The sequence below is a fragment of the Pseudoalteromonas sp. T1lg24 genome (assembly GCF_002964745.1).
GTDB lineage: Bacteria > Pseudomonadota > Gammaproteobacteria > Enterobacterales > Alteromonadaceae > Pseudoalteromonas > Pseudoalteromonas spongiae.
In genome coordinates, this window is sequence record NZ_PQCB01000033.1 from 762,863 (window position 1) to 814,622 (window position 51,760).

At 41.6% G+C, this 51,760-nt stretch carries 50 protein-coding genes (1 of these 50 only partly in view); 28 read left to right on the top strand and 22 right to left on the bottom strand.

Annotated features, from left to right (window positions below):
• The 6 genes from C2M30_RS15515 to C2M30_RS15540 all read left to right on the top strand — a co-directional run.
• Positions 1-1,347, top strand: the 3' portion of a protein-coding gene (locus tag C2M30_RS15515; protein WP_105172320.1) for a TonB-dependent receptor. The gene continues 1,341 nt to the left of window position 1, outside the view; only the last 1,347 of its 2,688 coding nucleotides appear in the window; its start codon lies beyond the left edge, outside the window; it ends in the stop codon at positions 1,345-1,347.
• A 103-nt stretch (positions 1,348-1,450) separates the two neighbouring features.
• Complete coding sequence (locus C2M30_RS15520; RefSeq protein WP_100915858.1) at positions 1,451-1,954, top strand: flavodoxin family protein; 504 nt, start codon at positions 1,451-1,453, stop codon at positions 1,952-1,954.
• A gap of 10 nt (positions 1,955-1,964) precedes the next feature.
• Positions 1,965-2,771, top strand: a complete 807-nt coding sequence (locus tag C2M30_RS15525) for an arylamine N-acetyltransferase family protein (protein ID WP_105172321.1) — start codon at positions 1,965-1,967, stop codon at positions 2,769-2,771.
• Between the two features lie 118 nt (positions 2,772-2,889).
• Positions 2,890-3,312, top strand: coding sequence for a VOC family protein (locus C2M30_RS15530; protein ID WP_105172322.1), 423 nt, complete (start codon positions 2,890-2,892; stop codon positions 3,310-3,312).
• 37 nt (positions 3,313-3,349) lie between these two features.
• Positions 3,350-3,751 carry a GFA family protein gene (locus tag C2M30_RS15535; RefSeq protein WP_105172323.1) on the top strand — a complete coding sequence of 134 codons (402 nt, stop codon included), beginning with the start codon at positions 3,350-3,352 and terminating at the stop codon, positions 3,749-3,751.
• A 203-nt stretch (positions 3,752-3,954) separates the two neighbouring features.
• On the top strand, positions 3,955-5,253 hold the full coding sequence (locus tag C2M30_RS15540; RefSeq protein ID WP_105172324.1) for an MFS transporter: 1,299 nt from the start codon (positions 3,955-3,957) through the stop codon (positions 5,251-5,253).
• Positions 5,254-5,390: 137 nt separating this feature from the next.
• Here the strand turns inward: C2M30_RS15540 and C2M30_RS15545 are convergent, their stop codons facing one another.
• From C2M30_RS15545 to C2M30_RS15560, 4 genes are all read right to left on the bottom strand, one after another.
• Complete coding sequence (locus C2M30_RS15545; RefSeq protein WP_105172325.1) at positions 5,391-6,668, bottom strand: M56 family metallopeptidase; 1,278 nt, start codon at positions 6,666-6,668, stop codon at positions 5,391-5,393.
• Positions 6,665-7,042 (bottom strand): BlaI/MecI/CopY family transcriptional regulator, encoded by a 378-nt coding sequence (locus tag C2M30_RS15550; RefSeq protein WP_105172326.1) that lies wholly within the window; start codon positions 7,040-7,042, stop codon positions 6,665-6,667. Before C2M30_RS15550 ends, C2M30_RS15545 begins: the two co-directional genes overlap by 4 nt.
• A 122-nt stretch (positions 7,043-7,164) precedes the next feature.
• Positions 7,165-7,572 carry a hypothetical protein gene (locus C2M30_RS15555; RefSeq protein WP_105172327.1) on the bottom strand — a complete coding sequence of 136 codons (408 nt, stop codon included), beginning with the start codon at positions 7,570-7,572 and terminating at the stop codon, positions 7,165-7,167.
• A gap of 202 nt (positions 7,573-7,774) precedes the next feature.
• Positions 7,775-9,004 carry an alpha/beta hydrolase-fold protein gene (locus tag C2M30_RS15560; protein WP_105172328.1) on the bottom strand — a complete coding sequence of 410 codons (1,230 nt, stop codon included), beginning with the start codon at positions 9,002-9,004 and terminating at the stop codon, positions 7,775-7,777.
• A 139-nt stretch (positions 9,005-9,143) separates the two neighbouring features.
• Here C2M30_RS15560 and C2M30_RS15565 point away from each other — a divergent pair, with 139 nt between their 5' ends.
• From C2M30_RS15565 to C2M30_RS15585, 5 genes are all read left to right on the top strand, one after another.
• Positions 9,144-9,560 (top strand): GFA family protein, encoded by a 417-nt coding sequence (locus tag C2M30_RS15565; RefSeq protein WP_105172329.1) that lies wholly within the window; start codon positions 9,144-9,146, stop codon positions 9,558-9,560.
• Positions 9,496-10,533, top strand: coding sequence for a nucleotidyltransferase family protein (locus C2M30_RS15570; RefSeq protein WP_105172330.1), 1,038 nt, complete (start codon positions 9,496-9,498; stop codon positions 10,531-10,533). The genes C2M30_RS15565 and C2M30_RS15570 overlap by 65 nt, the downstream gene beginning before the upstream one ends.
• A 62-nt stretch (positions 10,534-10,595) precedes the next feature.
• The gene (locus C2M30_RS15575; RefSeq protein WP_010558465.1) at positions 10,596-10,814 is read left to right on the top strand and encodes a DUF6500 family protein; all 219 of its coding nucleotides are present in this window, start codon (positions 10,596-10,598) and stop codon (positions 10,812-10,814) included.
• Positions 10,815-10,986: 172 nt separating this feature from the next.
• Positions 10,987-12,459 (top strand): sensor domain-containing diguanylate cyclase, encoded by a 1,473-nt coding sequence (locus C2M30_RS15580; RefSeq protein WP_105172331.1) that lies wholly within the window; start codon positions 10,987-10,989, stop codon positions 12,457-12,459.
• 403 nt (positions 12,460-12,862) lie between these two features.
• Positions 12,863-13,327 (top strand): Sbal_3080 family lipoprotein, encoded by a 465-nt coding sequence (locus C2M30_RS15585; RefSeq protein ID WP_105172332.1) that lies wholly within the window; start codon positions 12,863-12,865, stop codon positions 13,325-13,327.
• Between the two features lie 243 nt (positions 13,328-13,570).
• On the opposite strand, the gene C2M30_RS15590 is transcribed toward C2M30_RS15585, so the two are convergent.
• On the bottom strand, positions 13,571-14,470 hold the full coding sequence (locus C2M30_RS15590; RefSeq protein WP_199775896.1) for a LysR family transcriptional regulator: 900 nt from the start codon (positions 14,468-14,470) through the stop codon (positions 13,571-13,573).
• A gap of 101 nt (positions 14,471-14,571) precedes the next feature.
• Here C2M30_RS15590 and C2M30_RS15595 point away from each other — a divergent pair, with 101 nt between their 5' ends.
• Positions 14,572-15,678, top strand: a complete 1,107-nt coding sequence (locus C2M30_RS15595; RefSeq protein WP_105172333.1) for an FAD-dependent oxidoreductase — start codon at positions 14,572-14,574, stop codon at positions 15,676-15,678.
• Positions 15,679-15,744: 66 nt separating this feature from the next.
• Here C2M30_RS15595 and C2M30_RS15600 read toward each other — a convergent pair whose 3' ends face one another.
• Positions 15,745-16,068, bottom strand: a complete 324-nt coding sequence (locus C2M30_RS15600; RefSeq protein ID WP_105172334.1) for a hypothetical protein — start codon at positions 16,066-16,068, stop codon at positions 15,745-15,747.
• An 11-nt stretch (positions 16,069-16,079) separates the two neighbouring features.
• Positions 16,080-16,532 carry a hypothetical protein gene (locus C2M30_RS15605; protein WP_234004752.1) on the bottom strand — a complete coding sequence of 151 codons (453 nt, stop codon included), beginning with the start codon at positions 16,530-16,532 and terminating at the stop codon, positions 16,080-16,082.
• Between the two features lie 493 nt (positions 16,533-17,025).
• Between C2M30_RS15605 and C2M30_RS15615 the strand changes: the two genes are divergently transcribed.
• On the top strand, positions 17,026-18,246 hold the full coding sequence (locus C2M30_RS15615; protein WP_234004753.1) for an endonuclease/exonuclease/phosphatase family protein: 1,221 nt from the start codon (positions 17,026-17,028) through the stop codon (positions 18,244-18,246).
• Between the two features lie 113 nt (positions 18,247-18,359).
• Here C2M30_RS15615 and C2M30_RS15620 read toward each other — a convergent pair whose 3' ends face one another.
• Entirely contained in the window at positions 18,360-18,584 is a 225-nt protein-coding gene (locus tag C2M30_RS15620; protein WP_105172336.1) for a heavy-metal-associated domain-containing protein, read from the bottom strand.
• A 166-nt stretch (positions 18,585-18,750) separates the two neighbouring features.
• On the opposite strand from C2M30_RS15620, the gene C2M30_RS15625 reads away from it, so the two are divergent.
• Entirely contained in the window at positions 18,751-21,132 is a 2,382-nt protein-coding gene (locus tag C2M30_RS15625; protein ID WP_105172337.1) for a heavy metal translocating P-type ATPase, read from the top strand.
• 5 nt (positions 21,133-21,137) lie between these two features.
• Positions 21,138-21,548 carry a Cu(I)-responsive transcriptional regulator gene (gene cueR, locus C2M30_RS15630; protein ID WP_105172338.1) on the top strand — a complete coding sequence of 137 codons (411 nt, stop codon included), beginning with the start codon at positions 21,138-21,140 and terminating at the stop codon, positions 21,546-21,548.
• A 63-nt stretch (positions 21,549-21,611) separates the two neighbouring features.
• On the opposite strand, the gene C2M30_RS15635 is transcribed toward cueR, so the two are convergent.
• Complete coding sequence (locus tag C2M30_RS15635; RefSeq protein ID WP_105172339.1) at positions 21,612-22,151, bottom strand: helix-turn-helix domain-containing protein; 540 nt, start codon at positions 22,149-22,151, stop codon at positions 21,612-21,614.
• 101 nt (positions 22,152-22,252) lie between these two features.
• On the opposite strand from C2M30_RS15635, the gene C2M30_RS15640 reads away from it, so the two are divergent.
• Complete coding sequence (locus C2M30_RS15640) at positions 22,253-23,398, top strand: benzoate/H(+) symporter BenE family transporter (protein WP_234004754.1); 1,146 nt, start codon at positions 22,253-22,255, stop codon at positions 23,396-23,398.
• 62 nt (positions 23,399-23,460) lie between these two features.
• Here the strand turns inward: C2M30_RS15640 and C2M30_RS15645 are convergent, their stop codons facing one another.
• Together C2M30_RS15645 and C2M30_RS15650 are read right to left on the bottom strand one after the other, a co-directional pair.
• Positions 23,461-23,838 carry a hypothetical protein gene (locus tag C2M30_RS15645; protein ID WP_105172341.1) on the bottom strand — a complete coding sequence of 126 codons (378 nt, stop codon included), beginning with the start codon at positions 23,836-23,838 and terminating at the stop codon, positions 23,461-23,463.
• A gap of 144 nt (positions 23,839-23,982) precedes the next feature.
• Complete coding sequence (locus C2M30_RS15650) at positions 23,983-25,602, bottom strand: cyanophycinase (protein WP_105172342.1); 1,620 nt, start codon at positions 25,600-25,602, stop codon at positions 23,983-23,985.
• A 430-nt stretch (positions 25,603-26,032) separates the two neighbouring features.
• Here C2M30_RS15650 and C2M30_RS15660 point away from each other — a divergent pair, with 430 nt between their 5' ends.
• Genes C2M30_RS15660 through iadA form a run of 3 tightly spaced genes read left to right on the top strand, consistent with a single transcriptional unit; the run spans position 26,033 to position 31,574 of the window.
• A complete protein-coding gene (locus C2M30_RS15660; RefSeq protein ID WP_105172344.1) occupies positions 26,033-28,954 on the top strand; it encodes a TonB-dependent receptor in 2,922 nt (973 codons plus the stop codon).
• A 37-nt stretch (positions 28,955-28,991) separates the two neighbouring features.
• On the top strand, positions 28,992-30,392 hold the full coding sequence (yfcC, locus tag C2M30_RS15665; protein WP_105172345.1) for a putative basic amino acid antiporter YfcC: 1,401 nt from the start codon (positions 28,992-28,994) through the stop codon (positions 30,390-30,392).
• Positions 30,393-30,398: 6 nt separating this feature from the next.
• Complete coding sequence (gene iadA, locus C2M30_RS15670) at positions 30,399-31,574, top strand: beta-aspartyl-peptidase (protein ID WP_105172346.1); 1,176 nt, start codon at positions 30,399-30,401, stop codon at positions 31,572-31,574.
• A 74-nt stretch (positions 31,575-31,648) separates the two neighbouring features.
• Here the strand turns inward: iadA and def are convergent, their stop codons facing one another.
• The 4 genes from def to C2M30_RS15690 form a co-directional block, all read right to left on the bottom strand.
• A complete protein-coding gene (gene def, locus C2M30_RS15675) occupies positions 31,649-32,152 on the bottom strand; it encodes a peptide deformylase (protein WP_105172347.1) in 504 nt (167 codons plus the stop codon).
• Positions 32,153-32,254: 102 nt separating this feature from the next.
• Positions 32,255-32,743, bottom strand: a complete 489-nt coding sequence (locus C2M30_RS15680; RefSeq protein WP_105172348.1) for a GNAT family N-acetyltransferase — start codon at positions 32,741-32,743, stop codon at positions 32,255-32,257.
• A 22-nt stretch (positions 32,744-32,765) separates the two neighbouring features.
• A complete protein-coding gene (locus tag C2M30_RS15685) occupies positions 32,766-33,215 on the bottom strand; it encodes a GNAT family N-acetyltransferase (RefSeq protein ID WP_105172349.1) in 450 nt (149 codons plus the stop codon).
• 10 nt (positions 33,216-33,225) lie between these two features.
• Complete coding sequence (locus tag C2M30_RS15690; protein ID WP_105172350.1) at positions 33,226-33,570, bottom strand: lactoylglutathione lyase; 345 nt, start codon at positions 33,568-33,570, stop codon at positions 33,226-33,228.
• Positions 33,571-33,936: 366 nt separating this feature from the next.
• On the opposite strand from C2M30_RS15690, the gene C2M30_RS15695 reads away from it, so the two are divergent.
• Positions 33,937-34,905 carry a dihydrodipicolinate synthase family protein gene (locus C2M30_RS15695; protein ID WP_105172351.1) on the top strand — a complete coding sequence of 323 codons (969 nt, stop codon included), beginning with the start codon at positions 33,937-33,939 and terminating at the stop codon, positions 34,903-34,905.
• 82 nt (positions 34,906-34,987) lie between these two features.
• Here the strand turns inward: C2M30_RS15695 and C2M30_RS15700 are convergent, their stop codons facing one another.
• On the bottom strand, positions 34,988-35,170 hold the full coding sequence (locus C2M30_RS15700) for a hypothetical protein (protein ID WP_105172352.1): 183 nt from the start codon (positions 35,168-35,170) through the stop codon (positions 34,988-34,990).
• A gap of 29 nt (positions 35,171-35,199) precedes the next feature.
• Positions 35,200-35,760, bottom strand: coding sequence for a DUF4339 domain-containing protein (locus C2M30_RS15705; RefSeq protein ID WP_105172353.1), 561 nt, complete (start codon positions 35,758-35,760; stop codon positions 35,200-35,202).
• A 514-nt stretch (positions 35,761-36,274) separates the two neighbouring features.
• Here C2M30_RS15705 and C2M30_RS15710 point away from each other — a divergent pair.
• Genes C2M30_RS15710 through C2M30_RS15730 form a run of 5 tightly spaced genes read left to right on the top strand, consistent with a single transcriptional unit; the run spans position 36,275 to position 41,498 of the window.
• Positions 36,275-36,949, top strand: coding sequence for an ABC transporter ATP-binding protein (locus C2M30_RS15710; RefSeq protein WP_100915825.1), 675 nt, complete (start codon positions 36,275-36,277; stop codon positions 36,947-36,949).
• Positions 36,946-37,920 (top strand): HlyD family secretion protein, encoded by a 975-nt coding sequence (locus tag C2M30_RS15715; protein ID WP_105172354.1) that lies wholly within the window; start codon positions 36,946-36,948, stop codon positions 37,918-37,920. Before C2M30_RS15710 ends, C2M30_RS15715 begins: the two co-directional genes overlap by 4 nt.
• Positions 37,913-39,079, top strand: coding sequence for an efflux RND transporter periplasmic adaptor subunit (locus tag C2M30_RS15720; RefSeq protein WP_105172355.1), 1,167 nt, complete (start codon positions 37,913-37,915; stop codon positions 39,077-39,079). Before C2M30_RS15715 ends, C2M30_RS15720 begins: the two co-directional genes overlap by 8 nt.
• Positions 39,076-40,266: an efflux RND transporter periplasmic adaptor subunit gene (locus tag C2M30_RS15725; protein ID WP_105172356.1), complete on the top strand. Its 1,191-nt coding sequence runs from the start codon at positions 39,076-39,078 to the stop codon at positions 40,264-40,266. Before C2M30_RS15720 ends, C2M30_RS15725 begins: the two co-directional genes overlap by 4 nt.
• Positions 40,263-41,498: an ABC transporter permease gene (locus C2M30_RS15730; RefSeq protein WP_105172357.1), complete on the top strand. Its 1,236-nt coding sequence runs from the start codon at positions 40,263-40,265 to the stop codon at positions 41,496-41,498. The genes C2M30_RS15725 and C2M30_RS15730 overlap by 4 nt, the downstream gene beginning before the upstream one ends.
• Before the next feature lie 102 nt (positions 41,499-41,600).
• Here the strand turns inward: C2M30_RS15730 and proB are convergent, their stop codons facing one another.
• Positions 41,601-42,710 (bottom strand): glutamate 5-kinase, encoded by a 1,110-nt coding sequence (gene proB / locus C2M30_RS15735; protein WP_010558501.1) that lies wholly within the window; start codon positions 42,708-42,710, stop codon positions 41,601-41,603.
• Between the two features lie 3 nt (positions 42,711-42,713).
• Positions 42,714-44,192, bottom strand: coding sequence for a sodium/proline symporter PutP (gene putP, locus C2M30_RS15740; RefSeq protein ID WP_158683485.1), 1,479 nt, complete (start codon positions 44,190-44,192; stop codon positions 42,714-42,716).
• A 522-nt stretch (positions 44,193-44,714) separates the two neighbouring features.
• On the opposite strand from putP, the gene C2M30_RS15745 reads away from it, so the two are divergent.
• Complete coding sequence (locus C2M30_RS15745; protein ID WP_105172358.1) at positions 44,715-45,683, top strand: catalase family peroxidase; 969 nt, start codon at positions 44,715-44,717, stop codon at positions 45,681-45,683.
• Positions 45,680-46,198: a cytochrome b gene (locus C2M30_RS15750; RefSeq protein WP_105172359.1), complete on the top strand. Its 519-nt coding sequence runs from the start codon at positions 45,680-45,682 to the stop codon at positions 46,196-46,198. Before C2M30_RS15745 ends, C2M30_RS15750 begins: the two co-directional genes overlap by 4 nt.
• Positions 46,199-46,300: 102 nt before the next feature.
• Here the strand turns inward: C2M30_RS15750 and C2M30_RS15755 are convergent, their stop codons facing one another.
• Together C2M30_RS15755 and C2M30_RS15760 are read right to left on the bottom strand one after the other, a co-directional pair.
• Positions 46,301-49,351 carry an efflux RND transporter permease subunit gene (locus tag C2M30_RS15755; RefSeq protein WP_105172360.1) on the bottom strand — a complete coding sequence of 1,017 codons (3,051 nt, stop codon included), beginning with the start codon at positions 49,349-49,351 and terminating at the stop codon, positions 46,301-46,303.
• 2 nt (positions 49,352-49,353) lie between these two features.
• On the bottom strand, positions 49,354-50,436 hold the full coding sequence (locus C2M30_RS15760) for an efflux RND transporter periplasmic adaptor subunit (RefSeq protein ID WP_105172361.1): 1,083 nt from the start codon (positions 50,434-50,436) through the stop codon (positions 49,354-49,356).
• 221 nt (positions 50,437-50,657) lie between these two features.
• On the opposite strand from C2M30_RS15760, the gene C2M30_RS15765 reads away from it, so the two are divergent.
• Positions 50,658-51,269, top strand: a complete 612-nt coding sequence (locus C2M30_RS15765; RefSeq protein ID WP_105172362.1) for a TetR/AcrR family transcriptional regulator C-terminal domain-containing protein — start codon at positions 50,658-50,660, stop codon at positions 51,267-51,269.
• Between the two features lie 36 nt (positions 51,270-51,305).
• On the opposite strand, the gene C2M30_RS15770 is transcribed toward C2M30_RS15765, so the two are convergent.
• Positions 51,306-51,572 carry a GNAT family N-acetyltransferase gene (locus tag C2M30_RS15770; protein WP_267894222.1) on the bottom strand — a complete coding sequence of 89 codons (267 nt, stop codon included), beginning with the start codon at positions 51,570-51,572 and terminating at the stop codon, positions 51,306-51,308.
• Between the last annotated feature and the right edge of the window lie 188 nt (positions 51,573-51,760).

The following is a 51,760-nucleotide window of genomic DNA, read 5'->3' on the forward strand; positions in this document are numbered from 1 at the left end:
CCCGCGCTCACGTATGCAAATAGTGACGAGCCTGTTTCCCTAACGCAATCGCTAAATGGTAATGGATTAATGACCTTTGCCTACCCACTCGCGGCGAATTATTCGCAAACTCAATGGATTAACCACTTTTCTGCGCAGTGGTTAAGTGAACGTTGGCAATTGCAATTAGGTCAATTGATTGCATTTTCTGATTATCAAAGTTTGCCCTACGATCGCTGGCTTGGCGAAATTTTAATTGACGTAAAACATCGGCCGCAGCGCTATGACGTGGTTGCACTTGATAGTCATAATCGTGTTGTCGATAGACTTAGTCACAATGGCTTTTTGAATTTTTCAGGACCCGCATACATTCGTGGTGATGGCAGCCTTAAATCGTACTCTCATTATGTTAATTTCGATTATGATATTAGTGATACTTTGCAGCTTGATATTGCCACACGTTACGAGCACTTAACCCTAAATGGCAGCGTATTTAGCGATGTTGAAACCATAGAGCCGGTTACCAATCTTAAACACAAAACCGCCAGTGAGTTTGCTTTTTCACGCAGCCAAACAGAAAAAGAGTGGGCCTATAGCGCAGGTGTAAATTGGCAGTTTAAGCATAATAATGCGCTGTTTTTACGTTATGCCAGTGCGTTTGAAATGCCGCGCTTGCTTAACCTTGGTAATCGCATTGGCTACGGCGACTACTATGACGATGTCCCTAGTGACGTGGATTTTGCAGAGCCCGTTGATTTAACGTTTTGTGAAATCGGTTGGCGCGGTGCGACAGATGTAGCCAGTATATCTGCTAGTTTATTTGAAACGCGTTTTGATCCGCTTCCCTTTACCGTTTATCAAGGATTGAATGACCAGCACAAAGCAATTTTTATTGATACTAAAACTCAAGGGTTAGAACTCGAGTTTTTATATGAAGTGAATGACCATTTTTCTGTTGCTGGTGTAGGTGTTTGGCAACATGGTGAGTTTGCTGGTATTCCGCAAAGTTATAATGAATCCCAATACAATGGCAACCAAATAACGCGCACACCCAAAGCACAATTTCGAATTATGCCAACTTTCACATATAAAGCATTTGAAAGCACTGTTACCTTAGCTTATATAGGTAAGCGTTATTCAGATATAGCCAATCATTTTTCATTGCCAGCGTATACGCGACTCGATGTTAACCTTGCATTTGCGCTTAGTAACCAGGTTAAATTAAGTTTTAGCATTGAAAATGCCCTTAATTCGAAAGGCCTCACCGAGGGAAATCCTCGCGGTAGTTTCAGCCAAACGGATGAGTACTACTATGCGAGGCCTATTTTTGGTCGGCATTTGAATATGTCGCTGCATCTGACTTTTTAGCAGCTAAGTCAATTTTATAAAAAAGTTTAAAAAAACGCTTTACCTCAACCCAACTTGAGCTTTTAAAGTACCTGCACAATTTTGGCAAAAGGACTTTAAACTGATGAAAAAGTTAGTGTTATTTTCAAGTGCAAATAAACAAGGCAATACAGCAAAACTAATTGAGCAAGTCGCGAAACACCACCAATTGGATGTAATCGATATCGACTCGTTACAGATTTCGCCATACAACTATCAAAATGAATACCCTGAAGACGATTTTTATGCGTTGGTTGAGCGAATTTTAGCGGCCGATAAATTAATTTTTGCATCGCCTGTGTATTGGCATGCACCCACCGCCCCAATTAAACAATTGATCGATCGGATCACAGAGCTAACAGACGTACAATCACTCAAACCAAAAGCCCGTGCGTTTGCTAATAAAAAGGCCTTTGTTTTGGCCACATCGGCAAGTGATGAGCTATGCCCTATTTTTGATGGCTTTTTCGCAAAAGTGTTTAATTATTTTGATATTCAGTACACAGCGAAACTACATGCTAGTTGTCGTGACGGTTTTTCGCTAGATAACACCGTGTTAGCGCAATTTAACGTGGCACTAAATAAGTAGGAGTACACTGATGGAACAATACGTACAAGATTATTTAAATCAGCTCAATGCACCACAACTGCAAGGACTAGCGCTTATTTCGGCGCTTTATAAAGCGCATATAGCGACATTCCCTTTTAATAGCGCCAATGTCATTTTAAAAGAAAACTTATCACTTGAACCTGAAGCATTGTTTGACCGTGTAGTAACAAATCGACGAGGCGGATATTGTTTTGAACACAACAAGGTATTTTACCTTGCCTTAAAAGCGCTTGGTTTTACGGTTAGGCCACTTATAACACGGGTTTTACTTGATGGTAATGAGCAAAATGGCCGCTTGCACCGTGTTACTTTATTAGAGTATCAAGGGAAACAATACATTGTAGATGTGGGCTTTGGCGTGCTTAACCCGCGCTTTATCGTGCCATTAAAAACTACAACGATTGATGCGCCAAATGGACGGTATAGCCTTGAACAAACTGGCGATCAAGCGTATCGCTTGGCGTTAGCGCCTAATAATGACCAACCGATCACACTTTATCGTTTTGATTTAAGTGAATTCACCGAGATGGATTGCAATATTGGCCATTTTTATAGCTCGCAACACGAAAATGCGGCATTTGTGAATAATCTAGTGGTATCACGAATAATGGATAACGAGCGCATTTTAATTAGGAATAACCAAGTTACCTTTTTTGACGATGCACATAACCAGCAAGAGGTATTTACCATTACCTCGGCGAAACAATTACATTCGCTACTGACAGAGCAGTGTTTAGTGGAGCTAACATTTGCACAAACGCAAACCTTGTTTGAGTTTATTAATCGAGAAAGGTGATAAGACATTTAGCAAACAAAAGCGGCTTTTTAGCCGCTTTTGTTGTTTTAAGTTAACTGGCTGGCGCTTTGTCGTTAAACTAAATAATCTGAGCTAAAAACCGCAAAAGTGAAAAGTGATGAAACAGAATATTGTAAATATTGCGCTGGTCGTAAAAGACTATGATGAAGCAATTGATTTTTATGTAAATAAGCTTAAGTTTGAATTGATAGAAGACACTTATCAGGCAGAACAAGATAAACGCTGGGTTGTTGTGGCACCACCAAACTCTACCGGTACGGCACTGTTATTAGCAAAGGCATCAAAACCTGAGCAGCGCGCGTTTATTGGTAATCAAGCGGGTGGGCGCGTTTTTCTATTTTTGAATACCGATGATTTTTGGCGCGATTATGAGCATATGAAATCGGTTGGGGTGTCGTTTATTCGTGAGCCACAACAGCAGCCTTATGGCACCGTCGCCGTATTTGAGGACTTGTACGGAAATCGTTGGGATTTACTACAATTAAACGCTGATCACCCAATGGCAAATAGAGAACGCTGATTTTCAGTCTAAAAGAGAGCGGATAGGAGAAACGCGTATGCAGCATCAAGGTTCATGTTTATGTGGCGCAGTTAAGTATGCGGTAACCGGTAGTTTTAATGCATTTTATTTGTGTCACTGTGCGCGCTGTAAAAAGGGAACCGGTACCGCTCATGGTGCCAATTTATTTGCATTTAATGCGCAGATAGACTGGCTGCAAGGGCTGGAAAAGGTAAAACGTTATCAACATTTAAACACTTGTCATGTTAAAAGTTTTTGCACCGATTGCGGTTCGCCATTGCCAACACACGATCACGATTTAAATTATGTTGTGGTCCCTGCTGGCAGTTTAGATACAGATGTGCCCATGTCTCCAAGTGCGCAAATTTTTGTTAAAAGCCGCGCGCCTTGGTTTAATGATATTGCGCACACTCCTTGTTTTAACGGCTTGCCGAAATAATATTACGTAATTTGAACTTGCCATTATAAACGACTTTTAGCGACAAAATTAGTTAATGTGTTTGCAAAGGTTTTGCGATTGCCGTTTTAATTAATTGCATCAGTTGCTTTGCTTAATAACTAGTCTAATGGTTAAGTATCTGATCTAAATAGTATATATTTTCGTAGTAATAAGCTTAATTAAAACGGAATTTCTAAGGATTTATGACACATTTTTCAAAATGGGTAGAGCGTTTCCATAATCGCATCGGCAGTAATTCGTCCAAGTGTAACGAACTTGACGATAACGCCTGTCAGGCGCAAAACGGTAATTACCTGTTGTTTGTTGTGTCGCTGGTATTAAGCAAAATCGCCGATTCACTCGCCAGCGCTAAAGTGGTGTTGCCTTGGCTAATGGCAACCACAGGTGCGCCAATCTTTTTAACCTCTCTGCTTGTGCCAATACGTGAATCGGGTGCGATGTTGCCACAAATTGTATTGGGTGCGCATATTCGCCGCCAAGCAACGCGCAAGCAATATCTTTTTTATGGCGCGGTATTACAGGCTATTGCGGTACTTGCTTTGCTGTTTGCGGCAATAAGCTTGAGTGGCATAGTGGCTGGTATCGCTATTGTTGTTTTAACTATTTTATTTAGTTTGGCACGCGCTATTTCCTCTATCGCAAATAAAGATGTGATGGGTAAAACCATTGATAAAAGTAAACGTGGCAAATTAAGTGGTACCGCCGCCAGCATTGCGGGTGCAATTACAATTGTGTTTGGTGGTGCGTTATATCTACGCTCAAGCGAACAAGATGGATCGATTATTTTACTTGCGCTGGCCGCTGTATGTTTTTTGTTAAGTGCATTTAGTTGTGCGCTTATTAAAGAATATGATGGTGATAAGAGCGACGACAAAAGTGCGCTCGATGTTGCAAAAAATAACTTAAAACTACTTAAGCAAGATATTGGTTTTGCTCGTTTTGTGTGGGTACGAAGCCTGATGATAAGCTCTGGTTTAGCGGCTCCTTACTTGGTTTTAATGGCAGAGCAGCAAGCCAGTTCTTCTTATGTTTCGTTAGCCAGTTTAATTGTACTTGGTGGTATAGCAAGCCTTATTAGTGGTCGAATCTGGGGTAAATTGGCAGACAAAAACAGTAAAGGGCTGATGGCATTTACCGCAAGTTTAAATACGATTATTTGTTTGCTTAGTGCACTGTTTATTTGGTTTGAAGTTGACAGTATTTACCCTTACCTTGCTTTGTTTTTTGTACTACTTGTAGTGCATGAAGGTGTGCGCCAAGCACGAAAAACATATTTAGTCGATATGGCGGGTGGTAATAAACGAACTGACTATGTTTCGGTCAGTAATAGTTTAATAGGTGTGGTGCTGTTACTAATTGGCCTATTAAGCGGGGCATTAGCGCAGTTTTCAATTTTTGCGGTGATGTTAGCGTTTGCGCTTCTTAGTGGCATTGCATTTGCGCTGAGCTTTAGCTTGAAAAATGTATCTAAAAAAGACTAATCACCTGTGATTTAAAGTTACGTTATTCGCTGGATTTAAGTTTGTATTGGCGTAATAGCGAAGCTAGTTTTACTTTTCACAACGTTGCAACAGGCCTATTTATCTGCGCTCTAAGTTGATAAATAGACCTAGCTGTTTTATTCCGGTTTTTGCCCTCGGCTTGGTGTAAACGCAATAAAATACGCGTGGTTACTTTCTTGGTAATTATCAATTTCAATTTTTGCTTGTTGGTCAAATGCAACAATGAGCTTTGGTTGCGCTACAATTTCTTCGCCCGCGTCGCTTACTTCTAAAATGGCCATTTCTACTTCAGCAACGTCATTATTCTCAGATACCACAAAGTTAAAATGAAATTTGTCGCTAATATTAAACGCTGCTTTTTCGTTAAAATGTACCCACATTGTCATTTGTGACGTGTGTGTGTTTATCGCTTGATCACTTGTGCGTTCGGTCACGTTAATTTCAAAATTTACAAAAGCACCTTGCTCACTTTTAGTGTTAGCGCTGTTTGGTGCAGCTAGCGCAAGTGTGTGCCATGTTATTAACAATAGTGCCGCTGTAACCGACATGGTATAGGTAAGTTTGTTTTTTAAAGTCATTTCTCTTTGTTCCTTGAGACGTTTTAGTCGTTGAATGTTATTGTTTTTAGTTGAGGTTGCCGTGCAGTTTAAAGTGAGCTGCTGGCTTTGGTGTTGGTGTAAAATTAAATCGGCAAAATCAGCTTGATATGCTTTATGGCCATAATGTTGTGCGCATTGTTCATCACACAGGGCTTCAATATAAAAGCGTGTTTGTTTGCTCAGCTTTTTAACCAGAGGATTCCACCACAACAAACTCTCCACTAAGGTTAAGAACAGCAAACGTAAGTTATCGTTACGTACTTTGTGTGTTTTTTCGTGGTTAACAATAAGCGCGATTTGGTTGGCTTGCGTGATGGAGCTCGATAGCACTATTTTGCTGTTAAAAACTCCCATAAGCATACCACTAGGCACGTTTTCAGCGCGGTAAACGGGCACTGCATGTTGCTTAGATAAGGTGTCGCAATAGCTAAATGATGCGCTATTAACAATGCGTGCGTGTGTTTTTAACTGTCGTATCAAGCGTGTGCTAAATATCACGCCACCCAACAACACACTGCTAAGCAATAGCATTAAACTTAGTTGCTGATAATCAATAAAATGAGTATTGAGACGTGTTTGCTGCGCGGTTATTGTGCTGAATGTTTGCGACAGAATAATTGGATTAACCAATTCATCTGATGGTAGTAATTTAGCGAGCATAGGGTAGGGAATACACCAAGTAACAAGCGCAAATACCGATAAGCGATAGTTTGCTTTATTTGACCCGTTACCAAATGTTAATAAGCTCAGCACAAGTACCGAAATGCCTATGTTGATAAGCAAGTAAAACATCATTTTTGTAAGTCCTTTTTACGTTCTTTAAGCACCGACTCTAAGTATTCAAGATCGTCCATTGAAAGCGCTTCTTGCTCTAAAATATGAGCCGCTAATGGTCGGCTTTTACCGAGGAACACTTTGTTTATAAAGTCTTTAATTAGCGGCACGCTAACGCTTTGTTTTTCTGTGGTAGGTGCGTAAAAAATAGTACGTCCTTGGGTTTTGCTGCGCTTTACACTGCCCTTTTTTTCTAGTCGGTCGATGATTGTTTTAACGGTGCTGTACTTTACGTCGCGTGTATGTGCGATTTGCTTATGAATTTCAGGTGCACTGGCCTCTTTGTGGTGCCAAAAAAGTTGCATCACTTCTAGTTCAAAATTAGAAAGTGCCATCAGATCTCTCTATGTCTACAAATGTAGATGTATGTTATCTCTACATGTGTAGATATAACAAGCGTTTTTTTAACTGAATGTATGGATTGGCTAATTTAATTAGTTAGTTGATTGTTTAGTGCTCAATTTTTCGTTACAGCTTTTAGCTTTGCTATTTGCTGTAGTGCATTATCTAAATCGCTCGCAAAAAAATGCGTCATTTCAAGTTTTTCGAAGATTTGTGTTATTTGTTGCTTAGAGATGTTTTTGCTAAAACTATCGGTAAGTAAGGTGGTGTCTGACTGTACATTATTTTGTTTGCGCCACAAAAAATGTTGTTCAAGTCGTGCGATAACTTGTGGAATAAATACCGTTTCACAACGAAGAATTGCAATATGATGCCATGGGTTTCCGGCAAATTCATTTACTATTGCAGCTACGTCATTATGGTAATGATCAACGGCTTCAATATTCCAAGGCCCTTTTGCATCGGCCACGATGATATTGTTGGGTAATAATGTAAGTGAGAAAGTTCCGTGTTCAATTGCCATTTTATTGGAGTTGGCTAAGTTTCATTCTTTGAGTGTAATTCAAATTAACGTGAAATCTAGTTATTGACTGGGCACCAATAAAAAGCGCCAATTTGGCGCTTAATAAGGTTGTCACTTTTCCAATCTCAATATGCGGAATATGACGAAGCTATTCTATCTATCAAGTTTAAATCGTTAACGAACCTTTAAGCAAAAGGCCTAGCTAGTTAATTTTTGCAGCCAAAATATTAAGTTGCCATTGCTGTGCGTTTTGATTTTTCGCAACCGTGAGGGCCTTTTTGTAATATTGCTGCGCATTTTTACTATCGCCGAGTTGTTCGTAAACGCCGGCAATTGCTTTTAAATGACTTATTGATTCACCATGCTGACTTTCACTTTCTTTTAGAATATTTAACGCAGCCTTTGGCGAATCAAAATGACCGGCGTAACTTGCTTGCTTCGCCACTAAAACTTGGCTTGATTGTGGCAAAATATTAATTGCTGATGCGATAAACTCAGGCACCTTATCAACTAATTGATTGCGGTAGTGATAGCGCATTAAACTTTGCGCGACACTATTGGGCATTGCTTGTTTTAGCTGCCATTTCTCTTGTAAAGCAGCATAATGCTCGATGATTGACTGCGGCGTTTTTGTTGCAAGTTCACGCTCATTGATGTGCCAACCTTTGAAAATCGTTTTTAAACTATTTCGTAATGCAATTAAACCTACAGAGTTATGATTTTCATCTGGATAATGGGTAAATTGCCACGTTAGATTAGCGCTAGGGTTTAAGTCCAAATAATTAATAAAATCATATTGCCCCATGCGGGTTTCATCGCCAAGGGCTAAATGAAGCGAAATTGGCGTATCGTTTTGTTGCTTTAATTGGTTGTTGGCTTTTTTAACGATGGCGTTATCGCCAACCCAAACAGACGGGCTAATCGCAATATAATGATTAAAACTATTGGGCTTTTCAATTAACGTATTGAGTACAAACAGCCCGCCAATCGACTGACCCACCAAAATATGATTATTTGCCGTACGGTAGTGTTTACTGATATAAGGTTTTACTTCTTCGGCTAAATAGGTGGCAAATTTTGTCGCATTGTCGAGCGTTTTTTGCTCGTTAAAGCTAGGTGTCATATAGCTACGGTATGACTGAGTGCCTTTATCAGCAATTGCCACCAAAATCACATTTGGAATCAGTTCGCCTTTATTGGCGAGCATATCTAACATGCCAGATACCGCGTTAAAATTGTAGTCGCCATCAAGCAAGTAAATTACGGGGTAAGTAGCATTGGGGTTTGCTGCGTAGCTTTCAGGCAGTAATACTTGAATTGTTCTGTCTTCATTTAGCGTGCTAGACGCGGTAGTGATACGTTGAGCTTGTGCCTCAATGGTCGTTGCGAAAAATACGACACATATAAAAAATAGCTGAAAAAAGCGCTTCATCTGGGTTCCTGTTTTATGTTGTTTCTATCCGTATGCTTTGGGTCTGCTGAATTTGAAAAATCGATAGACCCTAGGATCATTACCTAAATTACTTTAAAGTGAAAATAATTAAGATAAAACACAGATTGAGGTCGTTGCGATGATTAAAGGGGCGTGTAATTGCAATGCGGTGCAGTTTGAAATAACCCGTGATGTAAAAGACATTTACATGTGTCACTGTTCGATTTGTCGCAAGGCGACAGGCACAAATGGTATTGGTGTGCTGGTGGTTGCTAACGCCGACTTTAAATGGCAAAGCGGAGCAGACCATGTCGCAACGTGGAAAAAACCAAACAGCGACTGGCAAACGTGGTTCTGCGCTGTGTGTGGCTCTAAATTACCGGGCGATAACGACAGCGAACGAAAGTTTATTCCGGTAGGGCTAATCACTCATGGTGCTGAGCAGTTTAAAGTACGACATCATATTTGGGTTGATTCAAAAGCGTCGTGGGATGAAATTGGCGATGATGGGTTACAGCATCCAAACGCCTACGGCACTGCAAATTCAAATGATTAGCCTACAAAAAGCAACACAAAACGATGTTGACTATTTAGTATCGCTGCGAAAATTAACCATGCTCAGCTATTTGCTTGAGGCGGGTATGCCATGTTCGGAGCAAGATCATTTAGCGCGTGTTAATTATCAATTTGATGCAACGCACTTAATAGTTTTCGATGGCAATATTGTTGGTATGGTCAAATTTGCTAATCAGCTTGAAACTGGATGTTGTTACATTTATCAATTACAAATTCACCCTGATTTTCAAAATAAGCAACTTGGTAGCCAAGTTATAGCGTTAATGATTGAAAACGCCAAAGTGCAGCAGCTCGATGTGGCGCTGAGTGTAATCAAACAAAATCCAGCATATGGGTTGTATTTGAAGTTGGGTTTTCAAGTTGTAGGTGAAGACTGTGCTGAATATTTGATGCGAAGGCCTCGTGATCATAGTTACCAGCACTTGCTTGAACGCGATGTGTTAGACGACCCACTTCGGATGTCAGCACTTAATGCGGTACGCCAACTTAGTATACCAAGTGCGTATATTGCGGCGGGTTTTTTACGTAACTTGGTGTGGGACAAACTTCATGGGAAATCTAAATTAAGCGGTTTAAATGACGTTGATGTTATTTACTTTGACCAAAACGAGACAGAGCACAATATTGCAAAACATTATCAAGCAAGCTTAGTTAAGTTAATGCCAAACGTAAATTGGCAAGTAAAAAATCAGGCGTTAATGCACACAAAAAATCACGATAACCCTTACAGTTGTTTGGTGGATGCGATGCGTTACTGGCCTGAAAAAGAAACCGCCGTTGCGGTGAAACTAAACCATATGAATCAGCTTACCTTTATCTCGGGGTTTGGTTTTGAGTCGTTATTTAATTTAAGCCTGCGGTATAATCCCAAACGTGATAAAGCTATTTTTTTAACACGACTTAATAACAAAATGTGGCAAGAAAAATGGCCTAAATTAACATTAGAGCTGTAAACGGGGTTTACAGCTTGTGCAGCTTAACTTGGTTTTTAAACCATAAATAGGAAGAAGTATTAATGAGAGCGGAACTTAGGCAAAAAATAATTTCAGTATGCGATAAAAAAATTGCAGCGAAAGGCGACAACGTAGGCGTGTCATTTTACGCGTTTTTTGCCAATAAAAACGACGACCCTGAACGTTTAATGGAAGCCGCTACGTGGTGGATTGAAACACATAAACTTGATCATTTTGAAAAAGCGACAAAAATTAAGAATATGGTACTAGCTGAGCAATAAGCACAAAGCTATTTTGTAAGGCTAACACACGTATTTTGGAAACCCGCAAGCGTAATACTCATTATGGATTTTAAACATTTGAACAGAACTTAGATCGTAAAGGTCAACACGCTCTATGTTGTCCAAGGGGAGATGCATTTAGTTCAGCCCACTTGAGCTAAATAACAAGAATATGAAAATAGTATTAAAGCCTTGGCAATTTAATCTAATTACCTGCTGCATATACTTGCTGTTTGCTATTTTTACGATGCAAGCACTGCATACTCTCTCTACGTGGCCGCCTGCGGGAGTCGCGCTTGCTGCGCTCACTTTATTTGGCCGTAAGGCATGGTTAGGTGTTGCATTGGGCTCGTTTCTAGCAATTATCTATTATTTTCATCTATATAATTTAAACCCATTCACATTTAATCACTTTGCTATAAACCTAGCTACATCAACAGGAAATACGCTAGCGGCGCTGTGTGCATTTAATATTATGTACAAGCAAATTGTGTTGCATAATCCATTAAAAAGAGTCGAAAATGTCGCTGGCACGTTTATTTTTGCCTGCGCCGCAATGGGCATGGTTTCGGCTATTTTTGGTGTGGGCATTTATTATGTGCTTGGGCTCGAGTGGTTCGATGGTTTCTTCTTTGGCGTATTAAATTGGAGTATTAGTAACGCGCTTGCAGCAATAGCGATAAGCCCTGCACTTTATTTTTTATGGCGACGCTGGCCGCATAAAATGACGATCCAAAATGTTACGCAGTCTTTGCTAATAACCGCCATTACAGTGTTATGCTGTTATTTAATTTTTGGTCCTGGTTATACCCATTTCGATTTACCTATTTTACAGCCGTCTTTAATACTGTTTCCGCTTTTATATTGCGCTATGCGATTGTCATCAACTTTAACCAGCTGTATGAATATGCTGGTGTTTTGTCTTGCTTGGATTGGTAGTAACCAAGGTTGGGGCTATTTTTATCAACATCATGCTGCCAGTGCGGAAATCACTTTGCAGTTTTTCTTTTTATTTATTTTTGCCGTGGTGCTTTTGGTGCAAGCCGTGTTTAACCAAAGGCAAGATGAACAAGAAGAATTAACTCGGTTATTAGAACAACGAGTTGAAGAGCGCACATGCCAGTTAGAATATCAAAAACAAAAGGCGCTTAAGCTAGCGGTGACCGATCCGCTTACTGAGCTATACAATCGCAGAGGCTTTTTTAAAACTGCCCATCATTTATTTAGTCAGTATTTGCGCCATCCGGGGTCATGTGCGCTGTTGTTATTAGATTTAGATAAATTTAAATTAATCAACGATAACTACGGCCATGCGATGGGTGATGAAGTGATAAAAAACACAGCAGATATACTACGGCATTTTACCCGTGAATCTGATATTACTGGGCGAATTGGCGGCGAAGAATTTGTTGTGTTTTTGCCTATGTCAACGCAAGATGATGCAACTTCGCTCGCAGAGCGTATACGTCAAGCCATTTCAGAGCAGCAAGTAACATTGGATAACGTAACCGTGCAATACACTCTAAGTATTGGCGTGAGTACGTTTGATCAAAATGATAAAACGCTAGAAACCATGCTTAAACGTGCAGATAAAGCACTCTATATCGCAAAAAACCAAGGTCGTAATCAAGTGCAATATTGCTGATAATTGCGCTTACTGAAAGCCATATTTGGTACGATATTACTATGTGATGTGGCAGATATTTCAGGGTTTTAGTATCAATTTGGTTAAAACCTACCTAGCAATTTAGGTTTCTCGCCTCTTTCATATTTTAGTTTGTTTAACGTTTGTTGAGATAAAACTAATAATTTATTGGGATAAGTAGTGTTAAATATGATATAAATCATACTGTTACTTTATCTTGATAAAGTGTTTTTAAAAACAATCTTTAGGGTCTTTACGGCTTTCTTGGTAGTTTTTGTAGTGGTTAAACTAAGGTTTATGCAAAACTGACTTAGCATCGCTTTGTAGTAAATACTCACTTAATCCCGCAAAAATTCAAAAGCCCATAAACACCCCTCTCTATATTTCAAAGGATTTTGAATTCATGAACAAGTTAGCATCAGCAGTCGCTATTACTTCTACGTTACTACTTTCTGGTTGTATGACAGTAGTTCAAAACTCACAGCAAGCTTCACTTGAAACCAATAAAACCGTTACTGTAATTGACGACACACGTACACGTGATGGCGTGCGTGACTCAATTACTGGTTGGTTAACAAAACAAGGTTACCAATTTGAAGTTGTAGAAACGCCAAATTATGTACTTGAGTATGACCAAGCAATTGTATATCAAGCAAATTGGGCGTGGGATATTACAACTTACATGCGTTATGCAGATATTAGTTTATACAACAAAAACAATCGTATCGGTAACGTAAGAGTAGATACTGTTGGTTGTGGTGGTTTTGGTAAGTTCGGTAACGCTGCTGAGCGTATTTCGCTATCAATGGATTTACTGTTTAAGAAAATCGATACAAAACAAGCTGAAAAGCTAATTTGTAAAGCGTAATTATAAAAACAAATACAATTACGCATCGTCTGTGTTGTACATAAAAAACTAGGCTACAGCTGTTGTATATTGCGCTAGCGATTTAACAGCTTTAGCTTAAATAAATGTACGCTTCCCATAGTTTAAGTGGGAAATATTTAACAAGATGCTCTTAAAAAGCGCTGATAATTCAGCGCTTTTTTATTTTCGCTAGTCTTTATTGCATTTGATATTTTAGCTAAACCAATATACTGATTATGGCCACTAGTTCGTGGTCAAATTGAGCTCTTTTAGCCCTGAGATTAGGTGATCCAAAAATGCTTTTACTTTTGCTAGTGGGTACTTTCTTCCCGAGTATAATGCATATAAAACAAGATCTTCAGGCTCGCAGTTTAGCGCTATTTTGATAAGACTACCGTTATCAATTTCTGTTTGGCACGCATGCATCGGCAATATCGCAAAGCCAAGTCCTTTTAATGCAGCCGCTTTTGCCATATGGCCACTATTGACCTTGTAATCTGATTGCACCTGAATGGTTTGCTCGCCTTTAAATCGCCAAGGCATGCCTTGCAGTACGGATAGCGACGTAATGCACGGCACTTTGCTCATATCGCTTAATGACTTTGGTAATGCGGTATGCTCAAGCAAACGAGGAGACGCCACTATACAACTAGGCCAACATATAATTTCTTTAGCTACCCAGCCTGAATCCTCTAATGCGCCACGACCAAAGCGTAACACCAAATCGTAGCCATCTAACAAGCCTTCTTGCGGGTTTAAATGGGTATCGCAGCTGAGATTAATTTGTGTATGCTCGAAACAGAAATCCGCAATAATCTCAGCTAGAAAGGGAAGATCTGGCATCACGACCTTTAGGTGCCCGGATAATGAATCGCCAAATTGAGAAACTTCTTCCAATGCATCATTTATCGCACAGGTAAGCGGTGTAATTGACTGATAAAGCTGTTTTCCAGCAGCAGTTGAAATCATTTTTCGCGTTGTGCGCTCCAGCAATCGTAGCCCGAGGTTTTGCTCCAATAACGCGACATGTCGACTGACATTCGAGGTCGGTATTTCTAGTTGTTCTGCCGCTAACTTAAAACTGAGTTGTTCATAAACAGCCTGAAAGCTAAGTAACCATTGCAGCTCGATTTTTTCTATCACTATTAACTCAAATAATGGGATTAATAAATCAATATTAGCATGTTTATCCTATTTATTGATTTTGTAATTATCGTTTCTGATTTAACTATAGAGATTGAAAAATGAATAACATTAATCGAATTGCGATTGTTGGTGCAGGCGTGGCGGGATTGGCACTGGCGATACTTGCCACAAAACGAGGTTACAAGGTCACAGTATACGAGCGCGCTAGTTCAGTGTGCTCAATTGGTGCGGGGGTAACCCTGTGGCCAAATGCCATGTTTGTATTGCAGCAGCTAGGAATAGAAAGTGAAGTAACGCGTGCAGGGGGAAAACCCGCTTATATGCGGCATTTTAATCATTATGGTGTACAACAAGGTGAATTTGATATTGAAGAAGTGAACCTGTTGTGTGGCTTTCCAAGTGTAACCATATTACGCCGCGATCTTATGAAGATTTTGGTAAAAGCATTCACTGATTTAGGCGGTGCTATTCGCTTGAGTTGTTCCATTAAAGCGCAAGATATCGTTAGCCTTAAACAAAAATTTGATTTGGTAGTAGGTGCTGATGGACGTATGAACTCAGCGGTGCGCCAGTTTTTATACCCAGAAACTGTAACGCCTAGTTACCATGGTTTTATTAATATTATTGGTGTTAGCAAGCTAAGCGAAGATTCTGTATCTAATACTATTTGTGATTTTCGTGATAACGCAGAGCGGTTCGGCATTGTGCCCGTTAAACAAGGTTGGTGTTATTGGGCTGCGGCGTGGAATACAGAAATAGCTAGAGAGCGGACCTTGGCTGATTGGCAAAAAGAGGTTCATGCCCGTTTTAAAAACTGGCCAAAGCCGGTTCGAAGTGTGCTAAACGCAACTGATAAAGCAACGTTAAACCGTATTTTTGTTCATGATCTTGAGCCATTAACATATTGGCATCGTGATAACGTTGTGATTATAGGCGATGCCGCTCATGCACCTCTACCCACTTCAGGGCAAGGCGCATGTCAGGCGCTAGAAGATGCATGGCATCTTATTCAACTTTTGCACCCAGAAGTTGAGTTGAATGATGCCCTTACACGCTTTTATCAACAAAGGTTCACTAAAACTACAACTGCTCAAACCGTTGGTCGGCAAGTCGCTCAAAAAATATTTGTTGAGCAGACAGAGCCGCAATCACCCTCAAATATTTCAGCTACGCAGTTAAGTCAATTTTGGATGCAAGGGCTTTGATTGAGGTTTTTAAAAAGTAAGGTTTTAAAGTGTTTAGGTATACTTTGTAGCGTATTAATAAAGATATTAAGGTATTAAAGCTCGTTTATTAAAGATTTCCAAAGCATAGTGTGTGCTCTGTTCCTTTTTCGCTTTTTCAATAATAGGTATGCCCCAACTGCATCCTATTTTGCTTAAAAAATCGCGCCAGCTTAGTCCTCCTGGGCCAACAGCACTATCTAACTCACTTAAACCAAATGATCTGGCGCCTCCGGTTTGTGCAATCGGAGGCAAGTTGGGATCGTTAGTATAGCCGCCAAGCACAAAAGGTTTTGCCACATTGCTTTGGTTAATTGCAAAGTAAAGCACTTCTTTTCTTTGTGTGTCGGTGTAAGTGGCGATTTTTTTCATGGGTTGCAACGTTAACGTTTAGTGTAATACTCGCGTATGTGGCTATTGCCATCATTTTGTGAGTTTCCCATATATTCCCAGTAAGTGGTTTCGTTTTCGAAATGGAGCTGTGATATCTGTGTTTTACCGTATCGCTCAAACTGTAAAACAATGCTGCTATCGGTACATCCTAAAATTGAGTAGTTTATGCGTTCTTCTTTCGCTGGCATCGTCATGGTTTTTTCGCCCATTGTGATCTCAATGTCAGGGGTATTGATGCGCATTTCCTGTTCGTTATTGAATGTTATGACTTCTTTACCTTGAGTTTGGGTCATAAAAGCCCACGCATTACCGTTAACATTGGCCCACTTTTTATTGAATGATTCGAACTTTTCGCTGGATGATGTCCATGTTCCGGTCAACGTAGGGCAACTCATCGCAATATTGGGTAAAACAAGGGATAAACAGAGGATTAATTTTTTCATATGTAGAATGACAATTTATTTGTGCAAAGCTTATTTTTATTATTAGAGCGTGTTGACTTTTATGGTCTAAATTCTGTTCAAATCCAAACCATTTTGATCGCGGCGTCACTTTGTAGGCCTAGTGGGCTAAGTCAAAAAGTGACAACAAAGAGCACAATGGTTTGGGTTGAACCCTACAGGCAGCGCTTGTTTGGCATTTATACTGTATTATCGCTTATTTATGTAGAATAACTACACCACAATCGCGCTGTCTTGTCTACATGCCAAACAAACTGCTGCAGAAATAGACTGTAAAGGTCAACACGCTCTCGCATCAAATTGTATAACTTATTGCCATTGTTATATTTTTATAGATGTAACAGAAAGTTACGCAAGGCTTAATTTAAGTTTGTTTTAACGGATGAGGTGTTTATTGGTGGCTGAGCGCCTTTGTTTGCGCTTCACTAGGAACTAAGCTATTTTCCAAGCCAAAATTAAGCCATTGTTAAAGTGTATGAATATTAATTTACGTGCCATTAGTTACGCTGCTGTGTTAGGTATGCTGTTGGGCTGCAATACTGTGCCAACACCGCAGCAAGATGTTAAAAATATCAACGAGAACAAAGTGCTTCGCATTGCAACATTTAATGTCAGTATGGAAGCCACGAATTACCAATCAAGCGAACAATCAGCTACAAAATCAACCCTAAATGCACATGCGCTTACGCAAGCATTAGCAAGTGGTGACGTACAACAAATTAATAATATTGCTGAAATTATTCAGCGCACTCGCCCAGATATTATTTTACTTAACGAGTTTGATTACATTGCAAAGCGCGAGAAAGGCATCGATTTATTTAAGACGGCGTACCTTGAAGTATCGCAAAATGGCTTAGCGCCAATTACTTACCCATATGTGTATCTTGCACCCGTAAACACGGGAGTAAAAACCGAATTAAAAGGTGATGCTGTTAAGCTTACTCATTTTGGCTTTGGCCGTTACGCTGGGCAGTATGGCATGGTACTGTTGTCGAAATACCCCATCGTTTCAGAGCAAGTCCGCACTTTCCAACACTTTTTATGGCAAGATATGCCGAATAATTTGATGCCAGTTAACCCAAATGGCAGCCAATGGTACTCAAGTGACGAGCGCGCGATAATGCGTTTGTCGTCTAAGTCTCATTGGGATGTGCCGATAAATGTTTGTGATAACACGATTCATGTGCTGGCAAGCCACCCAACACCACCAGTATTTGACGGTGAAGAAGACCGCAATGGAAAACGCAATCACGATGAAATCCGCTTTTGGCGAGATTACATTAGCCCATCAAGCAATCACTATATTTATGATGATAACGGTCGCCATGGCGGCGTTAGTCCACAGTCTTTTGTGATTTTAGGCGATTTAAATGCCAGCGCAGTGGATGGTGATGCGCACCCAAATGCGATTAATCAACTATTGTCTCACCCAGATGTTAATCACTATGGCGCGCCGCAATCTGAAGGTGGCTTGCAAAATAAACCTGAAAACACACACGCCGCAACACATACCGCAGGGTGGGGAATGCGTGCCGACTATGTGTTGCCGTCAGCAAATTTAAAGGTGTTAAACAGCGCTGTGTTTTGGCCCGCTAAAGGTAAACAAGGTGCACATTTAGTTGCCGATAGAAGTGCCTCATCAGATCATCGTTTAGTTTGGGTGGATATTGCTCTTGCTAACGTATGCGAACAGTAATTGTTGATATCGGTTAATTATGCGAACTAAAAAGCCTAACTTTTGAATGTTAGGCTTTTTTTGACGCGTCTAACGCCGCTAACATAAAACCGAAGGTAGGAAATTAAGTTGTTTTAAGCATTACCGCCATATGCAATGCCATTAATTTTATTAATTTGGTAACCCACTTTTTCAATTGTCTTGATGATATCAATTTTGGCTTTAGCACTTGCCACAATGACCGTTTTGCAGCCAAGGTTAATGTCGATAAATGCACACTTATCTAGTATTTTTAGCGCGTCTTTAATGGTATTAGCGCAATGATTACAGGTCATTGCGTCAATGGTCAGCTTTAGCATGTTTTGCTTCCTTTATTTAAAAACACCACACCCTAAAGGTTACGCTGGTGGCAAGGTCAACAATGGCACTGGTACTTTTTAAGGTTAACAAAATTACTATTTGACCTTACCATCGTGGTAAGGATTAAAGTGATATCTCGACAAAAACGTCAAAGCGGAGATTAAAATGGATAAACGCATACAATTTAGTGTGTCTGGTATGTCATGCGCTTCCTGTGTTGGTCGCGTAGAAAACGCGCTAATTAAAATAACCGGAGTGACTAAGGCGAGCGTTAACCTAGCAAGCGAAAGTGTTAGTGTTGAAGGTGATGCTAATTTAGCTGACGTTGTGCAAGCCGTAAAAGATGCGGGCTACGGCGTAGAGACACGTGAAGTTCACTACCAAGTTACAGGTATGGGGTGCGCTTCTTGTATCGGTCGCATTGAAAAGGCTGCATATTTATTACCGCAAGTTATTAACGCCAACGTTAATTTAGCAACAGAAAAGCTCACGCTTACCGTATTATCTGAACCTGCTTTTGACGAACTTTCACATGTTATAAGCGAAGCTGGTTATGCGCTGGTTGAGCCAGAGTCAGTAACGCCAAACGAGCAGCACAATACCAGTGAAAATCTGCCAATTTATCGTAGAGAGTGGTTTGCACCTGCTGCCTCGATGGTATTAACGCTACCCATGCTATTGCCAATGTTTGGCTTGTTATTTAATTTTCATTGGATGCCACCCGCTTGGGTGCAATGGGCGTTAGCAACGCCTATTCAGTTTTACTTTGGTGCCCGTTTTTATCGTGCAGGATGGGGCGCATTAAAAGCGGGTGTTGGCAATATGGACTTGCTTGTTGCTATTGGCACCAGCGCCGCCTATGGATTATCGCTTTACTTGTGGTGGACATTCAGCGCTGAGCACGGTCAGCCCCATTTGTATTTTGAAAGCAGCAGTGCGGTGCTGAGTTTAGTATTGCTCGGTAAGTACCTTGAACATCGCGCTAAGCGCCGTACAACCAGTGCATTAAAGGCATTAGAAAATCTAAAACCAACTACAGCAACCGTTTGGCGTAACAATACTTGGCAAAGTGTCGCTGTATCACATGTAAAAAGCGGTGAGCGCATTAAAATTAAGCCAGGCGAACGCGTGCCGGTAGATGGTGTGGTGCTAAGTGGCCAGTCACAAATTGATGAAGCGCTTATCAGCGGTGAAAGCGTGCCCGTTTATAAAACCGAATCAGACAAAGTAACCGGTGGCTCAGTTAATTTAGATGGTGTTTTGGAAGTTAACGCCACGAGCGTTGGCGCAGAATCAACACTTGCCAAAATTATTCGTTTAGTTGAACAAGCACAGGGCGCAAAAGCGCCGGTTCAAGCCTTAGTTGATAAAGTAAGTGCGATATTTGTCCCTGTTGTACTGGTGGTTGCACTGATCACCTTGCTTGCCTTTGGAATCGGCACAGATGATTGGACAACGGGTATTTTGAACGCCGTAGCAGTTTTGGTTATTGCTTGCCCGTGTGCCTTAGGTTTAGCAACGCCTGCGGCAATTATGGCGGGTACTGGCACGGCTGCACGATTTGGCATTTTAGTGAAAGATGCCCGCGCGCTGGAACAAGCAACCAGTATCGATATGGTGATTTTTGATAAAACTGGCACGCTCACAGTCGGTAAGCCAGAACTAAGTGAAATGCATGCTTTTAATGCCACGCAACAAGATGCTTTGCAATTAGCCGCATCACTTCAGCAATATAGCGAACATCCGTTAGCAAAAGCGATTGTTGATAAAGCGGCTGCGCAGCAACTCGACTATTTACCAGTATCTGATTTTAAAGTTGTTGCAGGGCGAGGGGTTAAAGCGAGTTATCAGCAAAATACGGTTTACCTTGGTAGCACGTTTTGGATGCAAGAGCTTGCAATCTCATTGCCTGATTTATCGACTCAAATACCGGGTACATCGTTATCTTGGTTGGTAAGTCAATCGCCGAACGAACAAGCAAAAGTACTCGCGCTGTTTTATTTTAGCGATGCGCCGAAAGTACATGCGGCCAGCGCGGTAACTCAGTTAAAACAACAAGGCGTTAAAGTGGCAATGTTAACTGGCGATAGTCAAACCAGCGCGGAATATATTGCCGAGCGGTTAGGGTTGGACGAATATCAAGCGCAGGTATTGCCTGAACATAAAGCCCAGTACATAGCTCAAGCACAGCAGCAGGGTTACACGGTTGCTATGGTGGGTGATGGTATTAATGACGCGCCGGCGCTGGCACAGTCCGATCTTGGTATTGCTATGGCGACAGGCACCGATGTGGCAGTCAGTGCCTCGGCTATCACATTAATGCGCGGTGAGCCGAGCTTAGTGGCGTCGGCATTAACCATGTCAAAACTCACTTATCGCAAAATTAAACAAAACTTATTTTGGGCGTTTATTTTTAATGTGATTGGTATTCCATTGGCAGCATTGGGTTATCTCAATCCTATTATTGCTGGTGGCGCGATGGCAGCCAGTAGTTTGTTGGTAATTAGTAATGCGCTGCTGTTGCAGCGTTGGCAACCAAAGGCATAAATAAAATGAGCACCTTAATCACCATAGGTGAAGCGGCAAAGCGCAGCGGACTAACCACTAAAATGATCCGTTATTACGAAGCCAGCGGCTTATTAAGCTCAACGACGCGAAGTGAGGCAGGTTATCGCTTGTATAACGCACAGCAATTGCAGCAGTTAACGGTAATTAAACGAGCGCGCAAGTTGGGTTTTTCGCTTGCGCAAATACAATCGCTGCTCGACTTAATGCAAAACCCGAGTCGCACTAGCCGAGAAGTGAAAGCGATAACACAGCATCATTTAGACGATATCGAGCAGAAAATTAACGAACTGCAACAAATGCAAGAAACCCTAAAACAACTTGCAGATAACTGTAGTGGTGACGAAAGTGCCGATTGCCCAATTCTTGATGGCTTGTGTCAATCAAGCGAGCAATAAGGTGTTAAATGTCGCTAAAAAATATGCTTATTTATGACTTTTAGCGACATACACACACTAAGTTTACTTAGGGTAACTAATAATATTGTGAAAAACCGCGGTTTCGCTTAGTGCTTCATAACCGTGCGGTTGATCGCTATAAAAACGAATGCTGTCGCCTTGTTTTAAGGGGTGCCATTGTTGGTCAAAAAACACCTGTAATTCACCTTCAATCACGTGAATATGCTCAATCACGCCCACATTATGCGCACTTGATAGTTGCTGGTGGCGCTCAGATAAGGTGATCTCGAATACTTCAATGCCTGTGTCTGGTTGAAACGCAAATAAGGTATTTATTTTCATACGCGGATCTTCAGGAAATACCCGCTCACTTGCGCGCAAGTCTGGTTTATCTGCGAAAAATGCTGAAAACGAGGTTTCTAACCCACTGGCAATTTTCCATAACGTGGCAATGGTTGGGCTAGATTCTTCACGTTCAATTTGGCCCAGCATGGCTTTTGATACACCAGTTAGCTTAGCGGCTTTATCTAAGCTTAGCCCTTTCTTTTGACGTTCACTTTTTAAATGTTGGGCAATTTCGGCTCTAAAAATCGCATCTTTCATAGTAACTTCTCAGTTGTGCGTTATAGCGCACGATGTTATTGTTTTGTTTGTTGTGCGTTATTACGCACAAGTTGTTAAAAATATAACACAGAGAATAACGAATGATGAACACCAAATACCTATCTGTAAGTCATATCACTGCGGGGTTTAGCGCTGTACTAATCGGTTACACCAGCTCTATTGTTATTATTTTACAAGCGGCAACGGCAGCAGGTGCCTCTGCGGCGCAAATTGAAAGTTGGTTGCTCGCCCTTGGCTTAATGATGGGACTGAGCTCAATCGGTTATTCTTGGTATTACAAAACACCTATTTTAACGGCGTGGTCTACCCCAGGGGCTGCGATGCTAGTAAGCATTGCCCCGCAACATGATTTGCCTACGTTAGTTGGTGCGTTTGTTGTTACTGGTGCGCTCATTTTCATTACGGGGCTTGTTACACCACTATCAAATGCCCTAAAACGTATTCCCTCATCACTGTCAACCGCCATGCTTGCCGCTATTTTGTTGCCGTTTTGCGTAAAAGCGTTTGAACCTATTATGAGTATGCCGGGTGTGTTTTTGTTGATGTTCATTGCTTATGCGTTAAATAAACGGTTTGCCGCAAAGTACACCATGTTAATGCTGCTTATTGTTGGTTTAGCTGCGGCGTTTTACCTTGATAATGATTTAGTAAGCACAGCACACTTTGCCGTTGCTAACCCCGCTTGGCTTACCCCAGAGTTTGACGTGATGGCGATTTTTAACGTTGCAGTGCCGCTTTATATTGTCACTATGCTGTCGCAAAATTTATCAGGTATCGCGATGATGCAAAGCTATGGATACACCGCACCGGTTAAACCTATTTTAATAGGCACAGGGGTTATAAATATGATGGCTGCACCGTTTGGTGGTTTTAGTTTAAATCTTGCTGCTATTTCTGCCGCAATGTGTATGACTGAAGAGGTTGATAGCAACAAGGGCAATCGTTATCGTGCGGTAATTTGGGCTGGTCTATTTTATATTTTAGCGGGGCTATTAGCGACAAGTGTTGTCTCTATTTTTGTTGCGTTTCCAAGCGAAGTGACCCAAATGCTTGCTGGTTTTGCATTATTGGGCACCTTATTAATGTGTTTGCAAAGTGCATTTTCAAATGCGCGCTACCGTGAAGCGTCGTTACTTACATTTTTGGTCACGCTGTCAGGCATTAGCTTTTTGGGGTTAAATGAATTATTTGGGGCTTATTATTTGGTTGGTTCTATGCCAGCTTAATGAACAAAAAGGCGGAGAATTCGTAACTAAATTAACTTTATATTGGTGTAACCACAATAGTATTAGCCGGATAAAGCGTTAATAGTGGCCAAGGCATCTTCTTGGTTGGTGAAGGCACGAACATTTAAGCCAGATTTTTCAATAAACGCGTTAAGCAAACTTAATTGCACGCGATTGGCACACACAATAGCAATCATTTGACAGTTGTTTTCAAGGCTCCACACGTAAGTTTGCCCGATGGTTTTCATTACTTCAGGGCAGCCTAAGGTTTCGTCATCAATTACATCTATGCGATACCACTTTTCAAAAAAGTTAGCGCTAACTTGCTTTTTGAGCTCTTCAAATGCGCTATTGATACCAATAACATTAAAAGGGCCAAATACATCTAACTGAAGAATATTGCCATGCCAAGAGTAGTTAACTTTTCCGTGCGCAACCATGATTACATCTGTGTTTTTAAATTGGGGTCAGTATACGGTTTAGCATATTATTTTAAAATATGTCATTTGCTATTTTTCTAACTTTAAAACAGGTAACACAATGGGTGTGAAAGCAATCTGTTACCCGTTTTATAAACACAATACCTATAGTCGCATCAACATATTTTCAATGCGGTAAGCACCTGAATGCGTTTTAACACAAGTGGTGTTTGCATCTTTTGTAAATGTGACTGGTGTGTCTTTTTGCGCGGTTTCAACGAGTGTAATTTCCTGTTTTTCGCTGTTACAAAAGTCTTGCAGTGCGCGTCGAATTTGTCCATTTGAAATGGCATTTTCAAAAACGTTTTCTTCACCTGAAATTGCTTTTTTATTTTCGCTTTTTTCTTGTTTTAGCCTTGAGAGTGTAAATTCTTCACCTGTAGGCATAAAGTGATAACGAAAGGTGTTCTTTGCCGTGTGCGCTAATATTACAACGCCTTCTTTACCGATGACTGACATATTGCCTGTGCTTTTTTCCACTTTTAGCGCAGTTGTTTCATCTACACCAAAGCCAAATTTTTGCTTGGTTGCTTGCATTAAAACGGCTAAGCGAGGGGTACGGCCACGCTCGCTAAAATGGGTATCCAAAATACCGAAATCAAAACTGCCTAACCCACCGTGTTTATCGTAAGTTAGTGTATCAAACTCAAGGTGCTGGCAGCCGCCTTGGTTTTGACAGTTTTCAGCTGGAGGCGGTGCATCAAACGCGCCATTTTTAAGTGCGTTTAGGCTACTGCCGTTAGTGATCATAGGTACATTGCCATAATTATTTTGGCCACCCGATTGCATGGCCGTGCCAGCACTTGTGCCTACTAAAATTTCTCGGTTTTGAATAACCTCAAACCAAGGGTAAGCTTCTTTTGTCTCAGCATTAATAAACACCTGCTTAGTAAGCGATTGATCCCCGCCATTAAAAAACAGGCCATCGGCGTTTTTTAGGGTACTGATTAAATTGTCGATGCCAGCGTCACACAAGGCTTTCTCTTGGGCTGTTAAATCGGGGTAAACCATGCTGCGGTTATAGGCTAAATTAATTTTGTTGCGGTACTTATCAAGGTTTTCGCAATCTTGTTTTGAAATGGCTTTAGCAAGGGCTGGGGTCAGCGCTAACCACTTTGCATTTATGTTGTATTGGTTAAATAAGCCGTTATAAAAATCCGCCGATTCATATGGGTCACGAGAAGACGCCGTGACTAAATAAAGCGTTTTATTTGGTGTGTTTTTAATGTCTAAACTAATGGCGTTTAAAATCTCAGTTGTGCCTTTGACTTTGTTTTTGTTTGCGAGCACTTGCTCACTAATGCGTTTATTATTCACAATGAGTGGTAGTTCAAGCATATCAAATACAAAGTAATATTCTTGATTGCTTAAAGCGCGATATAACGCGGCATTTTCGTTTTTAAATTTATCAATAAGCTCTGCTTTGGAAATGGCGTTTTTGCTTTTTATTTTGTTAAGTAATTTACGCGTGGCAATTTTGTGCTGTGTGTTGGTATTTGGCCAGTGTGAGTTAATCGCAGTGATGGCTATTTTGTTAACTAAATAGAGTGAATGGGTTTTTGCGTGTGATGAAAATGAAGTTTTTTCATTGCAGTTTTTTGGCGCTAAACTCGAACATGTTTTAAGTGCGCCGCCCGCTAAATAAAGTGTTTGCGCTGAGGATGTTAGGCTATAAAAAAGCGAAAACGCGAGGGTGAAATTTTTTACAAAAGACACAATGTTCATGATTAATTTCCAATCAAGTTTTAAAAAAATGGCTTGTCATCACAAAAAAAGCTGTGATATAAAAATTATGAACTTTGCGGGATGCAAACTAGCACACGCCAGTTTGTAATGTCAAAACACACGAGATGAAGAAATGTTAAAAAAAGCGAATCAGCTTGTTTGTTACTTCTACTCACCACACTACCTTTCTGAGTGGTTCGACGAGTAGACACACGGTTTTTAACCGTGGTGTTGTCTATTGGTATGCAACCCACCCCCCAAATTACAAAAACAATAAATTTGTCGATTAAACAATTAAGTTGCGTGTGATTTGCCATAATCATCACAACTAAAACACAGCATTTTTACGTCCAAATTGCATGATAGATCCGTCTATCGTTTGTGAATCTGCGTGTCTTGTTGAATCGCACCAGTCAGAAACAGGTGAAGTATGTATAACAAGTTATCCCTAGCCATTTTTGCGGCACTGTCAGTGTCAGCACAGGCTGCAGAACAAGAAACCAAAAATTCAGAAGAAGCATCAGTTGAGCGCATTGAAATAACCGGTTCACGCATTAAAGGCGTTGACCTTGAAGGCACCCAGCCGATTACTATTTTAAGTGCAGAAGACATCGAGCGTTCAGGCGCTTCATCCATTTACGAATTACTGCAAGATATTCCTCAGCTAAAAGGCGGCGCAGGCACATTCTCAACCAGTGAAAGTGGCAGTACGTCAACCTCTACACCAGCAGGGCAAGCGGCAGCTAGTTTACGTGGTATGGGACCATCGGCAACACTTACGTTGATTAATGGTCGCCGCGTTGCGCCAAGTTCATTTGCCGCAGGCACGCAAAACTTTGTCGACGTAAACTCAATTCCATTAGCAGCAATTGAGCGCGTTGAAATCTTAGCGACAGGCGCGTCGGCAATTTATGGTGCAGATGCGGTTGCAGGCGTTATTAACTATATCTTGAAAAAAGACTTCGATGGTGGCGAAGTTGAGGTGAGCTACGGTGATAGCTTTGAAGATTCAGATGAAAGTAAAAAGCAAATTAACCTTATTTGGGGCACCAAAATTGGTGACGGCAACTTAACCGTATTCGCTGATTATTATGACCGCAACCAGTTTAATGCAAGCGACCGTGATTACCTTGCATCACCTAATTTAGTTAACAGTTATTCATACTTACCAAAGCTTGAAAACACGCCAAATATTTATTACTACAGCAGCCGTGATGGCAACGAACAGCCTGCACCTAGCTGTTTAACAGAGACGGTTACAACCGAATATGGCGAGCAAATTTGTGCTTACTACGGTAATCAAGACGATGTATTACGTGCACCGTTTGAAAGTATGTCGGGCGGTTTCATGTTTAACCAAGCTGTGGGTGACCTTGTTTGGAATAGCGAGATGTTCTACAGCAAAACTAAATCTACCGCGTATTCAACACCTGCTGCAATTAACCAGCTGGATGACAGCGAAGGCCCGTGGGTAAAAGAAGATGCTTTGTTTATTTATGACGATGCTAACGGCAATAACCCATTACTTGATTCGCTGTATATTGACCCGTTTGATACTTTGCTTGGGCAAGAACAATGGGGTTTCCAATTTGATGCTCGCTTTAACGACCCTCGCACCGTTGAAGTTGAATCTGAAAATATGCGGTTTGTTACTAGCCTTGAAGGGCAATTAGCAGAGTGGGATTGGGAAACGGGCATCATGTTTTCTGAATCACGTTCAGATCAAGTGGCTGTAAAGGGCGTTTACAACCGTTATAAATTCCATGCGGCACTAGCTGGTGAGCTGTGTTCAGATGGCACAATTGCACAGCAAAATAATGGCGATATTAGCTGTGGTGCGGGTTCGTTACTTGATTTTTATAACCCATTTTTAGTGGGTGATGGCACTAACGATGCAACATTAGCGCTAACTCAAGAAACACCAACGCGTAACGGTAAAAGCCGTGTTTACGGTTGGGATTTCACGCTCTCTGGTGAACTAATGTCAATTGGCAGCAGCGATATTCAATCGTCATTTGGCCTTGAAGCCCGCAAAGAAGAGCTTTCAGATATACCATCAGCTAACGCTGTGGCGAATGCAAACAATGGCTACCTTGTTGATGTATTTGGTTATGGTTCGAGCATTGCTGAAGCTGAGCGCACGCAATTTGGTGCATTTGCCGAGCTTTATGTACCAGTAGGTGACAAAATTGAAATGCAACTTGCAGGGCGTTATGACCATTTTGATGACTTTGGCTCGACTTTTAATCCTAAGGTGAGCATAAGCTATCGCCCAGTTGATTCAGTAATGTTACGCGCAGCGTGGGCAACCTCGTTTAGAGCACCTTCGCTTACCCAAGCAGGTGTAAAACTCAGAACAACCACATCAATTTTTGATTGTGGCGCTAACCAAGCAGTAGCGGATTTATACTGCGAAGGTGACGGCACACAAGTGACGGTAAATAGTCTAGAGCTAGGTAACAGCGCACTGAATGCTGAAGAATCTGAGTCACTCTCACTTGGTTTTGCATGGAGCCCAAGTCGCGATACCACCGTCACATTAGATTACTGGCAATTTAATTACGACGATGTCATTGATACCAATATGACGGGGGTACTTGCCCGTGCTATTACTGATGAATCATTGCGCCACTGTGGTTTAGTTCCTAATGGTGAAATGGGTATTTCATACGGTGAAGACGTATGTAGTGTGACCGATAATAGCGGCCTTTTCATTGAACAAGCGGGTGCAAATTTAGATGAAATTTTAGCGGCTTACATCAATGAATATGATCCGCGCTCGTATAGCCTAGAGCTTTATCGCGACCATGTGATCCAATTAGAAAACACCGGTAGCCAAGATATTCGTGGTTTAGACATTAAAATTGATCAGCGTTTTCGTTTTGATGCGGGTGACTTAACGTTAAAAATCGACGCCACGCACTACCTTGATTACGACCGCAACAAGCCGGGCTCAGACGACATTGAGCAACTTGTTGGCACATTCCGCTACCCTGAAAATATCGGTCGTTTTTCAATTTCATTTGATGCAGAGCGTTATCACATCTCGCTTGGTGCAAACTATACTGATAGTTATCAAGATGATATAGAAGGTTTACGCGGCCGTGAAATCGACGAGTTAATTGAACTTGGCGAATTAGATGACAACGAACAGCGCGATGTGAAAAGCTGGACTGTGGTGGACTTAAGTGCGGGTTATGAAGTATCAGATTCAGTGATGATCCGCGCCAGTATCGATAACTTATTCGATAAAAAGCCACCGAGCGTTTACGGCTCATCACGTGGTTTTGACTCAATTAATCACGATGCTTACGGTACTACGTATAACCTTGGTGTAACTTACCGTTTCTAATGGGCAAGTGGGGGCAACCCCACTTTTTAAAACACACATGAAACAACAATTTAAAATGCCTGATGCGTTCGTTATTTTGTTAATGATCGCAGGACTTTGCTATCTCGTGTCTTTCTTTGTATTGCCGGGAAAATTCGACGGTATCAGCCAAGGTGCTACCGTATCGCTGGCGCAATTTAGCCAAGCAACTAGCGCACAGCCTGCAGCGCTGTTTGCAACAAACGGCGATGCAGGCTTACTTAATATTCTGTTTGAAGGCCTAGTCAGCGGTGATAGAAATGGCGCAGCAATTGGCGTAATTGCCTTTATTTTAATTACTGGTGGTGCATTTGGTGTGATGATGCATACCAAAGCCATTGATAACGGCATTATGGCGCTAATTAGCTCGACGACGCGTATTGATTGGCTGTTTATACCTAGTTTGTTTATCACCTTTGCGTTAGGCGGCGCTATTTTTGGAATGGGTGAAGAGGCCATTGCATTTTGTATTGTGCTCTTTCCGATAATGAAAAAGCTTGGTTATAACGCGCAAGTCACTGTGCTGGTGACGTATGTGGCAACGCAAATTGGTTTTGCGGCATCACCTATGAACCCGTTTAGTATTGCCATTGCGCAAAGTATTGCAGGCTTACCTGTCTTTTCAGGTGCTGAGTTGCGCACTGCCATTGCGGCAGTGTTTATTTTTGTTGGAATGGTATTTACCGTGCGCTACGCATCGAGCATTCGTAACATTGAACAAGTGCCAGAAAATACCGTGCAAGCTGCGCTTACCAATACCGACAAACTGTTGTTAGTTAGCTTTTTAGCGGTGATTGTTTGGGTGATTTATGGTGTTACGGCAAAAGGCTATTACATTCCTGAACTTGCTACACAGTTTTTTGTTTTGGGTTTAGTTGTGGCGATTATTGCCAAGCTTGGCAACAGGCAGAGTATTGAAGAGTCGGTGGCCGCGTTTAAACATGGTAGTGCCGAACTACTGCCAGCTGCGCTATTAGTTGGTCTTGCAAAAGGCTTAGTGCTATTGCTAGGTGGTGGCGATTTGGCCGAGTATTCGTTACTCAATACGCTACTTTATTATGCGGCGTCGTTTATCTCGCATGTGCCCGATGTGATAGCTGCTTGGTTTATGTATTTATTCCAATCAGTGTTTAACTTTTTTGTCTCATCGGGATCAGGTCAAGCCGCGATTACGATGCCAATTATGGCGCCACTTGCTGACTTAATTGGCGTATCGCGTCAAACAGCGGTGCTGGCATTTCAGCTAGGTGATGGCCTAACGAATATAATTATCCCAACGTCAGCTAGTTTGATTGGCTGTTTAGGCGTTGTAAAACTTTCATGGAACGAATGGGCGCAATTCATTTGGCGCTTTATGTTGTTTTTATTCTCTTTAGCAAGCGCAGTGGTCATTGTTGCGCATCTTATAAATTATCAATAAAACATTATGTTAACTCTAATTAAGCAGGCCGAGTGTTATTCCCCTAAAAGACTCGGCAAACAAGACGTGCTTATTGCAGGCACAAAAATTATTGCAATCGAAGCTGACATTAACCTCGATACCAATGTTGCGTGTGAAGTGATTGATGGCAGCGATTTAATTGTAGCGCCTGGCTTTGTTGATTCACTTGTACACATTAGTGGCGGCGGTGGCGAAGCGGGTTTTGCCAGCCGCACACCAGAAATGAACTTAACCGATGCCACCATTGCAGGCATTACCACTGTGGTTGGTGCGCTTGGTACGGATGATGTTAGCCGTACTCACAGCGACTTAATCGCCAAAGCAAAAGGGTTAAAGCAAGAAGGCTTAAACGCCTTTTGTCATACTGGTTCGTATCATTTACCCGCAAAAACACTGGGCGAAAGCATTAGTCACGACATTATGTATGTAGATGAAGTGATTGGTTTGGGTGAAGTGGCCATTAGCGATCATCGCGGTCGCCAAATTACTACGCAGCAACTCGCTGAAGTAGCAGCCGAAGCCAGAACCGCAGGCCTTTTAAGTGGTAAACGCGGCACCGTATCGATTCATGTTGGCTCAGGCAAAGAGCATGTTAATTTGCTGCATGATGTGGCCAATAACACGGATATTCCGATCTCGCAGTTTTACCCAACACATATGAACCGTAACGCCGAGCTATTAACCGCGGGCATTGAATTTTGCCGTGCAGGTGGCACCATCGACTTTACGACCAGCACTACCGAATACGATTTGGCTAACGGCGAGCTTGCCGCGGCCGAAGCCCTTGCATATTGCTTAGATAAAGGGGTGAATGTCGCGCAGCTCACCATGAGTTCAGACGGTCACGCGAGTTTGCCAATTTATAATGAGCAAAATGAGCTAGTCGGTTTTGAAGTGGGTACTGAGCTGTCATTGCTAAGTTCATTTCAGCAGGCGGTAAAACAATTTAATGTGTCGATTGAAAAGGCATTAAGTGCGATTACGATAAACCCCGCGCGCATTCTTGGTCTAAATAAGGGCGAGCTTAAACAAAATGGGGATGCCGATGTGGTGCTGCTTCGCCAATCGGATTTAACTGTGCACAGCGTATGGTGCAATGGCAAGAAAATGATTGAAGACAGCCAAATTGTTGCGAATGGATTTTTTAATAGCGCAAACTGAATTCAGGTTAATAAATCAACTTGATGATATAAGCCCAAGGGTTAGCGACAGCTAACCTTTTTTGACAAACCTTATCAAGCAACTGACTTAATTGTTTTTTTGACCTTTTTAAGTGCCATTTTTTGCTTTAAAGGCGAAAGGTAGTCAATAAACAACTTACCTTTTAAATGATCGATTTCATGCTGCAATACAATGGCAAGAAAATCATCACTTTCAATGGTTACTTCTTTGCCTGTGCGGTCTAAACCTTTAACGGTTACTTCGGTATAACGCTCTACGTCTGCGTAGTAACCAGGAACTGATAAACAGCCTTCTTGCCCCATTTCTTTGTGGTTGCCACTTATAACCTCTGGGTTGATTAAGATTAATGGTGCATCTCGTTGCTCAGAAATATCAATAATGATAATGGCTTCGCTTCTGCCTACTTGTGTTGCGGCGAGCCCAATGCCATCGTCGGTGTGATACATGGTATCTAGCATGTCATCAATTAAAGTTTGCACGCTGGCAACATCGGTTACCTTTTTGGCGTTAACTTTTAACTTCTCGTTTGGAGCTTTTAATATTTCTAAAACGGCCATTTTACCTCAATTATTTTTGGCTAATCGCCCTTCGTGGGGCTTTGAGTGCTTGCTGATTAAATATGACAAACAAGCTAAGTGTTATGATGGCGCAATTGTATGTTAGATAAGCCCCGATTGATAAACGTTATTTTCGATTTTTGTGCCAGCAAATTCAAAATTGAGTTGGCCAATTTTGCGAAACCCTAAATGCAAATAAAACCCGTTAGACTCGTTTTCAACCCAAGTGTACAGCCAATACACGTTACCAAACTCGTGTTCTACCGCGGTTAAAAGTTGTTTACCTAACCCATGGCCTTTAAATTGGGTATCGATATACAGTTTTTCAAGCTCAAAACCATTATTTGCCGATTGATAGTGAGAGTTCATATTAAGCAGCGCATAGCCTTGTATTACTTGGTCTTTTTCAATCACTAATAAGTTGTAATCTGGCGAATCAAGTAACGAACTAAAATAGCTTTCAGTAAATGTAGCAAGGGCATATTGCGCGTATTCGCGCTTTATGCCTTCAACGGCATAGGTGTCGAGCCACACTTTTATTGAAAGGGCGGCTAATTGTAAGCAATCGTCCTTGCATGCATGTCGAATCATAGTTTTTTATAGATGTCTTCTATTATTGTTCTTTTACTAACGCTACTTTTTTAATGCCATGGCTGGGTGTAAAACGCTTAAACTCATTAAAACCGTGTTTTTGGTATAAGCTAATAGCAGGCGCGTTGACCACTGCGGTTTCAACAATGGCTTTGCTAAAATCAAACGCATTTAACACATATTCCATCAGTTTTCCGGCAATGCCTTTACGAAAATGCTCTGGCGCTACGGTTAAACTGCCTATGTCTAATAGGTTGTCTTGATATGTGATTTCGATAACACCAGCAAGGCTGTCACCCTCATAAAAACCATAAAACAAGGTATTTGAGTTTGCTATATCCTGTGGCGTGCGCGATAGCGGTGGAAAATTATCGGTGCCAATTAATGCTGCTTCAATTTTATAAGAAGCTTGAAACACAGCGTAAATGTGCGAAGCAATATCGCTATTTGAATGGGTAAGTTGAGCTATCATATTTTGTTAATTAACTGCCTAACTGGGTAATATGCAAAAGTTCGCCCGAAGGTCCCCAAAGATAAAAGACTTTGCCCCAAGACATTTGTTGAATTGGTGAGATTTTAGTTTTGTATTTTGAGTTGCTACATAACTCAAATGCGTCATCGATATCCGAAACGCAAATTTGCAACATAAAGTTATTTGCTAAATCTTCGTTGTAAAAGCGCTGCAAGAAGAAAAGACAATCGCCATTTTCAAAAAGGGTAAGATCGTCGCTCACATATTCAGACTTAAAGCCAATTTCAGCATAAAAAGATAAAGAAACCTCGTAGTCTTTACTCGGAATAAATGTTTTTATATCGATAACTTCCATGAAATTTCCATAAATAAGCAGCACGTATTAACACTTAAAAAGTGCAATAGTGAAATGGCTAAGGGCAAAGTAAGTGCGCCCAAAAATTTACAAAACTATAAATAGCGCACGTGCATTAGTAAACCTTTCAATAACTAAAGATAACTAAATGCATTTAAAAACGTAGGTTTAGGTTATCTAAATGACTGGTTTTGTAGATGTTTTACGGCAAATAGGCTTTAAGCTAAAGTAAATTGTATGCTTACTAAACTCATTACAGCTCACTAATTTTAAGCATTTATTAAAGACAATTTCACACAAATGTTTATTTTGTATATTTTATACGATATAGTCGGGCAATAAAGATTTTATACAAAAGGTAATACGATGCAAACAAATAGTACAGATTGGCGTTATACGGTTATGCCTGCCGTGTTTACATGGTTAAAAGAGACTGAAACAGGCGCACTTGAAATTGACCTAGTTGCAACACAAAAGTACGCAGCAGATATTTTACGTGTTGAAGGTAAAGCTGGCACACGCATGGGTGGTCTTGTTGGTTCGGGCACGCTGGGTGAAAACAGCTACCTAAGCGCTGAGCAGCGTCTTTCTTTACTAAGTGCGCTTTCTGAGGTTGCTAAAGAATTTAACGTACCTTTAATTAGTGGTGCTGCGGCAGAAACCAAAGAAGCGCTTGCAACGATTGTTAAAGAACTGGCAACAGTAGGTGTAGATACGGTAATGGTAATGCCACCAAAAACCCAAGAAGCACCTTCTGATGATGAAATGTATGCTTACTACGCGCTTGCTGCAGACGCAGCACGTGAAGCTGGTGTTACTATTATGCCTTACAATAATCCAGATGCAGCGGGTTACCATGCACTTTCAACCGATATTTTAAGAAAACTAGCAGCACTGCCAGAAGTAACAGCACTTAAAATCTCAACAACGGACGTTTCAGTTATTGAAACACTGATGTTAGAAAACAAAGATGCAAAAATCTTAGCAGGTGTAGACACAGTAACTGTTCACGCAGGCCTTGCTGGCGCATGTGGCGGCATTACAGGTGTTGGGTGTATCTTCCCGAAAGCAAGCGTAACCATGCAAGAGTATGTAAGTGACGGCAATTGGGCTGAAGCGAATAAAATCTCGCAAGCAATGAACTCAATTTCATACCTTGATGCTCAGCCACTGTTATTAGAATACCTAAAGTTTGCATTTGGTATTCACCACAATGACGAACAAGGCGGCCTACGCACATTAGGCAAAAAGCTTACGGCAGCGCAAATTGATGATGTACGCGCACGTTACCAACTTGCAAAAGAGCGCCTCGAAGCACTTGGTTTAGCTGAATAACACTTTTAGTTTTTTGAAACGATCAAAGCTCCGTTTACGGAGCTTTTTTTGTGGGTTTTGGAAATTAGCTACTTTGGTTTTATTATACTTTTTCAGACTTTTTATCTTCTAAGTGGTCACTGTAATACCAAGCTGCAATAGAGACTAATATCCATGTTGGGGATTCTGTGTAACCTTCATCAACAAAGAAATATATTAGGGTTGTGATGATTCCCAAAATAAACGATACCCAAGCGATTACATCCCATATTTTAGGATCTTTCATTCGATTTCCTTTATTTTTGTTAAGGGGAGCTATGCAGAAAGAACCAATAGAAACGAAACAATCCACACTGCGAAATACGCCATATTATGATTTAAATTCTTTGCTCTTTGAAAAAGGTAAACAGGTACTAGCCAAGTCATACCTTTAAACTTTTCGGTGTTGTGCCCAGCTTGTGAGAGCCTTTTCTCATCTAGATAAGATAATGCAACGTTTAAAATAATAGTTATGTAAAAGTACTTTGCTTCAGCCATAGCTTTCTCAGCTTTCCATTCACTGCTATTTATTGCACCTGCAACTACCCACTCAAGAAAATAACCAATTATTGGAGCAAAAGCTAATATCCATACAACCGTGTTATTTACATGCTCACCCGAAAGAGGGGGTGGGGAAGTTTTATCTAGATGAATGTTAAGTTCAGTATCTTCGATTTTAGTCCAATCAGAAAACCCTTTTTTCCAAACTGATGTTCCGTGTGAAACTGTCCCATTTTCTATCAGTCCTATAATCTCGGACTCCCCAACACCCCCTTTCCTTTCTCCTTTGTATTCATAAAACCATAAAATAGGTGGTTCTTGACTATGCTTGGTCATTGTATTTCCTTTTATTTGATTAGTGCTTAATGACACAGAATGTAGGGCTCAGCCTATTTGTTTGCTTAAAAACATTCTTGGTTTAGATTGAAATTCATTCCAAAAAGATAACCATGACTTTTTAGAAAAAGTGAATATTCACATAGACCAGAATTAATTTTGATTTTAGTATTTAATTGCTTATTTATTGATATGTCTATTAACTAAATAGCTTATTAAATTCAAACAGCTGCATTCTAATCTCAATATTAATTCTCAGTTATCACTCTCTATTACATCTCATTCAATACAGGCTTTTTGAACTTGTTACACGCTTGTTTTGTTTTTCTTTTATAGCCAAATCAAGCAAAACTCCCACCTTTCCAAATACACGTTTTGTTACAAACAGTTAACGCGATTAATTCTCATTTAAATGTGTTTTTATCTATTTAAATCAGTTGGTTATATCAGTTGACTGAACTGTTCAGATTGTATACCGTTAACGGCTAAAAATTATAATCAAGGAATGTATGCAGTGCTTGAAGTGAAGAATCTGTATCGCGAGTATGGCAGTGGAGAAACGCGCGTTACTGCGTTAAACGATGTCTCTATCACCATCGACGAAGGGGAGTTCGTCGCCATTATGGGCTCGTCAGGCTCAGGTAAATCAACGCTAATGAATATTTTGGGCTGTTTAGATACGCCAACTAAAGGCGAGTATTTTTTGTCTAAACAATCAATTCAAGATATGTGTGATGAAGACTTATCAAAAATCCGTAATCAGCGTATTGGCTTTATTTTTCAAACCTTTCATTTGTTAACCCGTTTAACCGCACTTGAAAATGTTACCTTACCGCTTAGGTACAGTGATATATCGCCAGAACAAGCAAAACAAAAAGGGTTAGCTATGCTTGCCAAGGTAGGGCTTGATCATAGGGCAGGGCATAAGCCAAATGAAATGTCCGGTGGGCAAAGGCAACGTGTGGCAATAGCCAGAGCCTTAGTTAATGAGCCTAAAGTGATTTTTGCCGATGAACCAACCGGTAACCTAGACAGCAAAACATCCCACGAAATTATGTCACTGTTATGTGACCTGCACGCCCAAGGCCACACCATTGTGATGGTGACCCACGAAGAAGACATTGCCGAGTACGCTAAGCGCATTATTCGCATGAAAGATGGTGTGAAAATAGAGGATAGCGTTCAATGAAAACACTTAAACTTAGCGTACTGCCATTGATGCTTGCAAGCGCGCTTTTTACAACGCAGGTGTTTGCATCGCAAAATATTTTTATTACTGGGGAAATAAAAGCGAGCGACAGCCAAACCTTTTTTGCACCGCAAAGTGATACATGGCGCATTCAAGTTGAATGGATGTTACCTGAGGGCGAAGTTGCCAAACCTGGTGATGTGGTTGTGGTATTTGAGGGCGGCTCAATTGCCAGCACTATTGAACAAGACGAAGTAAGCCTTAATACCGCACAAGATGAATTAAAACGCGAACAAAACAAGGGCAAACAAGCCATTTTAGAAGCCGAATTTGCGCTTGCCCGTGCTGATTTGTTACTTGAAAAAGCCAAAATTGATGCGGCTGTGCCTAAAAGCCATGTGAGCGCGTTTGATTATGAAGAAAACCAGCTAAAGCTTGAGCAAGCGGTGATTCAAAAACACAAAGCTAAAGCAAGCCTAGCTGAGGCCAAAACTACGGCGCGGGTAAACATTCGCAAGCAAGAAATCGAAATAGAACATTTGCAAATTAACTTAAAAGAAAACCGCGAACGTTTGCAAAAACTTACCCATAAGGCCACCAATCAAGGCCCCATTTTGTATGGTAATCACCCTTGGTATGGCACTAAATTATTTTCAGGCGTTACTGCACAACCTGGTTGGAAGATTGCTGAAATTCCAGCAATGACCGGCCTTTATTTAGAAGCTTGGGTGCACGAAATTGATTATAAGCACTTAAAGCAAGAGCAAACAATGTCGCTTACGCTTGATGCGTATCAAGATACGCCACTCACTGCAAAATTAAGCGATATTTCAACACAACCGGAAGAGCGCAAAGAGTGGGGTAAAGATGCCTACTATCGCGCAGTGTTTGAGTTTGAAGACACACAGCAGCTGAAAATTTTACCGGGTATGACGGGGCGTGTTGTGGTGCAAGGAGGCAGTAATGAATAAGTTTAAGCTTGGCTTAGTTGCAAGCCTAATCGCGTTTTCGCTTAGTGGTTGCGGTGATGATGAATTTGATTATCACACCATTGAAAAAACTAGCCTGCAATTGGCTGTGCAAGCCAATGGTGAATTAGAGTCGGCACAGCAATCGCTTATTGCACCGCCGTCTATTTCGCGTATGTGGCAATACAAGGTGAAGTTTTTAGCGCCTGAGAATAAACAAGTGAAAAAAGGCGAGATGGTTGCCTCTTTTGATGATAAACCCGTGCGCGACCGCTTAATTGAAAAAACCAGCGAATATGATCGCGCAGTAAAAGAGCTCGAAAACCAAAAAGCGCTAGAAATTAAAAACCAAGAAGAATTAAAACTCGCCCTTGCAGAAGCGCAAATGAATTACGATATTGCCAAGCGTAAGGCCGATATTAACGATGATTCAATGTCGGATAACGACAAACGCAAGGCACAGATTGATTTTACCATTGCGCAAAATGATCTTGAGCTGGCTAAGAAAAAACTGACCTTTCAAGATGAAACCAAAGCGCTCAACATTCGTTTAGCTAAAGGTAAAGCCGAGCGCTTAAAAGCAGAAGTTGATGCCCTAGAGCAAGATATTGAAAAGCTCAAAGTAAAAGCACCCATGGATGGCATTGTAATGTATTACATAGATGCCAGTGGCGAAAAGCCTACGGTAGGTGAAAGTGTGCAATTTGGTCAGCCGGTAATTGAATTAGCGGTGATTGAAGATATGCAGGTAAAAGCGCAAATAGATGAAGCTGACTTTGGCCGCATTGCACTTAATCAGAATGTTAAAGTGACCATTGATGGCTCTGAGCCGATTATTACATCGGGCAAAATAACCAGTATTGGCAGTGCGTTTCGTGAAAAATCGCCGCAAGATAAACACCGAATCGTCGACACCTTAATTAAACTCGATAATATTAATGCAGCTGCAATGCGCCCAGGGTTAACCGCCCGCGTAGAGATTGCTACCGATAAAATTGACGATGTATTGATTGTGCCTGTAAGCGCATTGCATAGCGACCAATCAAGCGCGTATGTAATTGAAAAAAATGGTGATAAAACCCCTGTTACGGTAGGTAATATTAGTAATGGTTTTGCGGTAATAAAAAGCGGTATTGAACAAGGAGAGGTAGTGCGTTTATGAAGTATTTAGCTATTGTTGTAAGCGCGATTTTGTTAACCGCGTGCTCAAAACCCGATGATGTAGCTGCTGAGCTTACGTTCACTGTGCAAAAAGCCCCGTTTAAAAATTATGTAGAGGCAAAAGGTGAGTTGATTGCCGCCAATGAAACCGTGATTAGCACCCCTGCGTCATCGCGCGGGCCGCAAACGCTGGCGTGGTTAATGCCTGAATATTCTCAGGTTAAAAAAGGTGAAGTGATTGCACGGTTTGATGGTCGTGTAATGATTAAGCAAAAGCGCGAGAGTGATTTTTCAAACCAAAAAGTGTCGCAAGATTTATCGGGTAAAAATACCGAAATCGACACGCGCAGACAACACTTAGGGTTTGATATGGAAATCGTTGAAGAAGAAAAGCAATTTGCTGAAAATTTCTCTATCGACGATGACCGTATTATCTCGAAACTTGAGATTTTAGAGCAAGCGCAAAAGGTCGACTATTTAAATGCCAAAACGGCCTATTTTAATTGGCAGTCTGATCAGTTTAATAGCAGCGCGCAAGGCGAGTTAGACCTGTTAAACATGCAGAGCCAGCAGCATCAAAGCAAAATTAATATGCTCGATGGCAATTTGTCGTCGTTAGAGGTGGTTGCCCCGCACGATGGCTTGCTTACCCACAGTGTAAACTGGCATGGTGAAAAGCCAAGAGCAGGGCAAACTTTATGGCCGGGCCAAAAAATTGCGGGCTTGCCTGATACCTCGGTTATGCAAATCAAGTTGTTTGTAAAAGAGCGCGAAGCGATTAATTTAAAACAAGATCAAGCAATTGAGTTTTCGCTTATTTCAACACCCAATAAAATCTTTACAGGCAAAATAAGTAAGCTTGCACCGTTTCCTAAATCAATTAAGCGACAAGATCCGCAAAAGTATTACGAAATCACCGCCAGTATTGATGAGCAAGGCGACTACTTACGACCGGGCTTAAAAGTGGTGGCAAACATAGTGGCGGATCAGCCAGCCGAAAAACTAATCGTACCAAAATTTAGCGTATTTGCTGACGAAGAAGGCGCGTATGTGCAACTTAAAACGGCATCGGGTTACAGCAAAGCGCCAGTTACCTTAGGCGCAAGTAATTTAAGCCATGTTGAAATTGTAAAGGGCCTTTCCAAAGGTGATGTAATTGCGCTAGTTGAGCAGGAGGGCAAACTATGAATTTAGTCGGATTATTTAAAGATGCCGCAGTGCAATTGCAACAGCATAAAATGCGCACTTTTTTAACCTTGCTCGGTATGATCTTTGGTGTAGGTGCGGTAATTGCTATGTTGAACATTGGTGAAGGTGCACAGCGTGAAGCACTGAAAATGATTGATTCAATGGGCCTTAATAACGTAATTGTAGAAGCTAAAGACTTTGAAGAGGATGAACTTAGAGAGCAGCGTAAGCACTCAGACGGGTTATCGCTTAACGATGGCAAAGTTGCAGTTGAAGCCTTGCCGTTTATCAACGATTTTGCCGCTGAAAAAGTGGTTGAAACCTACCATGTGTTTAGTGAATACGCCAAATTTGATGGCCAAGCGGTAGGTGTAAGTGAAAACTACTTTGAGCTTGCACATTTTGATTTAAGTGCCGGGCGATTGCTTAATCAGCAAGATGGGCAACATTTTTCGCAAGTGGCGCTTCTTGGTGCAAATACCGCGCGTACTTTGTTCCCGCTTGGCGATGCGGTGGGAAAATCAGTCAAAATTAACCATTTGTGGTTTGAAGTGGTGGGTATTCTTGAAGCGCCATTTTTAAAGAAAAAAGAGTTTCAGGGCGTTAAATTAGGCGATGAACAAAATCAGATTTTTATTCCGCTTAAAACTGCAATTCACCGTTTTAAAAGCGAATTACTCGACCCCGAAATTACCCGTATTAAACTTGCTACTGAACCGGGCTTTAGCCCTGTGATGGCCGCGCAAGCGATTGATGCTTTAGTGAAAGGGCGTCATAACGATATTGATGATTACAAGCTGATTGTGCCTGCCGCGTTATTGGCGCAGCAAAAGCAAACCCAACAAATTTTTAATATTGTAATGTCGTGCGTAGCGGGGATTTCGCTGCTGGTGGGCGGCATTGGCATTATGAACATTATGCTAGCCACTGTGCTTGAACGCACCAAAGAAATTGGTTTATTGCGCGCCATTGGCGCAACGCAAAAGAACATTCAAGTGCAGTTTATTACTGAGAGTTTTACTATTTCCATTTTAGGTGGCTTACTGGGTGTGTTCTTTGGTATTGCACTCTCAGAGCTGATTGCTTTTTACTCCCAGTGGGCGGTGTCGTGGTCGCTGAGCGCAATTGTGCTATCGTTTAGCATCTGTGCTTTGGTAGGCCTTGTTTTTGGTGTTTACCCCGCGATTAAGGCTTCTAAGCTTGATCCGATTGATGCACTGCAAAGTGATTAATATTAGTGAGGTAAATATAAAAAGGGTTAGCGCTATGCTAACCCCTTTGTTGGGTTGTAATTATGTTTGATAGGGTCAAACAATTACGGTGCAAGTTAGTTGCTAATTACTTAAAGATACATATTGCTCAGAGAGAATAGGCGCTGCTGAGTCATGCAGCTTCTCAGACAAGTCATCGTTGTCTTGTTCGGCCACAAAATTAAGTAAGCAACTGCTGTAATTACTTTTTACTTTGGCAAGTTTGTCGCCGTTTTCTTTACGAAGTAATACCACTTCGCCTGCTGAAAAGTCACCAATAACATTCACCAAATCTTGCGGCGTAATAAGATTGTCGCTTTGTTTTTGCATTGCAAATGTGTCTTCAACAACTAGTTCACCTTGTGCTTTGGTGGTGTGTTTCATCCAGTGACTTTGGTCTTGCATTGGCGTTTCAATAGCGTGGAACAAGGTGCCCGGGTTACCGCCTTGTAATAACGTATTAAACGTCGCTTCGCTAAAGCCGTTAACAATGTATGTATTAATACCGTGTGAAACTGCTTTTTCCGCTGCTTGTACTTTGGTTTTCATACCGCCAGTACCTACATCGCTGGTTGCACCGCCTGCCATTGCGTAAATTTCAGGGTCAATACGCATTACATCAGGAATCAGCGTTGCGCTTTTGTCCTCATGAGGATTAGCGGTATAAAGCCCGTCGATATCAGAACAAATAATCAATGCATCGGCGTAAGCGGCACTGGCAACCATTGCTGATAAATTATCGTTATCACCCACTTTTAGCTTGTCGGTGGTTACCGTATCGTTTTCATTTACGATAGGCAGAATATCGTTTTGTAGTAACGCAGTCAGTGTGTCGCGCACACTTTCAAAGCGGTCGCGATTGCGTAAATCGGCATGCGTAAGCAGTACTTGGGCAGTATTAAAATCAAATAACCTATCCCAAGTTGCCATCATCTCAGACTGGCCTGCTGCCGCCATGGCTTTTTTTACTGTCATCGACGAATTGTCGACGTTATTAAATAAGTGCGCGCCTGCGGCAACTGAACCCGATGATACTAATACCACCTGAATACCTGATGCACGGCAACGTACTATAAAATTTGCGATACTTAATAAATACTGGCTACTGCATCCATCGCGGTGAGGCGCAATTAATGCGCTTCCCACTTTAATCACAATCCGTTTCCAGCCGATATTTTTAAGATTTTGTTGCATAAATTAAGCCTCTTGGAGCTTGGCGTTTGTTGCGTTAAACCATTTGATAGCTTGCTGATCTGGCTGCTGCGTGTTCAAGCTAACCAGCACAATAGCAATTGAACTCGCTACAAAACCTGGTAGTAACTCGTAAAAGTAAACACTTAAGGTTTCGCCATTTTCGAGTAGCGGTACGTATGCCCAAAGTAGTACGGTGAGTGAACCCACAACTACACCGGCTACTGCGCCGCTGTGCGTTAGCTTTTTCCACCACAAACTAAAGATTACCAGTGGGCCAAATGCTGCGCCAAAACCGGCCCATGCGTTTGATACTAAATTAAGTACGCTGCTATTGCTGTCTAGCGCAATCAGCGATGCCACAACGGCAACCACGAGCACGCATACACGGCTAATCATTAACAGTTCGTTACTGCTTGGCTGACGCTTTGCATAGCTTTTGTAAATATCTTCAACCAGCGAGCTCGACGACACTAATAGCTGTGACGAAATGGTGCTCATAATGGCAGCTAAAATTGCTGCCAGCAGCCAACCTGCAACAAATGGGTGGAACAAAAACTGCGATAGAAAGATAAAAATGGTTTCGGGATCAGATACTGATTGCTCGCTATTGGCGATAAAGCTTGCACCAACAAGGCCAGTCACTAGCGCACCAATAATCGAAATTGTCATCCACGATAAACCGATTTTGCGTGCTTTGGCTAAGTTTTCATGGCTATCAATTGCCATAAAGCGCACGATAATGTGTGGCTGACCAAAGTAACCAAGTCCCCATGTCATTAAGCTGATTGCGGCAAGCAATTCAACATTGCCAAAATCAAACGACATTGATTGGGTGAAGTTACTGGCAGCTTCTGCATCGAAGTTACTGAAGGTCACCATAGGTACGGCAATCAGCGCAATGAGCATGATTACGCCTTGAATAAAGTCACTTAAACTGACCGCAAGGAACCCGCCAAGCACAGTGTAAATCACGACTATGCTTACGGTAGCCACAATGCCAATGGTGTAATCAATATTAAATGCCGATTCAAACAATTTACCGCCGGCGACAAGGCCTGATGCGGTATAAACCGTGAAAAATACAATAATAACAATCGACGCAATGAGTCTTACGCTGCCTTTTTCAAGGGCGAAGCGCTTAGAAAAGAACTCGGGAATGGTCAGAGCATCATCTGCAAGTTCTGTAAATACACGAAGCTTAGGCGCAACAATGTGATAGTTCACATAAGCACCTAACACTAGTCCAACTGCAAGCCAAATACTGCCTAATCCACTAACATAAGCGGCACCTGGTAGACCCATCAGCATCCAGCCACTCATATCTGAGGCGCCAGCTGATAATGCGGTCACTTTGGCGCTAACATTGCGCCCACCGAGTAAATATTCACCGTTATCTGATGTGGATTTTTTCATGGCATAAACGCCAATGAAAATTAGCAGGGCGAAATATAATAAAATAGAAAAAGTCGCGTAATCGAACATTTTATTTCAGTACTAATTAATTATGTTATTTGCTTTGAGAATTTGCGTAGCGCCCTTGTGAGTCACCTGAGATTCGCTTTTTAGCAAGAGAACCCGCGGCTAATAAGTAACTTACAGCGGCGATAAATTTAAAAGAAAGGTACCCAAAAAGATCCGTCTTAGTACTCATGATATTTACCTCATATGGTTTAAATTGATTACAATTCTAATTATTTGAGCTCTAATTTCAAGTGAATAAAACTTGATCAACACTAAAAGTGCATTTAAGTGTTTGTTTATATTGATCTAATTTATTTTTAACGTTTTTATGATTTATTTAGATTTAGTTGGATAAACAAATATTAATTTGAAGTCGAAACAAATAAGGCTAAATAGGTGAAATAAATTGGCCTGTTTTCCGGTTTATACCGTATAGACCGTGCATTTATGCCAATCGGCTACACTCTTTTAGTTATGTTTGCATTTTCAGCGATTGGTATGGATGTGAACTTTATCGTGGTTTTTTAAAGTTAAGGGGCACATTTGAAAACACTTATTCAATTTTTATCTTGGTCGGGCTTGGTGTTGTCTGCCAATTTAGTTGCACAGGAAAAAGTCACTGCGCAGCAATTTGTCGACTTGCAAGAGGGCAATAATCCGTTTGCTGGTTTTCGCCGTGCGCATGCAAAAGGTGCATGTATAACAGGTGAGTTTGTCTCTAATGGCGCACTTGCACCTTACACAAAAGCAACCTTGTTTGAAGCTGGAACGCCTGATTTTGTTGGTCGCTTTTCAATTGCGGGTAGTAATCCAACAGCGCCAGATTTAAAAGCGCCCGTGCGTAGCCTAGCGTTGAGTTTTGATTTAAGCAGCACTGAGCAGTGGCGTATTGCGATGAATACACCGCCTGCGATGGCGGTAACTAATGCACATGATTTTTATCAGCAAATTGTGGCAATTAAGCAAGGGCCTAATGCGATTAAAGCATTTTTTAACGAGCATCCTGAAAGCAAAGATTTTTTAAATTGGAAAGCCAGCTACACGCCGTCTTCGAGTTTTGCTCTTGAGCAATACAATAGCATAAACGCGTTCTATTTGATTGATAATCAAAACAATAAACAGGCGGTGAGGTGGCATGTAATGCCTCGCGATAACACACCAAATACTCTTACAAATAGCGATAATGCGCTGTTTGATGAGTTAGCAAGCCGTTTAGCAAACGGGGCTGTATCATTTAATTGGGTGTTTACTTTAGCCAGTAATGACGATGATGAAACTAATCCTGCGGTAATTTGGCCAAGCTCACGCGAACAGGTATCTGCAGGAGTGCTCAAGATTAAAGCTATCGATGCCAGCGAAGATGCGCGCTGCCACGACATAAACTTTGATCCGCTAACCTTGCCAACAGGCATTGCCGCGACTCAAGATCCTATCTTGAATGCGCGCTCTGCGGCATATACTGAGTCTTATCGTCGCAGAGCGAAAGAAAAACTGCTGGAGGCGCTGCAATGATCGCCAAACACAGTTTAAGTTTAAGATTATTACACTGGGTAATGGCGATGATGTTCGTATCGCTGTTTGCTGCAGGTTTAACTATGGTTAGTTCACTTGAACCATGGCAACCCAGTTTACTGGCGCTACATAAGGCGTTTGGCTTAGTTGCATTGGTGTTATTTGTGCTGCGTGTGTGCGTTAAATTTAGCTCAACGCCGCTTACTTCGAGCGGTGATGAATCTAAGTTGCAGAAAATGGCAGCAAGCAGTGTGCATTTTCTACTTTATTGTTTGATGTGTGCAGTACCACTAACGGGCATTTTGTCGCAGTATTTTGCCAGTAAGCCAATTTCGTTTTTTGGCATAGTGAGCATTGGCGTGAAAAGCGAGCCAGACATTTTGCTTTATGGCTTGTTTCGCGAATTACACAGTTTACTTATTGCTGTGTTTGCCTTGCTAATTTTTATGCATGTTGCGGGTGCGCTGTATCATCACTTTATTAAAAAGGACGATACTTTAAAACGCATGCTTTAACGTTTATCGTTTTTTTACGTAGCGGCTTATTGATAACAAAAAAGCGAGTTGGGAAACCCTAACTCGCTTTTTTAATTGTGTTTTTAATCAGCTAGCAAAGTGTTAACTTACTTTCACCTTGCGATAGCTTAAGCGGTAAAAAATGCTATAGAACACAGGCACGGCAATCAATGTGAGCAAGGTTGCAAATGCTAAACCTCCCATAATGGTTACCGACATATCGGCGAAGAACGCATCGCTTAAAAGCGGCGCCATACCTAAAATAGTGGTAATCGCAGCGAGTGCAACAGGGCGTAAACGTGACGCGCTGGCCGATAAAATAGCTTCGTTTGGTACGCTGCCTTCTTTGATTTGCAGATCAATTTCTTCAAGTAAAACAATGGCATTTTTAATTAACATGCCAAATAAACTTAAGAAACCCAGCAGTGACATAAAGCCAAACGGCATATCGGTAACAAGTAAACCAGTTACAACGCCTACCGCAGCCATTGGCACAACTAACCAAATAATCAGTGGTTGACGCACGCGGCCAAATAACACAATAGAAATCAACAGCATCACTAAAAAGCCCGCAGGCAAGCCTGTACCAAGTGCTTTTTGTGCATCGCGTGATGACTCGTATTCACCACCCCATTCTAGGCTATAGCCAGCAGGCAGTTGCATCGCTTCAATTTGTGGTTTGATACGTGCAAATGCTTTACCTGCGGTTTCATCAAAGCCCGGGTCGGCAAGTACCGTAATGGTTCTTACGCGGTCGCGGCGGTGAATTTGAGTCTCTTCATTTTCCAGTTTTAAGCCCGTTGATACTTGCCTAAATGGAATGTATTTACGCTGTGATGAGCTCCACACTAAGCTGTTTTCAATTGCTTCGGTTTCCGATTGGCCTGAGCTTGCAACTTTGGCGGTAATGGCATAGCTGTAATCACCATCTTGCAAGCGGCCAAGTTCCAGCCCCGTTGATGCATATTGAATAGTTTGTGCAAAATCATTACGTGAAACCGCCGCAATGCCTGCGTTTACCGAATCATAATGGGTGTTTAACACTAAGCCTTTTTCACGCCAATCGTGACGAATATCGCGAATTTTGCCATCGTTTAGCATAATGTTTTCTGCTTCACGGGCTAACTTGCGTAGTACTTCAGAATCTGGGCCTGAGAATCGCGCTGCTAATTTAGCACCGCCACCTGGGCCAAACTGCATGCGTTCGGTATAAAAGTCTGCGTTGAGGTCGATATCTGGCATCAGCTTTGTTAACTGCTGAATCACACCGTCAATTTCATCGCGCTGGTGGGTGCGTACCAAGAAAAAGCCGTAGCTTTCGTTTGGTTGTTGCGGCGCATAAGTTAAGGTAAAGCGATCTGCACCACGGCCAACAAAGCTGGTTACTGACTTTATTTCATCAAAGTGCAGTAGCATTTTTTCGGTATCGGCTACTTTTTTGGTAGTTTCGCGAATATCTTGCCCTTGAGGTCCCCAGTAATGCACAAAGAAAATAGGCGCATTTGAAGGTGGGAAGAAACCTTGTTTCACTAAACCAAAACTGGCGTAGGCAATAAAGGTGATGGCAAAAAGCACCGCAACCGTAATCCATCTTAATTTAAGTGCGCTGTGTAGTAGGGCGATATAACCACGGTAAAATGCACTGTGGCCAGATTGTGTATCAGATTGCTGCTCCACTTTATAAAAGTATTTACCAAATAGCGGCACTACGGTGATTGCTAATACCCAGCTGAGCATGAGTGAAATTAACACCACCGCAAATAGCGAGTAAAGAAACTCACCCGTTGCGTCGTCTGATAAACCAATGCCCGAGAAGGCCGCAATGCCGATTACTGTTGCTCCTAATAATGGCCATTGCGTACGTTTTACAATAAAGCTTGCGGCTTCAAGCGCTTTTTTGCCTTGTTTCATGCGCAGCATCATACCTTCGGCAACTACAATTGCATTATCAACCAGCATCCCCATAGCAATTACCATAGCGCCCAGAGAAATACGCTGTAACTGTAAACCCATCAGCCACATAATTAATACGGTGCCCATTACGGTAATTAACAATACCGAGCCAACCACCACGCCTGAGCGCCAGCCCATAAATACCATTAGCGTTAAGGTTACAACAATCACTGACATGATCAGGTTATTAATAAACCCTTTTACAGATTCATCAACAATATTGGCTTGGTCGTAAATTGGGGTCAGCGTGATGCCTGCTGGCAGCTCGCTTAACAGATCGGCCACTTTAGCATTCACGCGCTTACCCACTTCAACAATGTTGACATCGTTTAGCGCCGATACGGCAAGGGTAATTGCTTCGTTACCTTGGTAGCGAATAAGCGTAGGCTGGATATCGAGCGGCTCAAATTTAAGCTCAGCAATATCACGAATTTTAAATGACTGGTTAGTACCTGGTACAACAATTGTTAGGTTATAAATTTCTTCAATTTGATCTAGCGGGTTTTCAACAATTAAACGTAAGCTGCGGCCTTCTAGTTGAATACGACCGCCATTAAATGGTTTTAAATTTTCTTCAAGTAGCGCGGTGATCTCTGGAAATGAAATCCCCAAGCCCGACAACTGATATGGGTTAATGTAAGCCACCAATTGCTCTTGTTGCACACCACTGACTTGCACTTTGGCAACGCCTTCGGTGATGAGTAAATCGCGGCGAATAATGCGGGCAAATTCACGTAACTCTTGCGGGCTAAATTCAGGTGCACTCAGCGCGTAATACATGCCGTAAACATCACCAAAGTCATCGTAAACCGTTGGCGCATGGCTACCTGATGGCAAAATACTGGTGACATCGCGCAGTCGTTTTCTCAGTTCATCCCATATTTGCGGTAACTCGTTTGAGTCGAAGTTAGGTTTTACTTCAACGGTAATTTCCGACAAACCGGGCTTTGAAATAGACGTTAACTGTTTAAGTTGCGGCATTTGTTGCAGCGCAATTTCAAGCTGTTCCGTGACTTCGCGCTCAACTTTTTGCGCACTAGCGCCCGGAAATTGGGTTACAACTTGCACTTGCTTAATGGTAAATGCCGGGTCTTCTAAGCGACCAATGTTACTTAAACCAAGGGTGCCACCAATTAATAATACAATCACCAACAGCCATATATTGACTGGGTTTTTAATTGAATAACGAGCGATATCCACAGTTATAGCTCCGCTTTATAGGGTTTTACAGTCATGCCTTCGCGCATTTGCGCGGCGCCTGCGGCTACTATTAAATCACCTTCGGTAATACCACTTTTAATGGCTGCAAAACGGGTTTTAACCGATAACACATCGACGTTAGCCTTGCTTACTTGTGCTGTATCGCGATTGAATTTCCAAACATGAAAACCCTCGCTATCGTTACCTTGTAAAGCGTTAAATGGCACCAGTAAATGTTGCTCGTCGCTTTGACTTTCAAGGCTTACTTGTACAACCGCACGCGCACCTGGGGTTAAATTGGTGTCATTGGCTTGTGCGGCAAAAACCACCTTGTATGTTTGTGTAATAGGGTCGGGCTGAGTGGCATGCTCAATGTATTCTAATTGGTAAACTTTATCGGGCGCCGAAATAATATGTGCATTAGCGCCAACTAACGAACCCTCTTTGTATTTGCTTACCAAACGCTCCGGTACATTCACATTAAAGTAATAGCGCGAAACATCTTGTAGGCGAGCCACAATATCGCCGGCTTGTACGTAGTTTCCTTTTTCAGCGAAACGTTCTGAGATCTGCGCGTTAAATGGCGCGAGTAAGGTGGTGTAACTGAGATCTTTTTCAGCGCGTTTAAGCGCGATGTCGGCCAGCTCAAAGTTGGTTTTTGCGTTATCTAGCTGACTTTGAGATACCAAACCGTTCTTTGCCGTTGCTTCAATACGTTCTAAATCGCGTGTTGCTTGGCGGTAGCGCGCTTCGGCTTCTTGCATGCGTTGTTTAAACGGGGTTGGGTCAATTTGTGCGAGCAGTTGGCCTTGGTTTGCCAGTGTACCTGTCATTAATTGTGTTTGGATTAAACGACCAGATACTTCAAAACTTAAATCGACGGTTTTTACTGCCGACACTTCTGCAGGGAAAGTGCGGTTAACCAATTTGGCGTTGCTTACAGCGGGTACTAGCTTAACGGCTTGTACTTTTTCTACAGTAAGTTGTTCGGCAGGGGCGTCGGAACACGCTTGCAAAAACAAAGTTAACAGCGAAAGTGCAACTAATTTTACACGGGTCGCAGAGGTAAAAAAGTGAGTTTTCATAGTCATTGTTGCTTAGTTGTCAAAGTTTAATAAAACGAACTTGATTTTATCTTTATGATTTTTAAAGCATTTAAAACCTAAAATAGAAAACCGTTAACGGCTAAAGACGCTTCAGTATAATCATTGATCAAGTAAACTGTACGGTGTAGTTTACTGGTCGCAATTGAAAAGTAAACCTATTAGTGTAAAAATAATTTCCAACTTTTCTAAGAGACCAAATCATGAGCGAAGCCAAAATCAGCCGCAGTATGCAAAAACGCCAAGCGATTATTGATGGCGCAAAAACGGCATTCCAGCAATATGGTGTAAGTGACACCAGCATGGATAAAATTGCCGAAACTGCGCAAGTATCAAAGCGTACTGTTTACAATCACTTTGAAAGTAAAGAGATTTTGGTAACTCACATTATTCGTGATATTTGGAGTCAGAATATTCTGACGTATGAGTTTGAATACGATAAGAATCGAGATTTGCGCAGTCAGCTGAGCGAGTTGATTGCCAACGAGCTTCAGTTTATGTGCGATCAAGGCACACTTGATTTAATTCGCGTGGCAATGGGTTACTGCTTATTTAACCCGGAGATGTCTAATGGTGAGTTACGGGAGTTCTTTGAACAAGAAACAACGCTTATTCGTTGGCTTAGACATGCTATGGAAGATGGAAAGTTTCGCAAAAAAGACCCGTATCTAGTGTCTGAGCAATTACTAGGTTTGTTAAAAGGGCAAGCTTTTTGGCCACAGGTGTTACATTTTGATGAGCGATTGAATGAAGCGCAAATGCGTGAGCTAACAAATGATACACTGGACTTGTTTTTAAGTTACTACGAAATTTAATTGAGTTAACGCGATTTTGGCGTAAATGCAACCGCGTTAGCCAATGCGCAGTACCATTTTGACGTAAGTTAGGTGATGTTTTAAAAAGGGCTCACCCTCAACAGTTAAGCCAAACCGACGATAAAAAGGTACGGCTGTTTCGCGGGCATCAAGCCAAAATTGTTCAATATTTCGCTTTTTAACATCGCTTATAATATGCTGTAAAAGTTCGCTGCCGAGCCCTTGGTTTTGGTAACTAGGCAAGGTGGCAAATTTGCGCAAACGCGCTTCGTTTTGATTAATAAATAACGATGCTACACATATTAGGGTCTGTTGATCTTTGCTGTTCTATTTTTGTTCTTGTTGAGCGTGCTTTTATCGCGGCGCTCGATGTGTGGCCTAGCAATCTAAGCGAATATCGAGCAACAATGAGAAAAGTGCGCTCAGAAGAACCGTTCGGCAGCGCTTGATTGGGCTTTCTACTGTGTTATCGGCTGACTCACATAGAATAA

What these genes read in the sequence shown, in the direction of transcription:
- C2M30_RS15620 (WP_105172336.1), bottom strand. Translation starts at nt 18,584, where the DNA reads ATGCTAAAGCTGACCATTGACGCAATGACCTGTAATCATTGCGCTAAT.
- C2M30_RS15520 (WP_100915858.1), top strand. Translation starts at nt 1,451, where the DNA reads ATGAAAAAGTTAGTGTTATTTTCAAGTGCAAATAAACAAGGCAATACA.
- C2M30_RS15680 (WP_105172348.1), bottom strand. Translation starts at nt 32,743, where the DNA reads ATGATTCGACATGCATGCAAGGACGATTGCTTACAATTAGCCGCCCTT.
- C2M30_RS15725 (WP_105172356.1), top strand. Translation starts at nt 39,076, where the DNA reads ATGAAGTATTTAGCTATTGTTGTAAGCGCGATTTTGTTAACCGCGTGC.
- def (WP_105172347.1), bottom strand. Translation starts at nt 32,152, where the DNA reads ATGGCCGTTTTAGAAATATTAAAAGCTCCAAACGAGAAGTTAAAAGTT.
- C2M30_RS15560 (WP_105172328.1), bottom strand. Translation starts at nt 9,004, where the DNA reads ATGAAGCGCTTTTTTCAGCTATTTTTTATATGTGTCGTATTTTTCGCA.
- C2M30_RS15625 (WP_105172337.1), top strand. Translation starts at nt 18,751, where the DNA reads ATGGATAAACGCATACAATTTAGTGTGTCTGGTATGTCATGCGCTTCC.
- C2M30_RS15580 (WP_105172331.1), top strand. Translation starts at nt 10,987, where the DNA reads ATGAAAATAGTATTAAAGCCTTGGCAATTTAATCTAATTACCTGCTGC.
- C2M30_RS15540 (WP_105172324.1), top strand. Translation starts at nt 3,955, where the DNA reads ATGACACATTTTTCAAAATGGGTAGAGCGTTTCCATAATCGCATCGGC.
- C2M30_RS15700 (WP_105172352.1), bottom strand. Translation starts at nt 35,170, where the DNA reads ATGAAAGATCCTAAAATATGGGATGTAATCGCTTGGGTATCGTTTATT.
- C2M30_RS15545 (WP_105172325.1), bottom strand. Translation starts at nt 6,668, where the DNA reads ATGATGTTTTACTTGCTTATCAACATAGGCATTTCGGTACTTGTGCTG.
- C2M30_RS15530 (WP_105172322.1), top strand. Translation starts at nt 2,890, where the DNA reads ATGAAACAGAATATTGTAAATATTGCGCTGGTCGTAAAAGACTATGAT.
- C2M30_RS15705 (WP_105172353.1), bottom strand. Translation starts at nt 35,760, where the DNA reads ATGACCAAGCATAGTCAAGAACCACCTATTTTATGGTTTTATGAATAC.
- C2M30_RS15570 (WP_105172330.1), top strand. Translation starts at nt 9,496, where the DNA reads ATGAAATTGGCGATGATGGGTTACAGCATCCAAACGCCTACGGCACTG.
- C2M30_RS15555 (WP_105172327.1), bottom strand. Translation starts at nt 7,572, where the DNA reads ATGGCAATTGAACACGGAACTTTCTCACTTACATTATTACCCAACAAT.
- C2M30_RS15565 (WP_105172329.1), top strand. Translation starts at nt 9,144, where the DNA reads ATGATTAAAGGGGCGTGTAATTGCAATGCGGTGCAGTTTGAAATAACC.
- yfcC (WP_105172345.1), top strand. Translation starts at nt 28,992, where the DNA reads ATGAAACAACAATTTAAAATGCCTGATGCGTTCGTTATTTTGTTAATG.
- C2M30_RS15720 (WP_105172355.1), top strand. Translation starts at nt 37,913, where the DNA reads ATGAATAAGTTTAAGCTTGGCTTAGTTGCAAGCCTAATCGCGTTTTCG.
- iadA (WP_105172346.1), top strand. Translation starts at nt 30,399, where the DNA reads ATGTTAACTCTAATTAAGCAGGCCGAGTGTTATTCCCCTAAAAGACTC.
- C2M30_RS15760 (WP_105172361.1), bottom strand. Translation starts at nt 50,436, where the DNA reads ATGAAAACTCACTTTTTTACCTCTGCGACCCGTGTAAAATTAGTTGCA.
- C2M30_RS15645 (WP_105172341.1), bottom strand. Translation starts at nt 23,838, where the DNA reads ATGGTTGCGCACGGAAAAGTTAACTACTCTTGGCATGGCAATATTCTT.
- C2M30_RS15730 (WP_105172357.1), top strand. Translation starts at nt 40,263, where the DNA reads ATGAATTTAGTCGGATTATTTAAAGATGCCGCAGTGCAATTGCAACAG.
- C2M30_RS15595 (WP_105172333.1), top strand. Translation starts at nt 14,572, where the DNA reads ATGAATAACATTAATCGAATTGCGATTGTTGGTGCAGGCGTGGCGGGA.
- C2M30_RS15550 (WP_105172326.1), bottom strand. Translation starts at nt 7,042, where the DNA reads ATGGCACTTTCTAATTTTGAACTAGAAGTGATGCAACTTTTTTGGCAC.
- C2M30_RS15690 (WP_105172350.1), bottom strand. Translation starts at nt 33,570, where the DNA reads ATGGAAGTTATCGATATAAAAACATTTATTCCGAGTAAAGACTACGAG.
- C2M30_RS15535 (WP_105172323.1), top strand. Translation starts at nt 3,350, where the DNA reads ATGCAGCATCAAGGTTCATGTTTATGTGGCGCAGTTAAGTATGCGGTA.
- C2M30_RS15575 (WP_010558465.1), top strand. Translation starts at nt 10,596, where the DNA reads ATGAGAGCGGAACTTAGGCAAAAAATAATTTCAGTATGCGATAAAAAA.
- C2M30_RS15635 (WP_105172339.1), bottom strand. Translation starts at nt 22,151, where the DNA reads ATGAAAGATGCGATTTTTAGAGCCGAAATTGCCCAACATTTAAAAAGT.
- C2M30_RS15650 (WP_105172342.1), bottom strand. Translation starts at nt 25,602, where the DNA reads ATGAACATTGTGTCTTTTGTAAAAAATTTCACCCTCGCGTTTTCGCTT.
- C2M30_RS15660 (WP_105172344.1), top strand. Translation starts at nt 26,033, where the DNA reads ATGTATAACAAGTTATCCCTAGCCATTTTTGCGGCACTGTCAGTGTCA.
- C2M30_RS15695 (WP_105172351.1), top strand. Translation starts at nt 33,937, where the DNA reads ATGCAAACAAATAGTACAGATTGGCGTTATACGGTTATGCCTGCCGTG.
- C2M30_RS15600 (WP_105172334.1), bottom strand. Translation starts at nt 16,068, where the DNA reads ATGAAAAAAATCGCCACTTACACCGACACACAAAGAAAAGAAGTGCTT.
- C2M30_RS15750 (WP_105172359.1), top strand. Translation starts at nt 45,680, where the DNA reads ATGATCGCCAAACACAGTTTAAGTTTAAGATTATTACACTGGGTAATG.
- C2M30_RS15715 (WP_105172354.1), top strand. Translation starts at nt 36,946, where the DNA reads ATGAAAACACTTAAACTTAGCGTACTGCCATTGATGCTTGCAAGCGCG.
- cueR (WP_105172338.1), top strand. Translation starts at nt 21,138, where the DNA reads ATGAGCACCTTAATCACCATAGGTGAAGCGGCAAAGCGCAGCGGACTA.
- C2M30_RS15525 (WP_105172321.1), top strand. Translation starts at nt 1,965, where the DNA reads ATGGAACAATACGTACAAGATTATTTAAATCAGCTCAATGCACCACAA.
- C2M30_RS15585 (WP_105172332.1), top strand. Translation starts at nt 12,863, where the DNA reads ATGAACAAGTTAGCATCAGCAGTCGCTATTACTTCTACGTTACTACTT.
- C2M30_RS15615 (WP_234004753.1), top strand. Translation starts at nt 17,026, where the DNA reads ATGAATATTAATTTACGTGCCATTAGTTACGCTGCTGTGTTAGGTATG.
- C2M30_RS15765 (WP_105172362.1), top strand. Translation starts at nt 50,658, where the DNA reads ATGAGCGAAGCCAAAATCAGCCGCAGTATGCAAAAACGCCAAGCGATT.
- C2M30_RS15640 (WP_234004754.1), top strand. Translation starts at nt 22,253, where the DNA reads ATGATGAACACCAAATACCTATCTGTAAGTCATATCACTGCGGGGTTT.
- C2M30_RS15605 (WP_234004752.1), bottom strand. Translation starts at nt 16,532, where the DNA reads ATGAAAAAATTAATCCTCTGTTTATCCCTTGTTTTACCCAATATTGCG.
- putP (WP_158683485.1), bottom strand. Translation starts at nt 44,192, where the DNA reads ATGTTCGATTACGCGACTTTTTCTATTTTATTATATTTCGCCCTGCTA.
- proB (WP_010558501.1), bottom strand. Translation starts at nt 42,710, where the DNA reads ATGCAACAAAATCTTAAAAATATCGGCTGGAAACGGATTGTGATTAAA.
- C2M30_RS15685 (WP_105172349.1), bottom strand. Translation starts at nt 33,215, where the DNA reads ATGATAGCTCAACTTACCCATTCAAATAGCGATATTGCTTCGCACATT.